Below are 57,671 nucleotides of genomic sequence, written 5' to 3' on the forward strand. Positions count from 1 at the left end.
AAAGCGGTCGATCTTGGTTGTAGCGGCAAGCCTGTTTGTTTCTTCATCCAGATACATATAGACCAGGTGCGATTGTCCCTCTCTCATATCTTCGGTTTGCTCGCGGTAGGGGACAAAAAGATCTTTATCAAGTCCCCAGTCGAGAAAAGCACCATTTCTGTTTACGTCCCTTACCTCAAGAAAAGCAATACTGTTGAGAGTAATATAGGGATCCTGCATTGTAGCCGTAACGCGCTCTTCACCATCTTTATACAAGAAAACGCGTACATTTTCTCCCTTTTTCAGATCCCGAAAAGCCAATTTGTTGGGCAGTAATACCTCTTCATCTGAATTTCCCGAAGTATCCTGTAAAATATATCCGTGAGGGGTACTGCGAGCTACATTAAGCGTTTGGTAAGTTCCTATGGGTAACATAATCTGATTTAGAGTGGAAAAGATACGATGAACTAAAGATAGGGGCTTATCGAGTGATTCTCCAACTGATTTAAGTTATTTTTAACTCAGCGAAAAGCTGGTGGAATACCACATTTCTTTCCCAAAAGTGATTTATTCAGATTCCGAATTTCCGACAAAGAGGATGGTTACAAGCAATATAGTATCCCGAATAACACGCAGAGAATGAGGTTGTTTCCTGTTTAAATAAAGCCAGTCACCACTGGACAATACATGCGTTTGGTCATCAACTTTAAATTCAGTTTTTCCCTCCAGGCACTGCACCGAAATTTGTCCATCCACGCTGTGTTCTGATATAACTTTATCTTTAGGCAGAACCATGCGTATGGCTTCCATATCGGAGGTTTTCATCAGCGCCAGTGTAGCATCATCGGGCATATCCTCCTTGAGTGAATAGAGATTAATAACCTCACCGGGTGCTATTTTAGGCTGTGCCATAATATATTCTCCTATAAATTTTGTTTCATCTTAACTTAACATTCAGATATTGAACTGCAAATTCTGCTCTTAATTACTGCATTGAGCCTTAAGGGCTGTAACATCCTCATCAGTTAATTCCAGATTAAAAGTATTTTGTTTCCCCATCTTGTGATACATTATCGATTTCGGATTATTAACATGGTTAATTCCCAACGCATGACCCACTTCATGAGCTAGCACTGTTTTTAGCTCAGACTGGTTTGAGAATTGAAGAACCTTGATAGCCTTGTTTTTTCCTTTTTTGATAAACTGTCCCTGGTCAAAACTCTTAATTCCACCAAACTGATTATTATATCGGGCAATCATTTTGTTTTGTTCTTTCATCAGACCATTCAGCTGTTCGGATTTAGCATTCGTTTGCTTTCGGAGTGACTCCAGGTTTTTTTGCCTCCGCTCGATATCCGATTCCAAGTTTTTTATCTGACGTTCTAACTTGTTAAGCTCATTAATTTTGTCTTGTGATGGATTCTGTCCCTGCAGCTTTTCGGCAAGTTCAGTATATGAATCTGCTATCCTGTTGTATCTGGAAACGGTGCTCTTAAAATCGCTTTCTTTCTGTTTATAACGTTTAGCCAGTCGCTGGTATTCATTGCGCGTGGCTGCGGCTTGCTCTTTTTTTGTTCTGATCTGATTCGAGAATAATTGTTCCTCTTCGGATCGCTTTTGCTCCTTACTGTAGACCAGATCAATGACGACTTTTCCATCTTCTTTATATTCCAGCAAATTTCTATCCATTGCTGTTTCCCACAATTCTTCTACTTCTCTCATGATGGAAGTTATTTGTTGGGCGGAGAGTTTAAATCGAGAGTCGATGTCTCCAACACGATAGGTCAGAGGTTCTTCACAGGGTTGAGAGGTGAGTGCATCTGTAGAAGGTTTGTCTGTATCAGTGATAAAGATAAGAAGGGCGCCGGCGAAAATAATCAGGACACAAAAACCGAAAAAATTCTTCACTGTCTTAACTAATTATGAATGTTATACCATAATTTAACAGACAGCAATTCAAGAGCAAAGCAAATAATAACAGATATACTCTTGCCTTCAGTTCCGCTCACTAATCGGCATTAGCAAACCGTTGTTCCGCCGTTTGAGCCAGATCGAGCACAGCGCGGGTATACAGGTCACTGGGATTGTAGCGCAATACCGCTGTCTCGATACTGCCGGTTCGTTCTTTAAAGTAGGCCAGATAATTACCGATCGACATGATGTTGTTATCCATATCGAAGATATCTTTGCCCACAAACCACTTGTTCAGTGAATAGGGAATAAATTGAGCAAAAGCCATTGCTCCGGCATAACTTGATTTTAGCTCGAATACGTCGATTTCATTACGCTCCACAAATTTGAGGAGTTCTTTAATCTGTTCTCTGGCAAAATCTTGCCGATAATCGTTGGCATACATCGAGACGTATGCGTTAAATGGGTTATAGCTGCCAATATTTTTTCCAAAATCTGATTCAATACCCAGAATGGCCGCAATCACATATCTGGAAATACCGTACTCTTGTTCAGCTTTTTGAAGCTGATCTGAGTGCTTGTCTATAAAAGTGATAATTTCATTCGCTTTGTGATCGAAACCGAGAACTCGTTTATACGAATCTAGACTGTGAGATTTTCGCTCGGCTGACTTTATAAATCGGTCGGCAATATCCTCATGAATTTTGAATCGCGGATCATCAAGCAAATTACTGATATCAAGCCCTTGGTTTTGCAGGTAAGAGATAAGATCGGAAAGCCGCTCGTGCGGGTTTTTATCTATTGAAACATATTCAGTTGAAATAGAAGTGGAGTTAACGCTTAGCATTTTGTCGTGCTCATGGCCAAAAGCTGAATTGAACCCCAAAAAGCCAACTATGCATACTGTTAATCCGATCCACAATTTTTTTCTGAACATATCAATCCCTATGCCTAAAATATTTAAGTTGATCTCCGCTTAATAATAAGAAACCTCCACAAAAAATGAAGGCTAAATCATTGTTTTTATTACCTAAAGCGGAATTAATTTATTACAGGCTTGGTCAAGATTTTCCCCGCTTAGCCAAGTCTTTATCTAACATCAACTTACATAAAGTTAACGGATATGTCAGCTCAAAAATTGTAGAATTTTTTAAGGAAAAGGCCAGGGTTTGTCCTCTCTGAATCTGCAGAACATTAAAGATATAGCACAAAATTTGTGCGCTTATATTACAGCTTTAAAAAAGGAAAGTATTAACTAATTAAATTTAGGAGGTCTGATTTTGTTTCTTTACATCCTCTTTTTCTTCCAGCCATTTATTCCAGGACTGTTTTAGCGCTTTTAGGAAAATTTCAGTTTCCCGAGCACCTGAAACGGCGAACTTTCGATTGAACAGAAAGAAAGGCACACCGCGGATATTAATACCGCTGGCAATTTCAATGTCGTGTTTAACTTGATTGGTATATTGATTGGATTCAAGCACTTCTCGGGTTTTATCTGCATCGAGACCAACTTCCGAAGCAATAGCCAAAAGCGTATTGTGATCGGCGATATTTTTACCCTCGGTAAAGTAGGACCGAAATAATGCTTCTTCAGCTTCATCGGCTTTATTTTGATCCTTTGCAAACTGGATGAATCGGTGAGCATCAAATGAATTGGCTACCACTGCCTGATCCATATTGTATTCCAGTCCCTCTTCGGCAGCCATATCTGTCACACGTTGATTCATTTGTTGGGCTTGTTCCAGCGACCAGCCCTTGGCATCGGCCAAATATTCATTAATATTGGCATCGGGATCAGTCTCCATATCGGGATTAAGCTGAAAGCTGCGCCAAATAATATCGACTTCATCGTCATATTCAAATTGATCGAGCGCCTTTTCAAAACGGCGCTTACCGATATAGCAAAAGGGGCACATGATGTCAGACCATATTTCTACTTTCATAGGAAAACAGATTTATCTGTAGAATTTATTTTTACGTTAAACTAAACAATTTACAGCGGTAAACATTCATACCATGCGAATGCTTTATTCTATGTTGAAACTTCAGCTGTAGTTATAAGCTATATTATTATGAAATTATCTGCTGATTTGGTTAGGATATGATTTTGATCAGGTTCCGTAAGCTGTCAGTATTCAACTTTAATTTGTTAATCCTTTTAGTAAATGGCTGAATTTAATAAATGAATCATCGATTTTACTTAGAGTATAACCCACCCCGGAAAGCTTTAGGGAGGGATTTCAAAACCTTTTGGACAAAGTAGTTCTTCCGAAAGCTTTCGGAAAGGGGGCAGCCCTGTGGAATGCCACAAAAGTGGCCTCCCGATGTATCGGGAGATTCCACAAGGGCAGGGGCGAATTAGAGTAGAACTAACGACCATATTCAAAATTTATGGATATATAATTAATATGTTTTTATCATTATTATTCTGGACGATCGTTGCGATTATTGCAACAGCTATTTTATGGAAGGGGAGCGATTGGCTTGAACATTCCAGTGAGGAACTGTCAATCTATTATGAACTGCCTGATATAGTCCAGGGAGCGTTAGTAGTAGCCATTGGTTCAAGTTTTCCTGAGCTGTCAACGGTGGTGATCTCCACATTGCTACATGGTGAATTTGAGCTTGGGGTAGCCGCCATTGTGGGATCTGCCATTTTTAATATTCTGGTTATTCCGGCCGCCGCGGGATTGGTTACGAAAGATCCGCTAGAATCAAACAGGGATCTGGTTTATAAAGAAGCCCAGTTCTATATCATTTCTGTTGCTGTATTGATCATCACCTTCTCATTTGCAGCTATTTTTAATCCGGTTGCTTCCAGTGGAGGTATTATACTTGGAGAAATGGATCGCCTCCTTGCGCTGATGCCGATCGTGCTTTACGGCTTCTATATTTTCATCCAGTACCAGGATACGATGGATTACGAGCCGGAAATAGATCCCCATGATATACAACCACTGAAACAGTGGGGGATGCTTGCAGTCAGCCTGGTGGTGATCTTAATAGGAGTGGAGATGCTGGTGCGAGCCGCCATTGAGTTCGGTGATATTCTTGAAACACCCTCGTTCCTCTGGGGTATTTCGGTGGTTGCGGCGGGCACAAGTATTCCGGATGCATTTGTAAGTATTAAAAAAGCGCAAAAGGGCGATGCCATCACTTCACTTGCTAATGTTCTGGGAAGCAATATTTTTGATCTGCTGGTTTGTATTCCCGCAGGCGTGCTGATAGCGGGAGTAACAGTCATTAACTTTACGATTGCTGCCCCGATGATGGGAATGCTCACCCTGGCCACGTTGCTGTTATTCAGCTTTATGCGCACGGATATGATTCTCGACCAGAGAGAATCGGCAACGCTCATTATAGTTTATTTACTATTTTTAATTTGGATGGGATTGGAGAATTTCGGCGTTATCGATTCGATTCCGTCCCTGCCATAGGGACTTATCCAGTCCCATAAAGAAAAAATTGTATGGGTCTTAAAACTAGCTTAAAGAGGTTTGTCCCCGTGTCATGCTGAATCCTGTCCTGAACTTGATTCAGGATCTTTTCAGCATCTGTTGCTAAGGTTGTTTTAAAGCCTATCATTCAGGATGACATCTTTTTCTGTCATCCTGCTCGCGTAAATTACCCCTTAATAACAGCCACCGGCTTCATTTTGACTGCTTTTTTCGCGAGTCCGGCCTGTTCGACAGTATCAACAACAATCTCTACGTTCTTATAAGCCAGTGGAGCTTCCTCAGCAACTCCGCTCTTGGATGCCGCCTGAACATGTATATCATCTTTATTAAGACGGCTTATAAGTTCACCGGCATTTACCTGTTTTTTGGCAGCAGTGCGCGACATGCTTCGCCCGGCACCGTGACAGGTAGAGCCGAAAGTCGATTTCATCCCTTCAGAAGTACCGGTGAGCACGTACGAACTGGTGCCCATACTTCCGGGAATGAAAACCGGTTGTCCGATTGATTTATATCTCTTGGGAAGGATCGGATGTCCGGGACCAAAAGCGCGTGTTGCACCTTTTCGGTGTACAATCAGCTTTTTAGTTTCGCCGTTGATTTCATGTTCTTCGATCTTGGCGATGTTGTGTGCAATGTCGTAAACTACCTCAACTTCACCGGCTTTAGATCCCAGCAAGCCTTGCCATGCTTCTCGTATTTCGGATGTCATAACTTGACGATTGCAGAAAGCAAAGTTGGCTCCGGCGCCCATAGCATGATAATAACTTTTACCGTCTTCTCTGCTCATCGGGGCGCAGGCAAGACCTCTGTCTGGAAGTTCAATTCCGTAGTTACCAAGGTTTTGCTGAAAAGTTTTTACATAGTCGGTGGCAACCTGGTGACCGAGTCCGCGTGAGCCGGTGTGGATGAAGAAGACAAGCTGTCCTTTTCGCAGGTTCATCGCTTTGGCAGCATCTTTATCAAAAATTTCAGAAACACGATCAATTTCTAAGAAGTGATTACCTCCGCCGAGCGTACCCAGCTGGTTTTTCCCTCGCTGCTTGGCATTGTAAGAGACAAAATCGGCTCCCGCAAAATCCATTCGTCCGTTCGCTTCACAGTGTTCAAGGTCGGCAGGCTTTCCGTGTCCATTAGCCACCGCCCAGTGGGCTCCATTCTCGAGCACATCATCCAGTTTATCATGAGATAAGTTTATAGATCCGCTTTTACCTGCCCCGGCTGGTATGCGCTTATAGAGCCGCCTCGATAATTCTCCGATCCGGTGTTTGATATCCTCATACATAATATCAGTAGACAGAAGGCGTACTCCACAATTGATATCATATCCGATACCGCCGGGAGATATCACACCATCCGGATATTCCGTAGCAGCAACACCGCCGATGGGAAAGCCGTATCCCTGGTGTGCATCGGGCATAGCAATAGCCGCTTTCGTTATGCCCGGCAGGGTGGAGACGTTCATAAGCTGATTAAGTGAATCATCATCAAGTATCGCATCGAGCACTTCTTGTGTGGCGTATACCTGTGCAGGTACGCGCATATCATCTCTGGATGAGGCCGGGATCTCCCAGAGGAATGGCGATTTTTGTTGAATATTCTCTTTTGTCAACATGATAATATGTTTTAGGATGAGAATTAAAGGATGCTCCTTTTAGCCACCAATAATTTAACAATCGAGAAAAGTCATTCGTTGGAGTTATGGCTTACTTTTAGATTAAATATCAAAGATAATATTCGTCGTTATAGCAGCATTACCAGAGTCTTTAATCTCAGCCTGGTGATAGGTAACTGCCTTAATGACTTCATCAAAATAGTCGACTGGTATTCCGTAAACATATGCCCGCACTTTGGTGGGAGATATCTCCTCAATGTCCGCTCGAATAAATACTGTTTTTTGGATATGGCTTTGCGTTAAAATTTCAGAGAGGAAATCGATCAGCAGAGCTGTTCTGTCCTGTGCTGTGATTTCTATCTGCCGGGATTCCGAAAGCTGATTTGAATCCACCGGAAGATCTTCCCGAAGTAGTTTTGCCAATCCCCGGACAGAAGTTTCAAAAAGATCCGCCAGGTCGCCGGCTTCTACGCAAAATCCTTTATCAGCAGTATGTTCGATAAATTCAAAATGGCCCATAGCAGGGGATATGTTTAATTTCCATAGCATAATTATACCCATGTGGATTAGAAATCATTCCGTACCAGGTGCGTTTATATACTGGTTCAAGCTTGCAACATGGACCGGTCAGACTACCTGATTAAAAACTTTAACCTTGATACTAAGGCGATTCAGCGACAACGTGATATGAACCGGGAGTTGCTTCTGTGCATAGGTCGATAAGCTTTTTAATTCCTTCTTGTGCGCGATGATCGTTGCGCATAGCTTCTACGGCCTCCATACTGTTCCAGGGACCGAACGAGTAAAACAGAGTGGGTTCGGAGGTACTTTGGATGAGTATCCCTTTACCTGGAGGGTCAGGAAGTGAAGCAAAGGTTTTCCCAAGTTCTTTCCATGCGGTAATGAACTCTTGTTGATTATCTTCTTGGACGTTCCACACGCCGAGTGTATAAACCTGTTGTTCCATGTTGTTAGCCTCTGATGTTGAATCTGATCTTGGTCGGCTAAAGAAAAATAATGAGCAGCAATCAGCAGTAAGAGCAGGATTAAGCTTTTTATAATTGACATGGCCAAGCCTCATTTACCTATTGATATATTAATACAGTTTTGTGCTAAATATCAATTAATAACCACAGTCTTATAATTATTTTGATCTGGAATTGAAAAGATCTGATCATCTTACCAATAGGAGTCAAGTTTCCAGTTCGCTGGCTATCAGTAGTAATGGTCCCCAGCTGATGTTGATAGCTGGCGGCTGACAGCTGACAACTTATAGCCTTTCATGGAAGCAAATTTTTTTAATGACTTCATACTATATCCTTAATATTTTAAGCTATATGCTTTTTTTGTTTAAAATTATCCCGGTTTTTTGATAAATTGGTGTTTCCTCAATTTGTAAGATAGGGGCATAATGGAGAGGGTCCGAAAAAGATAATCAGAGAAGGAGTATTTTATTATGGGTAGAAGAACAGAGCAGATCATAGAAGAACAGATTAACGCCTGGAGCCATCAGAATCTTAGACATCTCCGGTCCAGGTCCAAACAGAGAAAAAAGCCGGCTATTACGATATCCAGAGAATTCGGGGCGCTGGGTGCGGCTCTGGGCAGGCTGTTGGGAGAGAAAATGGATTTCAAAGTTTGGGATAATGCACTTCTGGAGGCAATTGCTGATGAATTGGACAGCAATGAAAATATGCTCGAAACGGTTGATGAGCGGCTCAGGGAGCCGGTGCAAGACACGGTCGCAGGCTTTCTGAAAAATATAAATACCAATGTTAACTATCTGCGGTCCCTTGTCCGCGTTGTTAAAACTATTGAGTCATATGGGAACTGTATAATTGTAGGCCGAGGAGCCAATTACATCTGCCAAAAGGATTCTTCATTTCACCTGCGCGTTGTCTCTCCACTTGAAAAGAGAGTAGAAGGATATGCAAAAAGAGAAAACATAAGCAATGAGCAAGCTTTGCATATTATCCGCGAGAAAGATGCTGAACGGGCTAACTTTGTAGAATACAATTTCAACAAAGATGTTACAAATGCCGCAGACTACGACCTGCTGTTAAATTCCGGCACATACAGCCTGGAGGAGATGGCTGCTATTGCTCAGGATGCTTACAGGAAGAAGACCAAGAGGTTCATAGAAGATTAAAACACTTTCTCTGGAAAATTATCTTCAGAGTAATAAGGAACATTTTCCGCCAACTTTTGAGCTGATGTCTTAAACCGATAACTCATCTTCAAACGTCAGATGAACAAAAGTAGATTGTGAGATGTTGTAAAAATAAAAACATCATGATGCACTGCTTTAAAGTTCCAACGCTGCATATTTTGAGCTTATTTTTAGTACTAGCGGCCTGCCGGGGGCAGTCGGCTGAATCTGAAGGTAAAGCAGCTGCACCGCATCCACAGCAAACAAACGCAACTGAACAGCAGCAAGAAAATTCCGACCCGAAGGTGCGTATCATGCCGGGTCACATTGTGATGATGGCGACCGATCTAGACGAAACACAGCAGTTTTATGAAGAACATTTAAATTTTCACACCAATGAGGAAGTGGTTTATGATGGTCTGCGCAGGATCTTTATGAGTGCTTCTGACAATCATCACGAACTGGTTTTGCTGGAATCACGGGTTGAGGAATTTCCGCCAATTGATCAGCGACAATTGCAACAGGTTGCTTTTGAGGTTCCTACGCATGATATACTCGTTGATTATTACAACCACATTAAACAAACGGATATTCCTCATGTGATTAAGGACAACCAAGTGAGTCTTTCAATCTACTTTCCTGATCCCAATGATGTTACCGTGGAGATTTACTGGGATATCAGCGATCAGCCGTTTGGTGAGAAGATGTGGAACGGAAACCAGGAAGATATCACTGAAGAAAAGTTTCTGAATCCGTTTGATAAGATGGAAAAGTAAAATGGGACTACCGGCGAATTGTTAAAGTTACAGCGAATAGCTGACTTTCTGCGGTAGGCGATGAATCGTGAGCAATCGCTTGGTAGGTTATTCTTCACATTGACCCAATTACCGTTTCTTCCTTTGCGATCTGAGGACCTAGGCCATAAGCTGCCATGTGGTGATCTTTCGTCAAAAATTAAAATCCATCCCGATCTGCCAATCTTCAGCCGACTGTTTTTGCCACAGAATCGCGTAGATGCCGCCATTGCCTTTACGTTCTTTGCCGGTAAAATAACGACCGATTTCGAGAATTTTGGAATCCGAAATCTGTCGCAGGTACGATGCTTCGAGATCAACCTGGTAATTCGGATTTTTCATGTAGGCATAGCGTTCCGTGATTCCCGAATAACCGTCTGAACGCATTCCGTTACTAAAATACACCGCGTCTTTCGTGTAAGAGGTGCGGATATGATTCGCCGGATCATGCTGATTAGCAAGATTAACCCATTCTGTTCTCTTTGTATCCAATTGCTGTTTGACAGAATTTGAGACTTTGGAATCAGAAATTTGAGCAAGCAAAACATCGATCTCCTTAGTCCATCTGGTTTCTGTCTTCTTCCATCCCGTCAGCAGAGCATATTGCTTTTGATTCTGCGAAACATCTGCCAGTGTAAGAAATCGAGAATCATCGTGTTTGAACTGTTTTATTTGCTGATAATCAGCCAATTTTCCATCGATTCCAAAATCATCCACAGGATTTACCTGGCTTGAGACCTTAGCATTCCCATCAAAATAGAACAAGTACCCATTGGGAAATAACAGTTGTTGAAATGACTCCCCTTTGTTGACAGACGAAATCCAATCATTCTGTAGGGAAGTGAAATCAGGTTGTGAATAGGCCTGAAATGAAATAAAGGTAAGCAGAGCGGCAGTAAAAAATGATTTCATGATGCAGTTATTGGTTTATACATCCAACCACCACGCTAAGAATAGTTTTTCTAATATACAAATTGCCTGCTTAGAACCTCGAGACACGAGAAATGATTTTTTTCAGCTCACATGTAGTCCAAAAGATAAATCACGGGTTTAATTTGAAGAAGCTCGCTTAAGCGAGCTTGAGGTTTTATCTCTTAGCCTGATGATTCATCTTCAGACGAAAGGATTTTACCTTTATTCTTCGCTTCTAACAATCCCAATATGAAATCTGATTGGTTGCGAAGTCTAAAACTCCATTGCCGTCACAGTAAAAAGATAATGTGCTCACCACGATGTCGACCTATAACAACGAGTACGCCTAAATTATCATCCTTATCAGTCAGCTAATGTGATTGAAGCAGTTCTGTTTCACTGTGTCCCAATAGATAAAAGAGCAACGAGACTGAGCATTAAGCAGCAGGAGAGGAAAAGAGCCATAATCAACAAGGTATCATCAAGATCGATCAGCTATTTTATTTACTCGGCCCAAGAATAGGAGCCATTCACTGGGTTTTGTTTGATAGATCTTTTCACAAGGATCCGTTGTATCTGATGGTAGTCCAAAGTGAGCAACATATTAGTAAGTGGCACTCCAAAGATCCGCTACTTTATAGCGGGTTTGTATTGAAGTTGTTTTAGATAAACTGTTAACTAATAAATAGAAAGCGGGCAAGCAACAGCGGAGTCTGTTTGCTGATAGCGTGGGGGTAGCTGTACAATAAAATTAGGATTTTAATCATTATGTGTATAGATTAATAAAAAATACACATTAACTAAATCGATACAGTTATGCGGACGAATGTAGTGATCGATGACGACTTGATGGATGAAGCCTTAAAAGTGAGTGGATTAAAAACGAAAAAAGATGCTGTGGAAGAGGGCTTGAAGTTGTTAGTCCAGCGCAAAAAACAAGAAAATATCAAAGACTTGCGAGGCAAATTGCACTGGAAAGGTGATTTAGAGGAGATAAGGACTGACAAGAAGTGATTTTAGTAGATACCAGCGTATGGATTGATTATTTCAACGGCGTAGACAATAAACAAACCGAAAACTTTGACCGGATCCTCTCTGAACAGTCAGTTCTTACAGGAGACATTATTCTCACCGAAATTCTACAAGGGTTCGATAGTGACAAAGAGTTTAGAATAGCCAAACAAGCTCTTGATCCGTTAGATTGTGTGCATTTAGGAGGGAAGTCCTTAGCAATAAAAGCAGCATCAAATTTTCGTTTTCTTCGATCGAAAGGCGTAACCATTCGCAAAACCGTAGATATGCTCATCGGAAGTTGGTGCATCGAACATGAAGTGGAGCTGTTACATAATGATAAATACTTCGACCAAATAGCAACTCAGCTACCTCTACAGATATATGTTTAATCAATGTTGTACACCTAACGACATTACGCATAAGGTGCATGCCCTGTGCGCGAGCCTGCCCCGAATGCTGTTGGGGGACTGATAGCGCGAGTTAAGAATTTTCTTAATTGAATACTAACTTCATTTTACGACCGCCAGCCGGTTCAAATTTATTTTTTTTATAAAAAAGTAAAGAGCGTTCAAATTCTGGGAGGGAGGGGGTACATACTTCGATCCGCTTCCAATTACGTTCGAGTCCAAATTTGTTAACTTTGCTAATTAATTTTGAGCCGATCCCTTTTGATCGGTGCTTAGGAGTAACATAGAATTCTTGTATGGTACCAATTTTCCCTCCTGCATATAAAGCAGGGTTCTCTACTAAAGTGACAGTTGCTATTGGATTATTTTCAAGAGATCCAATAATCGCTAAATAATCTCCTTTCCTTAAAAAATCTTTGCAATGATTTACCGTCACATCAAGATCCAAATTGCAAGGTTCATTATTTTTCTTGCGACTAATTTCTTGAATTAACTTGAAAACCATAGTTCCTATTGTTTCTGCATCTTCCGGACTCGCGATATAAAATTTAAGACTCATAGTTAATTAAATTTAAACTACCTAACGATGTTACGCATAAAGTGCATGCCCTGTGGAATGCCACTTGGTGGCCTCCCGATACATCGGGAGATTCCACGAGGGCGCACGAAATAATGTTGAGTTGTAAATAATGAACGAAAAGCTAAAAAGCCAAAACTGGCAAGACCTTAATGCGTGGGTTATGTTTTCCGATTTATTCAGTTCTTGTTTTCCAAGACTCTGGACTTCTTCGCTGATGGAGAATAGCAAAGATAGTTATAATCTCTTCTTCATTGATGAAATAAATAGAAAATGGAAATCGATTTGTTAAAGCTCGATGAACTCTGTCGTTATAAACCACTTGGTGCTGAAGAGGGGAGCGGCTGATTTCTGAAAGTTTTGCGTCAACACAGCGAAAGAATTCTTCACCTAATCCATGATCCTGCTCTTGATACCAATCGTAAGCATCATCTAAATCTTGCTGTGCATCTTCAGTAAGTATTAATGTTTTTGGCACAGCGTCTTATTGATACTTTTGACGAACTTCTTTCCAGGAAGAGCCATTCTCTTTGTCTTCTTCTAAGGTTTTGAGACGCTCCTCTAAAATAGATTTGTGGTGATCGGGGACATCAACCTCTTCAGGATCAGAGGCAATAGAATCCCAGAGAGCTTCGACCAAGAGCAATTTCTCGTTTTTGTTGAGCTGCGAAAGCTTGTTAATTAATGTCTTTTCCATTACAGAAAATTTTGCTTTGTAGTTACAGACTTAAGTTGAATAAAAACGAGTTTGAAAGCAATTAATTGAGTTAGAAATTAGCAAAAGTAGGAGGGAACCTAACGACACTGCGCATAAGGGGCGCACGAAATAATGTTGAGTTGGTTAGTAATGAATGGGAAACTAAAAAGCCAGGTATCGTGCCCTCCGAAGCTTTAGCGTAGGAGGGAGGCCTGTCCGCTTAATGCTCGGATTATGCCGCTAGAATAGCGTAAGTTTAGAAAATGGAAGTTTTATTAAAAAATTGAAATCAAGAATAATCAATTAGAACTATGAAAAAACTTCTCTTTAAGTTTAGAAGAACTGTAGATACCTAAAGTTGCTAAACCCCACAGTAACAAATAAAAACAAAAGGTAACAATCGATGATGTCAGCTTATTTTCGATGAGTTGTCCATTAAATGACACGCTTGAACCGTGCATATAGATATCAAATACATGGACCAAGGCGAAAATCATTAAAATTACGCCAATACTTATCAAAAGTGTTTTGTCTTTAATTATCTTCATGGCAGTTACAATTTAAAATAGCCCTATACGACCTACGGGATAAGCGGCGCAATACGAATCCCGAAATTGGTGATGAATTACATTGTAGCTCAAATCTTCAAATCAAGCAAGGCCAGGGCGATATGCGTCCGCTTAATGCCATGGTTATGTGTTTTTGTATAGCTTTTGATCATATTCAATCAGTTTATCCTTTAGCTCCCGATCTTGTTTTAAGATTTGTTCAAAAAAATTGCTCCATATCTAAGATACGCAACCAATGAATCGACATCTCCAAGTACTATTGGATTCCATTCCCATTGTGAATTTTCTTCATTTAAATAATAGATATTCATTATCTCACTATTTTTTTCAAAGGCGATTTTCAGATCGCCATAGGTGACTTTATCAAGATTTGATCTATTCAGAGCAATTGGTTCATCACGATGTGCTACATATTTTCTTCTATGATCTCTTATCTTTTTAACTAAAGTTTTTAACTCGTCAAGTGAACTATCGATTTTATCATAATATTCCCATGAATGAGCTTTACCAATTTCTTTTGGTATGAACAATGATAGGTTTTTATTACTCCCTTGAACATAGCTATCTGTAAGTTTCGCAATATTTAGAATAGTCCATCTCTAAGTAATTTTAAAACACATAACCTAAGCTTCTACATACAAATTCTCTGTTAGATGTACATACGCATAATATTATGATATGGCACCTAACAGCTTGTACCGCAGATAATTAATACTTTATCTGTACGATTGTAACTTTTGCTGATACACATAATGTGTATGCATAATATATTTTATGTGTCTCTCCTAGACTACCAATTATAGTTCCGCTAATTCCCGAAGGAATCAAAAGCATTCTCCAGCGTATCGCTTTCTTCCTTGTACATTTCGGTATAGCTGCACCTGTTGCAGGTTACGGTAGTGAATCGCTGGTTGTTTTTTTGCAGATCTCTATTAGCACAGAGGGGTGACACCACGTTGTCACTCTCTTTCACTACTTTCACATAGTAATCTTGACTGGAAACTGGGTGCAAGAACCCTGATATTGTCAAAGCTTCAACTACAAAAACAGTAGCAGGAATTATTCTCATCCTGTAATAAACACACAACGCGTATACCCGCAACATGAAACTCGTAACCCGCCACCGCGAAACCCGAAAACCATGGAACTGATCTCAATCGCTTTTATACTTCTCGGAGTCATTCTGGGATACATTATTGCTCATTTCAAAAACAAAAGTAGTCAGGCGCTGAGCAACGAAGAAGCTGAAGCACTGGAGCGGGAGCGAGAGCAGGCCATGCAGACGATCTCCCGCCTTGAAGAGCGCAACGAACGACTTGATGCAGAGATATCCGAAGCTAAAAATAACTACAAGGAGGAACAGAGCCGTGCCAATGAAGCCGAAAAGCAGCTGGCCGAGCTCAATGCTGATTATCGCAATTTAAAAGAGCGCCTTAATGAGCAGAAAGAGGAGATGCAGAATCTGCAGGATAAGTTTAAAGATGAGTTTGAGAACCTGGCGAATAAGATCCTGGAAGAGAAATCCCAGAAATTCACCGAGCAGAATAAAGAAAAGCTGGATCAGCTGCTGAAGCCGCTGGGCGAAAAGATGGAAGAGTTCAAAAAGAAGGTAGAGGAGACCCATAAAGAAGATATCGAGGGACGCAGTTCGCTGAAGCAGCACCTGGAGCATCTTAAAGAGATGAATCAGCAGATGGCGCAGGAGGCCAAGGATCTGACCAAAGCTCTGAAAGGGGATTCCAAGACACAGGGAAGCTGGGGCGAAGTGATCCTGCAGCGTATCCTCGAAAAGTCGGGGTTGACCAAGGGACGCGAATATGAGATCCAGGAAAATCACCGTAGCGAGGACGGACGCAATCTGTACCCGGATGTGGTGGTATATCTGCCGGACGATAAGCGGCTGGTGGTGGATTCCAAGGTATCGCTTAAAGCATATGAGGAATTTACTTCAGCCGAGGATGAAGCGGAACAGGAAAAGGCGCTGAAACAGCATATAAACTCGCTGCGCAGTCATGTGAAGGGACTCAGTAAGAAAAATTACGAACAGCTGTACGGCGGAAACAGTCCCGATTTTGTGCTGATGTTTGTGCCTATTGAGTCAGCTTTCGGCGTGGCCCTTCAGCACGATGCCAGCCTCTATTATGATGCTTTTGACAAGAATATCGTTATAGTGAGTCCCTCTACGCTGCTGGCGACGCTGGCCACGATCGACAGCGTATGGAAGCAGGAGTATCAGAATAAAAATGCACAGAAAATTGCCGAACGCGGCGGCAAGTTATATGACAAGTTTGTGCTTTTTGTCGAGAGCCTGGAAGAGATCGGCATGCGCATTCGCCAGTCGCAGGAAAGCTACGATCAGGCGATGAAACGACTGAAAACAGGTCGCGGTGATTTAATCGGTCAGGCGGATAAGCTGCGTAAGTTGGGTGCTAATAACAGCAAGAAACTGTCCAGCGATCTGACAGAAGAGACAGGCCATCTGGAAGAATCCAACGGTGAAGAACAATCCGAGCTGGAACTGAGTAATTAGATATATCATCATCTTAAAGATATAACATTCTGTGTTGGGAGGGAGTTGTACTCCCGACCTAAAGAGCCGGTCATCCTAGCAACATGTTCGGAGGTACAACCTCCTCACAACTACGAGGTTGTACCCCCGACCTGACGAGATACCTTGATCTCGTTGCATACCTCTGTACGGAATGTACGTATAGACACTCTGCGGCCAGGTTTTATACTGACTAAAGCAGGAAATCGGGAATAGCTTTTCCATATCAGTATTTATGCTAAAGCATTTTCACCAATTCGCCCCGGACCCCGTTTTAAAACCAACCTTCCCTTCCTCACTCGCTAAGGCCGATATTTCAAATGGATAGCTTACTAAAAGAAGGTGCAAAATTTGGTGCCGACTTTACGGTTTTCAATCGGGCCTTAGAATTGTAACTGAGGCTAAAGGATGCGGGTGTGAATTTTGTACCGGTACTATATTAAATACATGTTTTGCAAGAAAAAGGACCATCAAAATTCACGCATCCTGCAAGTCGAAGCTATCTTCACAATTCTTCCGCCTTGATTTTTTAGTACCTTTTGGATCAAGCCAAAAGGTACACCGCTGAAATGGATAAAATTCACTTCCACATTATCTTACACCCATCGTCCGTTCCGGAAAATCACTGGAACCGACACTTCCCTCCAGGGAAGATTTTCTATTGCCGTTTTTTATGAACTTAGCCCCTACATACTCTGCTGGTGGTCACACTGTAAAGAATCCATCACCTATTCACCCCCGACTTTTAATACAACCTCCAACTAGATCAATTAATAATTTTATTTGTGGCAAAAGCTTTTCATATTCTCGCCTTATGAAAAAGATCTCATTTTTAAGTTTACTGGTTTTATTACTGCTCATATCATCACAAGTCCGGGCGCAAAGCGAGATATCGATAAGTGCGCGGGATGATCTCAAAAATGCTTCCAAGGCCCGTACCATTGCTCTTAGTAATACAGTGCTATCGATTGGTACAGGCGTGGCTGCTGTTCGCTTATTTGATAATAATACAATCGAAACTGCAGGTGCCATTTTGGGAGTTTATGGAGTGATAGTAGCGCCTTCGACTGGTAATTTTTATGCTGAAGATTTTCCTCGCGGAGCTATCGGTATGGGTATTCGCACAGTAGGCTCATACCTGATGGTAGATGCCACCAGTGAAATTTTTGGCCGGGAGTTTGCCGATGCTCTGGGCGTTGACAACAAGGAGGTCTCACTTACGGATACAAAGATACTAATTGGGGAAGCATTAATTCTCGGCAGTATGATCTACAATGTCATAAGCACAAAAGCCTCGGTCGATGAATACAATCAGCAAAATAACAGATTTGGGCTGAATATTACGCCAGCCGTTATAGATGATAAAGTAGCTCCGACACTTACCGCCAGCTTCCGTTTTTAATTTTGGCTTGCCACTTCTGAATCAGGTTGCAGGGTTTTAACAAATGACGCCAGTGTATCTCCGTCATGATTGGATACGGCGGCATACCATATATCATTCCATTTCCAGGAGACAACATGCTTGTTGTTTACTTTATGGATGTAATAATCCTCAGGCTCATCACATTTTTTAACGGCTTCCTGATCCAGTACTAGCTGTTTGAATTTTTTGAGCTTATCGAGACGGAAGGCAAAAATATAAACATACTGATCTTCGGCAGGTAGGTAATATTCAATCATCGGGGCCTTATAGTTGGGGACAAAATCCACATAGGCAATTCCTTTAAGTTCGGCTTTCTTAAGATCAGGAACTCTCATTGGCATATCATATTCTTGTGCTAAGCGCATTTCGGCAGATCCCAAACTGGCAGTGGCTATATTGGGAGATATCAGCTGTCCCTCATTTTTTTGGAAATGCTCGTAAGCGTATTCTTCAAGATTATAAACTTGTTGAGAATCGGGCACCGGACCATAAAAGTTAAAGAAACTCCACAGCGCTGCAATGAGTAAAAGACCGGCAGCAATTGAATAAATCCATCGTTGGTGGGCTTTTCGGGAAGCCGTTTCGGTTTCTCCAACATTTTGTACCTGCCGGCCGGGGTTTATACACGGTTTATCATATACCGGGACGTGCTGTTCTTCTGATAGTTCTTTTTCACAAATATTTTGCACATATTTTCGCAGATATTCAGGGGCCTTGGCATAGGGACATCGGGAACTTATCAGAGATTTTATTTTTTTGATGGAATGATATTCCCGCCGAACCTCATCGTCCCGCTCGATAAATTCCATAAAGGCCTTACGCTCTTCTTCGCTGACCTCGTTATCGATAACAGCAGAAATTAAACTGAATGCTTCTTCTTTCGTTAGCTCGTTCTTACACATAATTGATATTTCATCTGCAGGATATTCCCCTTATTGAGAGTTGCATATATTCACCTTTTCAACATAGTCACCAATAGCAGTGTTCCGAATTTTTAAAGTAATATTGTACTGTCACTTATTACAAGATCAGCCACTTGTTTCGGCTGATAAAATATGGAATCCCTTAAGCAGTGGTAACGTGGTGTCAATTTGATCATGTATTGTTTTGCTAATTTCTTGCGTATCAAAGAATTGTCTTATCTCAAACCTTTGGTCTGCCAGCATCTGTTTAAAGCCTTCTGCGGGGGTGTGAAACTGGAGCTGTTCTCCGACCACTCGAACACTTATTTTATACACGGAACGATGTAAAAAAGGGAGTTCATCCAGGGCAAAATGTGTGCTGATCAGAGCGGTGCTGTGCGAGAAATTATTACGAATCTTGTATAGTGTTTCTTCTACGGAGCATGGTGCCAGGTAATCAAAAAATCCTTCGGCTGCGACAATGGTTTTCTTATCCGGATCAATTTTTTGATGGGAGAGGGGTATTGACGACTGATCGTTAGTAATAATGCGGGGGTGCGGCTGGTCGGGATAATATTTTTGGAGAAACTGCTGTTTCAGTCGCCCCATCTTTGGTCTGTCAATTTCAAAGCAGGGAACTCCATCCCCGGAAAAATGGTATCCCAGGTGATCAAATCCAGCGCCAAGTATAATAATTTGTTCATATCCCTGATCAATAAGTTGCCTGGTCATTCGCTGCATATACCACTTACGGGCGATGATATGCAGCAGATCCCCGGGCAGAAGCAGTTCTTCTGACCAGATGTAAAGCCTGCGAACCCAGTTAAGCCGCAGCCAGTTTCGGTAGTAGGAAAGAGGTTTGGGAAGCGACTGTACGAGCCGGTCATAAAAGGTGATTACAGATTCATCAAACAGGGATCGGAAACGGCTGTCGCGCGTGAGTCCATAAAACTTTATGGCAACAAAAGCCGCTGTTTTACTGAGCTGGTCTGATTTCATTCTTTTGAAGAAGCATTAGGTTTAACAACAGGTCTATAATAATAGTCAAGGATCTAGTACAACGATAAATGTAATGACTATTAAAGTCACATTTCTTCTAAGTACTCTGCTCTGATATGTAAATCATTTCTTGTTGTGCAGAAGATTGGCTCTGAGAAATGAGATGTTGAAAAGAAAGGAACGGGTTACTATTTCACGGGTTTAAATAAACGGGGGTCTGGGGCGAATCGCGGGAAAAGAGAATTTAGAATAAGTACTAGCGTGGAATAGCTATTCCTGTTTTCCTGTTTTAATTAGATCAAAATCTACGATTCCCCCAGCGCTTTTTTCGTTCATTTTTTGGCGACAAAAAATGGACAATGTCTCATTTGCTTCAACTCCACTGGTTCCGATCCTCCGGTATGGATTAGACAAAAGAGATAAGAAACGAGTGACCATGGAAAAACCATCCTTAAAACTGAGCAATAGAAAAACGAGTCCATGGCTCTTCATCAGGCGGAGCCAGTTCAAACTGTAATTCCTGATTCATTGTGGGATGCTCAAACACTAGCTCTACGGCACGGAGTGCCATATCACGACCATCAGGCTGATCAGCTCCGTATTTGTAATCGCCCCAGATTGGATATCCTTCATGAGCCAGCTGTACCCGTATTTGATGCGGACGCCCCGTCTGTAAGTGAATAGCCAGCAGGTTTAGGTCATTCACAACTTCGAGCCTGGAGAATGACAGGATCGCTTCTTTGCCTTGCTTGCGATCCTTTGGTACAACGTCCACAATGTTCTTGTCGCGATCTTTATAAAGGTGATGGGTGAGCATTCCATTTTTAGGCGGATCTCCCTGCGTTACAGCCCAATAGGTCTTCTGCATCGTACGATCACGCATTTGCTTCGAAAGATGATCGGCACTTTTGTGCGTTTTTGCCAAAAGCATCAAACCGCCCACGGGACGATCCAGCCGGTGGATCAATCCCAGAAAAGGATCATTTTTCTTGCTGGAACTCCTTAAATACCGTTTACACAGCGATAGAACGTCTGGATCGCCGGTATGATCTTCCTGTGAAAGTACATTGGCCGGTTTATCAATGAGGAGAATGTGAGCATCCTCATAAACAATAGAGAGATTCGGACTGGTATTCGTCTGCTTCATTATGACTATCTTAAGAGAACTTATTTTCTATAAGTGATGGTTTCTTCCTGTGATCCAACCTGAATTTTGAAGTCGCCGGGTTCTGTAATCCATTTATTTTCTCTACCGATAAAAGCAAGGTCATCGGCAGTTATGGTAAAAGTGACTTTTTGAGATGAACCGGCTTTGAGATCAACTTTCTGAAATCCCCTCAGCCGTTTTACCGGAGGAGTGATGCTCGCTACAAGGTCACTGACATAAAGCTGTACCACTTCTTTACCGTCGCGAGCGCCGGTGTTGGTCACATCAACCGAAATCTGTAATTCGTCACCTTCTGTAAAATCACTTGAGCTAACCTGCAGGTTGTTGTATTCAAAAGTAGTATAGCTGAGTCCATGGCCAAACTCCCACTGTGGATTAAATCCTAAGGGTCCTGTTTCATCGGTATAATTGTGATCATAAGTGACAAGATCATTGACTCCGCCGGGATAGGTAAAGGGAAGCTCACCACTCGGATTTTGATCTCCGAAAAGAATATCTGCGGTCGCGCGCCCGCCTTCATCACCGGGCAGGTAAGCCATCAGTACGGCATCCGACAGCGGTTCGATATCGTTGATAATTCTCGGCCGTCCCTCGACAAGCACTAACACGATTGGTGTATCTGTTTCGCTTACTTTCTTGACAAGATCGCGTTGTGCTTCTGGCAGCCACAGGTCGGCAATATCTCCGGGCGTTTCGGTATAAGTTGACTCTCCGACCGCGATGACAGCTACATCAGAGTCGTTTGCTGCTTCCACAGCCTCCTCGATATTTGTTGCTTCATCGATAGTGCTGCCTTCAACAAAATTCACATTATCAGCACCGATTTTATCTTGTATAGCCCGCAAGATGGTTTTTTTACCTGGCGTATTGTATTCGGGATTATCACCCTGCCAGGTCCGGGACCATCCGCCGTTCAGATAAATCATCGAATTGGCTGACGGTCCGGTAACTAGCACCTTTTGGTTTTTGGGCAGCGGAAGCAGGTCGTTTTCATTTTTCAGCAGGGTAATCGCTTCAACAGCTGACTGGTAACTGGCTTCTGCAAATTCATCGGAGGCAAATTTAGAGTAGTCGGTATCTTCGGGATAAGGATTTTCAAATAATCCCAGCTTAAACTTCAGGGTCAGAATTCGACGAACGGATTCATTAATCCGACTCATCGGAACTTCCCCCTCCTCAACCAGCTCCTTTAACAGCCGGGGAAATTCCGTATCTACAGGTACCATGCTCATATCGATACCCGCATTAATTGCAACCTTAATCGATTCCTTATAATCTTCCGTGATTTTGTGCCGGTCATGCAGATAAATAATATCGGACCAATCAGAGACGGCCACCCCTTCGAATCCCATTTCATTGCGCAACAGGTCGGTGAGAATTTCTTTATTGGCGTGAACGGGAATTCCATTTATTTCGCCCGAGTTGATCATTACTGTATGTGCTCCCGCATCCACGGCAGCTGTGAAGGGAGGAAGTACATATTCGCGAAGTTGTCGCTCCGGAATCCATGCCACCGTACGATCGTGTCCCGACTGCGGAAGACTGTAGCCAAGGAAGTGTTTCAATGTCGAGGCCACGTTATACGGACTGCTTATATCATCACCTTCATATCCCTCAACCATAGCGACTCCCATTTCTTCAGTGAGATAGACATCCTCCCCAAATGTTTCCCAGAGCCGCGGCCAGCGGACATCACGACCGATATCGAGAACAGGAGAAAAATTCCAGGGAATATATGAGGCTCTTGTTTCATAAGCCGCTATTTCGGCTCCGCGCTTTGTCAACTCCCTGTTCCAGGTAGCGGCCATGGCAATCTGTTGCGGAAACAGTGTGGATCCCAGCGTATAATTAGCCCCGTGAATAGAGTCGATCCCATAAAGCACCGGAATGCCGGTTGGCTTTTCATTTACAGCGATATCCTGAATCCTTTTGATAATTTTGTGCCAGTATTCGCGTTCAAAAGCATGATTTGGGACATTAAGTATGGATCCGACCCGGTACTCAAGAAGTACCTCTTCCAGTTTTTCCTCCGACAGCTGATGCGGTTCAACAGTATTGTAAGGTTCACCCTCCGAGATCATATCAAGGGCCAGCTGTGTCATTTCGCCAACTTTATCGGTGAGCGTCATATTTTGCATCACCGAATCCACTTTTTGATCAATTTCGTCGGAGCTCAGTGAGGTTTGCTGGGCAAAACCGAGACTCGGTAGAAGAAAAAAGGAAAGGATAGAAATGGTAAGCCAACGTACTATATTTTTCATACTCTTGTAAGTTTTATTCAAGGAAATTATTTATCCTCTGAGTTAAAATAGAAACACATATTTCCTAATAGTCTTTCTTTCTGATAAGAAAGCATCATCTGCCTTAATTTTCAATTTATTTCACTCTTGTATTTATCACACTTGTAATAGCTGAAATTTCATTATCGTTTGAACATCAGTAAGTTTGAACGTAGTAAAACAGATCTAAGAAAATATAGTATTGTATAATGAGCAGCCAGCATGCAGAAATGGATGTAGAAGAAAAGGTGGATAATCTGCCGTATTCGCCTGGAGTATATATGTTTAAGGACAGTAAAGATCGCTTGTTGTACGTCGGCAAGGCAAAGCGGCTGCGAAATCGTGTACGTTCCTATTTTCAGGATTCCAATGATCATGACGGACGTATAAAGGTGATGATTGGCAAGATCAAAGATCTCGAGGTTATTGTAACTGATTCAGAATCGGAAGCGCTGATATTGGAAAATAATCTCATCAAAAAACATCAGCCGCGCTACAATATTCTCTATCGGGATGATAAATCCTACCCCTATATCTGTGTTACCAATGATGATTTTCCCCGGGTTTTTCCTACTCGCACAGTGATCAATGACGGCAGCAAATATTATGGTCCATATGACAGCGTAAAGCATATGAAGCGTATGCTGGAGACAATCCGAAAGGCATTTAACCTGTGTACTTGTGCCGTTCATCCCAAAAATATTGATCGCACCAAAGGTGCTCCCAGATGGCATTCCTGTTTTGATGACTACCTGGAGAGCTGTTCCGGCGACTGGGATCAGGAGGAATATCAGGCTGCTATTGATAAAGTTGAGCGAATGCTTAATGGGCGAATGGATGCGCTTATTCGCGATCTTAAAGAAGAGATGTCGATTGCGTCTGATGCACTAGAGTATGAAAAGGCGGCACGGATCCGTGATAGCCTAAAAGCTGTACAAAAGTATAGCAAGAAGATGAAAATGGTAGCCGGTAAAAAGGTTGATCGCGACTTGTTTGCTATCCGCGTTGATGAGGAGATCAATGAAGCCTGCGGCGTATTATTTAAGGTGCGTGAAGGGAAACTCATCAGTAAATTTCATCGATTTCTGAAGAATATAGAGCATCTCGAAAAAGGAGAGATGCTGCAGTCGTTTGTTGAGGATTATTACACGGGCCAGCATGCGGGAGCTATCCCTGATGAAGTATATGTTAGTGATGAATTACAGAATGATGAACCGCTGGCTCAGTATCTTTGGGAAGAACGTGGAAAAAAAGTTCGAATTCATCGTCCGCAGCGAGGTGAAAAAGCAAAGATGATCCGCATGGCGCTGTCAAATGCCAAATTTCTGTTGGGTGAACGAAAGCTTGAAAAAGAAAAAGCCGCTCAAAAACGCATCCCGCACTCTGTAAAAGAATTAAAAGAGCAGCTGGATCTGCAGCGATTGCCGCGCCGTATTGAATGTTTTGATAACTCAAACCTGCAGGGCAGCGATCCGGTAGCTTCAATGGTATGTTTTGTTGATGCCCGCCCCAAAAAGAGCGAGTATAAGCGATTCCATATCAAAACAGTTGAAGGACCGGATGATTTTGCATCTATGAAAGAGGTATTGAGTCGTCGCTATAAAAGAGTGATGGATGAAAAGCAACACATCCCGGATTTAATTGTCGTTGACGGGGGCAAAGGACAGCTTAGCAGTGCTGTTGAAGCTCTCGAAGAGATCGGGTTTTATGGTGAATGCGAAGTTATAGGACTGGCAAAACGTCTTGAGGAAGTATTTGTACCGGATCGCTCGGATCCTGTCATGATCCCTAAGAAATCATCGGCCTTGAAACTGTTGCAAAAAGTACGGGACGAAGCTCACCGATTTGCCGTGTCTTTCCATCGCAAAACCCGGTCGAAACGCACAATCCAGACTGAATTGACGCAAATTGACGGTATTGGTGAAAAAACAGCGCAACAACTGTTGAAAACGTTTGGATCGGTAAAAGAGGTACGGGAAACTTCAATGGAAGACTTACAAGAGGAAGTAGGGCCCAAGACCGGTGAAAATGTTTATTATTATTTCCATAATTCCGAGGAAGAATAGCAGGTCCGAAATCTGATTATATTTTGAGGATTCAAATTTTAAATTTGGGAATTTCTAAGAATCTTATCATACTCCTATCTTCAATTTTGACAGCATTTAGGACTAGGCATAGATATTGCATTTCTAACATTAAGATGTGATAGACAACAAGGAACTCAAAAACTATTATAAAAAATAGTAGCGGCTTAGCTGATACGGAACAAACTCTTTATGCCTTCGTATTCAACATGAAACGAATAACTGAACGGTGAAAATGAAATTTTGTTCTTTATTAGGACAACTAAGGAAGATATTAGTTGCATCGCCGGCTATTAATTTTTTAATTCAGTCGTGAGGACATTATGAAGCTCGAACAATCAGATCATATTAGCAGAAAATACAAACAACTGGATGATAAGGATTTGGTTCGTTTTTACCGTCAAAACGGCGACGAACAGGCATTCAGTGAATTGATGAATCGTCATCAGACGAAGATATATTCCTATATCTACAGCATGGTAAAAGATGGCGGAACCGCGGATGATATATTCCAGGAGACGTTTACCAAGGTTATTACTAAGATGGATGACACCTATAATGAACAGGGTAAATGGATCGCCTGGGTTATGCGAATCGCCCATAACGCAACAATTGATCATCTAAGAAAACAAAAACGGTTTGTAGACGTTAGTTCTAACTACGACAAGGAATCAAACACTGATTTCTATGATCGTTTGCCTGATGAAGATCTTGTCAGCGCACAGGAACAGCTTGAAAAAGATGAGGCAAAAAGCAGTTTGATGCGTCATATTGGAGAGTTACCTGAGGAACAACGTCAAGTAGTTATGCTGCGACATTATTATGAAATGCCGTTTAAAGAAATTGCAGAACTTACTGATGTTTCCATTAACACCGCACTAGGACGTATGCGGTATGCGTTAATAAATCTTCGAAAACTCTTTGATAAAGAAAAAGAACAAGAAGAAAATAGCTATGCGCAACGAGGATAATGATTGTATACGATATTTGATGAAGGAGATGGATCCATCAGAAGAACTGCTGATGGAACGGGCAATGATGGAGAATGAAGATCTGCTGATCGAGGTTGAAAGTATGCGTCAGACCCTCCAAAAGCTTGATAAGCTGCCTGAAGTATCTCCTCCGTCAGATGTTACCGATGCAGTAATGCAGAAAGCTGCTGAACAAGCAGAGAAAAACAGAAAGAACAATGCTTATAAAAATCCATTTAAGATGGCGGTAGCAGCCACATTGGCACTCACCATCACGGCCAGTGGCGCTTGGCTCTTTATTGGATCGGAGAGCGACAACGAACAAGAGCTGCAGACTGTATCTCCTTCTTCTACATCCTCGACAGCACCGGCCCAGGTAAACGAAAGTTCTGCTGGTGTTCAGTTTACGGATAGCAAAGAAGATCTTCCTCGTCCTTCAATTTCAGCTGAAGAGAGTAATGTAGATCCGTGGGTGGATCGGAACGATATTCTTCGTTTTGGTGAAAACTTTACCGAGCAAAATGAACAGTTCCGGGCCATAATGGATCAATCCGCACAGAAATTACGATTAATTGAAAATTCTATACCAACAAATCGTAATGTAAACTCTGTACAATTAACCGGGTCGGGTAATTGATTTTTGGCTTGCATTCCTAAAGCTTCTATACTTCTTTATCCGTTGTGTTAATGCCAAGACGAGGATAAAGAATGATTACCCACACCGAAGCTATCATTTTCAAATCGGTTGATTACCAAGAGTCCAGCAAAATTGTGACCATGTTCACCCGGGAACATGGAAAAATTGCCCTGATGGTCCGGGGTGTTAAAAAACCAAAGAGCAAATTTTCCGGACTCATTGAGATTGGTAATATCCTGGATGTTGTTTATTACTATAAGAGTTCTCGTTCGGTACAGATATTGTCTGAGGCAAGCTACGCAACTAAGAACAAAAATCTGCGGTCCGACTTTGAAAAGATGGCAACCATGACCTCGGCCATCGAGCTTATTAATCAGCTGTTACATGAGAATGAGGTAAATGAGTCTCTCTTCGATTTTACGAAAAACATGCTCTGCTGGCTCGATTCAGCCGATATTCACCCGCCCAAGTTATTTCCCTACCTGCAGATACGCCTTGCAGAACTTACGGGGATAGGTTTGCAACTTGATACTTCCCAATCACAGGCAGAAACGAACTATTTAAACCTGGAATCGGGTTTAGTTACTGATAAAAGTGTTTCATCCCATGCTTATATTTTAACACAAAATCAGTATCATTATATAAAGATCGCTTTGCAGTCACATAGTTCGGCACTGTTTGAACTTTCTTTTGAGACGGGAGAACTAAAAGAGTTAATAGAACACCTGGATCGTTATTTAAAATATCATGTGGAAGGACTAAGAGATCGAAAATCAGACGCTATCTTTGAACAAATTTTGCAGGAATCGTTATGAAGACCCGAGACCGTTATTTATCCAGTATTCTGCTTGTGTTGATCGGAGTTATTATAGGCACTTTGATCGCATTTTATCAATGGGAAACACAGGTTAACGACCAGGCTGAGGTGGAGATTACTGAAATTACACACAGCTCAAAACCTCTGTTTGATGATGAGGAACTTGCTAAAATTGACGATCGCTTTTTATTTAAACAGGTAGCTGAACATGTAAAGCCCGCTGTTGTTTATATCGAGACGGTAGTTCCCATTTCACGAAATGATGTGCCTGATGATGAATATCACGATCGTGACGGGTTGTGGGGTGATGTGCTTCCCAAGCGCGCGCAAACAGTGGGCTCCGGTATTCTGATAAGCAAAGATGGATACATTCTGACAAATAACCATGTCATTGACGGCGCTTTAGATAACAGGATTGAAGTGGGGTTAAATGATAAACGAACGTATGAGGCACGTATAGTAGGACAGGATCCCAGTACCGATTTGGCTGTGTTGAAAATTGACGGGCGTAATCTGCCTTCGATGACTATAGGTAATTCTGACGAGGTAGAAGTAGGTGAATGGGTTTTGGCTGTGGGCAACCCATTTCGGTTGCGGTCCACAGTTACGGCTGGAATTGTCAGTGCCCTGAGCCGGGATATGGAAATCATTAACGATCAGATGCGGGTGGAGAGTTTTATACAAACCGATGCGGCTATCAACAAGGGCAACAGTGGAGGAGCACTAGTTAACACGAGCGGTGAACTAATTGGCATTAATACTGCTATTGCCTCTCACAGCGGCAGTTATCAGGGGTATGGATTTGCAGTCCCCTCTAATCTTGCCTCAAAAGTGGCAGAAGATATTATTGAGTATGGCGAAGTACGACGGGCGCTGTTGGGTGTAACAATTCAAAGTGTGGATGCTCGCATTGCCAGCGATCTGGATATGGATACGATCCGTGGCGTTCTGGTGACAGCAGTTTCACCCGAGGGAGCTGCTGATAAATCAGGTTTGCGTCCGAATGATGTTATATTGAGCGTTAATGGAGATATTGTGAATGAATCGAATCAGCTGCAGCAAAAGATTGCCGTTTTGGATCCCGGTGATAACGTCGATTTAAGGATTTATCGGAATGGTAAAGAGCTGACAAAAAATGTTGAGCTCGGCACGTTGACCCGAGATCAGCAGCAGCTTGCACTAAACAATAGCTCACCGGAGGGATATTACCACCAGGAGGATACGGAAGGTGATGAGTCACCGGAGGAATTTCAGAGAAGAGGTTTTGCTACTTTTGATCTGGGATTTCGTGTGATGGCTCTATCATATTCAAGAGGAGAAACGTTTGATTTGATTATCACGGATGTTTTTGAAGGGTCTGAGGCTTTTGAAAAAGGATTGCAGGAGGGAGGCCGGATCTTGAAAGTGGGAAATGAAAAAGTTGAAGATCTGGAATCTTTGAATGATCTTATAACGCAAAATTTTGAGGAAAATAACTCCGTTCTTTTCGAGATCGAAATGCCTGACGGACAAACTGAAACATTTAAATTACAAGATAAATAATTTATTAATGCATCGTATTCTCACTTTTATTGCATGTGTTTTTTGTATAGGAATCATAATCTCGTGTTCGGGAATGGAAGAAACGGCACAAGAGAGTGCTCAGGAAGAGATGAAAGAAGCCGAGCAATACCCATCCTGGTATCCAGAACAGGAGGTAGTTAGTGAAGCGGATACGATGTATGGCTATGCTACAGCGGTTGATAAGGATTCGGCGGCTGCTGTTTCAAAGGCGGCAGCATGGGCAGAATCGGTATTAAAAACTGCGATATCTGATAAGCTTGAAAACATCAGGACTGAAGCCATGGAGGAGTCGGGTGACGCCTCGGGGCTGAATAATTCTGATTTCTTGATCGCTCTTCGAGAGGTCGATGAGGAGGTTAGTCCATTGATCAAAACAAAAAATAATCAGGTAAAAACGGTGGAAGGTTACGATAGTTATCGCAGTTTTGCTGAAATAAGTGTGCCGAAAGATAAGCTAATCGCAGAAATTGATGAACGATTATCCGCCCACCAACAGGTCTGGAATACGATGAAGGAATCCAAAGCTTTTGAGAGCTTTTAGTTGGATATAACACTACTAAAGGCTCTAAATAAAGCTGTCTCTGATTTCCTTATAAATAGTAGGGTAAGATAAAGCCCATCTTTTGTGTCATTTCGAACGCTCCCGAATACTTTCGGGAGAAGAGAGAAATCTTTGTTCTTACCAGATAGAAAACAAAGATCTCTCCCGTTGGTCGAGATGACAAACCATAATAAAACCCGCAAAGTTTTCGAAACTTTGCGGGTTTTTCTGTATAAAAGAACCATACAAATTCTCCTTTCTGTCATTGTGAATGAAGCGCACGGAGTGAGCGAAGTGTGGCAATCTCCTTGTATGAGGATCGCCGCGGCCCTAAATTCACCAGCCTCGCGATGACAGATCTAAGGGAAAGTTTTGGAACGTCCCTAAATGAAAAGAGAATATTTACATATTCGATACGATCTCTTCGCCAAACTCCGAGCACTTGAGCAGCGTAGCATCATCCATCAGCCGCTCAAAATCATACGTCACACGCTTATTCATAATCGAGGCTTCAAGACCTTTCTCGATGAGATCGGCTGCTTCGCCCCAACCGAGATAGCGCAGCATAATTACGCCTGAAAGAATTAGAGAGCCGGGATTCACTTTATCTTGTCCGGTATATTTCGGCGCTGTACCATGAGTAGCCTCAAATACCGCCAGACCGGTATTGTAATTGATGTTGGATCCCGGAGCAATGCCGATTCCTCCAACACAGGCAGCTAATGCATCCGAAATATAATCGCCGTTCAGATTCATGGTAGCTATCACGTCGTACTCATCAGGACGAGTGAGAATTTGCTGCAAGAAAGCATCGGCGATTACATCTTTGACGACAATACCGTTGGGAAGTTTGCACCAGGGTCCTTCACCAATAACTTCAGCATCATACTCTTCACGAGCCACTTCGTAGCCCCAGTCTTTAAAGCTGCCCTCGGTAAACTTCATGATGTTACCTTTATGAACCAGCGTCACATTGTCACGTCCTTCCGAAATGGCATAATCAATGGCCGAGCGAACCAGTCGCTTAGTCCCTTCTTCAGATATCGGCTTAATGCCCAGAGAAGTTGTATCCGGAAAGCGAATCTGGTCGACGCCCATGTCATCCATAAGAAAATCTTTGAGCTTTTCATTTTCGGGCGTTCCCGTCTGGTATTCAATTCCGGCATAAATATCTTCAGTGTTTTCGCGGAAAATAACCATATCCGTTTTTTCAGGATGTTTTACCGGGCTCGGTGTTCCTCTATAATATTTGACCGGACGCACGCAGGCATACAAATCCTTGTTTTGGCGGATGGCTACATTCAGTGATCGTATTCCACCCCCAACTGGTGTAGTTAAAGGACCCTTGATGGCTACTTTGAATTCTTCAATTGCATTCAGCGTATCTTCGGGCAGCCACTGGTCTTCGCCGTAAAAATTAACCGCTTTTTCTCCGGCATAAATTTCAAACCACTCAATCTTTTTTTCGCCGTCATAAGCTTTTTCTACGGCACTGTCGAGCACATTCTTCATGGTAGGAGTAATATCGATTCCAATGCCGTCTCCCTCGATGAAAGGAATGATTGGATTATCAGCAACGACGAGCGAACCGTCGGATTCTACTTCAATTTTCGTCCCATTTTCGGGAGGTGTAATTTTTTCGTAACTCATGGCTATACAAGGAATAGTTTTAAATTTAAATTGCCTTGAAGTATACCAAAAAAATGACGCAGGTGCACAGCTTCAAAAGGATGGAATTTACCGGCTGAAATTTAAGTTATAATCTCGTTATATTATCCTTACGCAGAAAACAACAGTTAGAAAGGATCTGCCATGATTAAGCCAATGTTCGGGCATCGGCCCAAGAATAAAAAATTTAAGTACAAGTACCGCTATTACAATCCGGAGAAGGAGATGAGCCGGCGTGAACGTATCAAGATTAGGCGTCCATATAAAAAAACACATCAGGGGCGATCGGTGTTGATGTATGCGCTGGGGTTGTCGCTGGTAATTTATATCATGTACTTACTGTAACCGGCTTTTTAAAGTTCAAAGCTCTATCATTCAGGATGATTATTTTGTATCATCCCGCCAACCGTAATTTTATTAAAAGAAGTATAGACACTTGACCCAGGAAACGGATTCTCAAGATTCCATTATACATCAGCTTCCTCCCGAAATATCCAATAAAATTGCAGCCGGTGAAGTTATCCAGCGTCCGAGTTCGGTCGTCAAAGAGCTGCTGGATAATGCTATTGATGCCGGTTCTGATGAGTTGAAGATTATCGTTCAGAATGCGGGACGCACCCTTATCCAGGTTGTGGATAACGGATGTGGCATGGGCGAAGAGGATATCCGACTTTGTTTTCAAAGACATGCCACTTCTAAGATTAAGGATGTGGAGGATTTGTTTCGCGTCCGCACACTCGGCTTTCGCGGTGAAGCGATGGCTTCAATAGCCTCAGTTTCGCAGGTGACGCTAAAGACGAAACGTCCCGGCGATGATATCGGCTATAAATACGAGATCTGGGGCGGTGAAGAGAAAGCATTTGAGCCAACCGCTGTTGAAGATGGAACTTCGGTGGAAATCCGAAATCTGTTCTACAACGTGCGGGCTCGGCGACAATTTCTTAAAACCGATGCCACGGAATTTCGTCATATCCTGAAAACCGTTCAGCAGGCGGCGCTGGCACATCCGGATCTGGGGTTTGAATTTATCGCCGACACCGACACGATTTATGATCTGCCCAAAGATCAGCCGCTGAAAGAGCGTATCGCCGAGATGTTCGGCAAAAGCTATAAAGCCAGCCTTATCGAATTTGAGGAAGAAACCAGCTACCTGACCGTGAGAGGTATTTTAGGCGATCCCAAACTAACAAAGCGGAGCAGGGGCGAGCAGTTTTTGTTTGTGAACGGACGTCCGATTCAGCACCGCTGGTTGACGCATGTAATTTTGAATATCTATGATACATGGACTGGTGAAAAGGATTATCCTTTCTATGCGATTTTCCTTGAGGTGGATCCCAAACAGGTTGATGTAAATGTGCATCCGGCCAAAGAGGAGGTCAAGTTTGAGGATGAACGCAGCATGATCAAGCTAACCAAATCCGTTGTTAAACGGACTCTCAATGAAGAATTTTTAGTACCTGATGTCTCTGACCGAGAAGAAAGTTCTGCTCGTCGTTCGTCCCCAGGTGGTTTTTCATCGGATTTTAACTTCGGCGGTCCCAAGAATAAGAACAAAAGTTCTGGAAAAGACCGACCGGTTAAGTTTCCGTCGCGCATTAATTTTGATCGTCCTAAATCACAAAAGGGAGATCAGAATGATTTCTCAAAGCAGCTGTATGATTTTGATCAGCCGAAACAGCAAAAAAAAGATAGCGAAGAAGGACAGGGTGATCCCCCACAGCGCATGCGCGATCGTGGATTTTGGCAGCTGCATGACCGTTATATCTTAACACAAACCCGTTCGGGTTTATGTATGATCGATCAGCATGCGGCGCATAAACGTATTGTGTATGAAAAAGCGCTGAGCGCCACCGAGGCCGCTATTCCCAGCACGCAGCAGCTGCTTTTTGCCCAGACAGTGGAGTTTTCAGCCTCGGAATACTCACTGCTCGAAGAGCTGCATCCGATTATTCAGCGCATGGGATTCAATGTGGAGCTGATGAGCGGTAATACAGCAATGGTAAGTGGGGTCCCGGCCGATATTGACGTAGGAGATGAGCATTCGGTTCTGAAATCGATGCTCCATCAGTATCGCGAACTGGATGGCAAGTTTGAATTTGATGAGCGCCGGAAGCTGGCTATTGCTTTTGCATCCAAGACAGCCATCCCAAAAGGAAAAAAACTGACAGATGTGGAAATGGAGAATCTGCTTGACCAGCTGTTTGCCTGCGATGAACCGTATCAGGATCCGCTTAATAAACCGACGATTGAATATATACCACTTGAAGACATTGAGGCGCGTTTTCGGTAGGAATAACTGATTTGTTGAATTATAGATTTATTGATTTAATCAGTTATCTTTTGCTTTTCTACGATTCAATAATTCAAAAATTCGATAATCCAACAATTTTAGATGAACATTCTGGCAGTTGAGCCGTTTTACAGCGGTTCGCACAAGGCTTTTTTAAGGGGATTAGAGGAGCATTCCCGGCATAATATCATCCCGATAAATTTGAGTTATAAGGGACGCAAATGGCGGATGCACGGAAATTCTGTAGTACTGGCCGGAATGGCGCAGGAAGTGGAGGAAGAGATTGATCTGCTTTTGGTGAGCAGTATGACGCACCTGCCGGCGTTTTTATCACTGACAAATCCCCGATTTTCTCATGTTCCCAAACTGATGTATATGCATGAAAATCAGTTTACGCAACCTGTGCCAGAGGGAGAGGAGCGCGATCAGACGTATAGCTATATAAATTATTTGAGTATGCTGTCGGCTGATCGGCTTATATTTTCTTCACAGTTTCATCGCGATGATTTTTTAAAAGCCCTGCCTGAATTTCTCGAGAATTATCCCGATGACAAATACTACTATCCTGTGGATAGAATTGCCGACAAGAGTATTGTGCTCTATCCCGGTCTGGATCTGAAGCGTTTTGACAAGCAGCCTGATCAGCGCAGCGAGAATGATAATCCTGTGATTGTCTGGAACCAGCGCTGGCAGTTCGATCGCAATCCCGCCATGTTTTTTCGCGTGTTAAATCGGCTGAATGATATTGATCTTACCTTTGATCTCATTCTGGCGGGCGACACACAGCACGAAAAGCCCGAAGAGTTTGAAAAAGCCTGGCAGCGATACGGAAAACACATTACGCACTTTGGTTATGTTGAAGACCGCGAAAATTACAGTCGGTTGCTCCACAGTGGTGATATCGTGGTTTCGACGGCTACGTATGAGTTTTTCTGCGTGGCGATTATGGAGGCTATCTACTGCGGTTGTCACCCGCTTGTGCCGAATCGGCTGCATTACCCAGAACTGATTCCGGAAAGCCTGCACAAGCCACTACTGCACGCCCCGGTGCTGTACGATACGGAAGATGATCTTTTCCATCATCTTAAAGATCTGCTTACCAGAGAGACAAAACCACTGCCTAAATCTTCGCTTCAGAATATTAATAAGCATCTTGACTGGTCGAAGCGCATTGATGAGTTCGATGCTATGTTTGAAGAGTGCCGCGATATAGAGATCAATTCTGCTTTAACTTAGCTGCCTGTAAGGTGAAACTGCAGAGTCACGTAAAGGGTATGGAAACACTCTGAGTAATGCTGCAATTCCTCCGGTTCCTCTGCGGTAAATTAGTTTTGTAATCCCTTTAATCTCGTCGCAATGCTTTGTGTTGCGACGATTTAAGCTCTGGGTGGGAACTAGAGGAGATGCCATCTCGCTCTACATTTAACTTCCCTGGGAGGGAAAAATCACAATAAACAAATCAGTAGCGCTCGTGCAGTAATAGAGGCTTGCACTCCGTGTCTCCTTTGTGAATAGCGACAGCTGATCATTCCTGAATATTTCCAACAAAACTTTTATACTACTTTTAATTTATAAACATCGGGAAATTAGGTATGGATACCAGAAAACTGCTCACAGTTGTATTTTCAGTTTTATTAGTCTCATTTATCTCATGTGAGGCACAGCAACCCGAGACCGAAGATTCACAGCAGCAATCAATTGGTACTGATCCGACGGCTGCGATGGATACGAGTGACATGGAAATGATTGATGGTGTACCGGTTATACCGACACCGGGATCACAAATAAATGAGGATAAAGTAACTGAACTACTGGAAGAGAGCAATACATCCTATAGTGAAATATTAGAAGCCAGGGAAGAGGAGTCTATTGAGAAGAATATTGGGAGTTTAGAACAACTACTTAAAAGTGATCGTGTACGTAATGACGAGGAGCTGCAGTTTATAGTTCACAATATATTGGGTAGTTCCTATCTGAAGATGTATGAATATACTGATCAAGACAGTGACCTGAATCAAGCCGAAGAACACCTGAATTCTGCTATTTCATTATCTAAGGATCAATCAGAATATAAAGCAGACCTCGCTAATGCTTATACCAGTCGAATAGCTATCCATACATTAAGAGAGGAATATGACGAGGTAGTATCGCATATGAAGTACTTAATAAAAGAGTTTCAGAACATTGGGTATGGGTTTTATAATAACTGGTTTGCATCCCGTCAGATTGATGCCATGTACAACATAATAGACAGAGATTTACTGGATTCCGACAGGAGGGAGGAAATATTAGAATATCTAGCAGAAGTAGCTGACAAATACGATAATGAGGTGGGGGTTACTGCGCAGATGGCTCTTGCTCGATTTTATGCCGGAGAAGGTCAACAGGATAAGGTTGATGAGATCACAGAATCTATTGAGCAGAGAATGTCATCATTAAGCAATTCGGAATTTAAAGAGGATAAATGGGAACGGTTTAACATTCAGCTTACTAGCATAGAAAATAGAGGCAAGCAAATTGCTGATCTATCAGAGCGCGATACTCTTTTCTATGAGATACAGCCGGAAATGATCGACGAGGTAAGTATTACAATAGATGAACAGCAGTCTTCTTACCATTTATCAGTTCAGCTCAAGAAAGATTATCACTCCGAATATGGGCAGCTAACCGCTGAAAATATTGGAAATTTCTTAGCGATAGTGCATGATAGAGAGATCATCTCTCCTCAATTACCGACAATACAAACCGGGGTTTTCGGAGGGCGCTTCTCAATTGGACCGTTTGACAGGAAAGTGGAAGCGCAAGAACTTCACCGACAGGTCTTAGATGAATAATCAAAGCATCCAATATTGAAACTTACTTATCTCGTCGCAATGCTCTGCCTTGCGACGATTATAGCTTTTTGTAGGGAGAGTAAATCGAGAATTATCTCGCAAAGACCGTCATCTGTCGTTGGTTAATTCGTCATAAGTCCTTTGTCAAAAAACTAATAAGCCAGCAACTTATTTAACGTTTTCTTCAGCCGATGATCAGCCAGATAATGCTTTTCTAACTTCGGACTAAAAGGCACCGGAATATTCAATGACGAGCAGCGCATAATAGGAGCATCGAGCTGTTCAAAGCATTGTTCAGAAATCAGCGAAGAAAGCTCGCTCATAGGCCCGAGTGTTGTTGAAGGTTCCTGCAGAAGCAGAACTTTGTTGGTTTTGGCTACTGATTGAGTTATTGTTTCAAAATCCAGAGGAGCCAAACAGCGAAGATCTACAATTTCTATTTCTACACCTTGTTCGGCATATTCCCCGGCAATATCCTGTGCCCAGTGGACGCTCATACCATAAGTGATAATAGATGCGTCAGACCCTTCCCGCCGGACTTTCGCTTTTCCAAGCTCTTCCGGCACACATTGATCTGGGGTTTCGGCGCGAATACTGCGATAAAGTTTTTTATGCTCGAAAAATAGTACCGGGTTGGGATCATATAACGCACTATAGAGCAAATTCTGTGCATCTTCGGATGTTGAAGGCACAACAATTTTCAATCCGGGATGCTGCATAAACCACCCCTCCGGGGACTGCGAGTGGTATGGACCCGCACCAACGCCGGCTCCGTGTGGAGCGCGAATGGTGATATTCAGTGGGGGCATCCAGCGATATTGTCCTTTCGAAATATTATTGATAATCTGATTAAATCCGCAGGAGATAAAATCGGCAAACTGCATTTCAACAACCGGCTTGAATCCCTCCAGGGCTAATCCGACAGCACAACCCAGTGCACCGGCTTCAATAATCGGCGTATTTCGCACGCGCTCTTTGCCAAACTGTTCCACAAATCCTTCCGTAACTTTAAAGACACCGCCATATTCGGCGATATCCTGCCCCATAATGACAAACTCTTCATCTTCCTCGAATGCCTGTCGGAGTGAAAACTGGATCGAATCCACAAAGCGCTTTTCGGAAGAGGTACCATTCGAATTTTTAAAATTGGGTAAATCCACCGCAGTGAACAGACGCCCTTCTTCTGTATCTCGATCAAAAACGGGATCATCAGCCTCAAGAGCTTTATCCAGTTTTGGCAGAAAATTTTGATCTATTTCTTCTTGCAGTTCAGAGAGCTTATTATCTCCAGAGACAATTCCTTCTGAGATCAGCCATTCCTCATATCGATCGATGGGATCTTTCTCGGCCCAGCTCTCAAATTTTTCATCGGGGACATAAAAGGTGCCGGATGCTTCTTCGTGTCCGCGCATTCGAAAGGTTTTAGCTTCAAGAAGGGTAGGCTCTCCCTTCAGGGCATATTCTTTGGCTTCTGCTACCGCATCCATCACCGCAAAAATATCATTGCCGTCAATCTTTACCCCGCGCATGCCGTATCCCTGTGCTCGATCAACTAAATCATCGCAAGCGAACTGTTCGTTGACAGGGGTGGAGAGTCCATAACCATTGTTCTCAATCACAAAAATGACCGGTAGCTCCCAGACTGCGGCCAGGTTGAGTGCTTCGTGAAACTCTCCCTCACTGGTAGCCCCATCCCCGCAAAAGCTTGCTGCCACATACCCGCTGTCGCGTAATTTGGATGCCAGGGCCAATCCATCGGCGATAGGCATTGTTGCAGCTAAATGGGATATCATACCAACAATCCGTTTTTCGGGAACGCCAAAATGAAACGAGCGATCGCGTCCGCCTGTAAAACCATCTGCTTTGCCTAACAGCTGACAAAATAGTTTATAAAGATCAACTCCGCGCGTAGTGAACAGACCCAGATTACGATGCATTGGCAGCAGGTAATCATCATCTGAGAGGGTAGAGGTAACACCCACTGCAATCGCTTCTTGTCCCATACCTGAGAACCACTTGCTGATTTTATTTTGCCTTAGAAGTTTCAGCATGCGCTCCTCGATGCGGCGTGGCAACAGCAGGTTCTTATAAAGTGTAAGGGCCTGCTTGTCAGTCAAATTATTTTTAGGTTCAATCATTAATTATTTGAGAAAATTATGTAATTTGTCCGGCTAATTTATGAGCTCTAACATCTTGCAGATTGAGTATAATTGCAACTTGATTATTAAAATTTTCAAGAAAATTAAGGATTGGAAAATTACTTCATTTTGTTCAGCTAGTCATCGAACTAAAGATATTACGATACACTTTTTACTAAAACTATTGAAGAGATAATGGAAGCACTTGGTCGCCAGGTACTGGTTGAGTTTTACGATTGTGAAGCCGATAAAATTAATGATATAGAGTTTATCGAATCATCATTTTTGTCGGCTGTTAAAAAATCAGGAGCCACAATCATTTCTCACAACTTTCACAAATTTAGTCCGCATGGCGTGAGTGGAGTTGTGGTGATTGCCGAATCACATGTATCAATACACAGCTGGCCTGAATACAACTACGCCGCCATCGATATTTTTACCTGTGGCGATACAATCGATCCGTGGATCATCCAGGAGCATCTTAAAGAGGCTTTTGAATCAAAAAATGTTTCAAGTATGGAGATGAAACGCGGCATGTTTAAAACAGAGCCCGGTAAGAAACTGTTATTCAAACCCCAACAATCTACCAAAAATTAGGATTTAGTATAATGTCTCAACCCTCATCTACAGCATCGCTGCAAGAATTTATGATGGTCAATACACCCAATATTTTTTGCCTGGTTAAAGGAGCTTCGGAGGGGCGTACACGATTGAATGCTTTTGACAATGCGTTGCTGAATGCCGGAATAGGAGATACAAACCTGATGCGGATGAGTAGCATACTTCCTCCCGGAGCTCAACAACGACAGATAGATGATCTCAACCTGCCGCCGGGTGGACTTATTCCATTAGCTTATGCCACAATCGATTCCACCACACCCGGACGTTTTATCTCATCGGCCATTGCTGTCGGTATTCCTGAGGATGACTCTCAGCCGGGCGTTATTATGGAATTCGAAGATCACAGCAAGCTCGAGAATGTAGAAGAAATTGCTCGTCAGATGGTAATTGATGCTTTTGAAACACGAAGCCGTGGACTAAAAGAAATTAAATCAATCGGCATAGAGCATAAAGTTGAAAACTGTGCCGCCACATTTGCGGCAGCCGTATTGTGGTATGATTCCTGATACGTTATGCGTGATACGTAATGCGTATTAACCTGCAACTTGCAACCCGCAACCCGAAAATTTATGTCCCTAATTTATAACGAGCTCTACAACGAGCAAACCGGCCTCACTGTAGGAATAGACGAGGTTCTTTTCTCCGAACAAACACTGTATCAAAAAGTAGAAGTTTACAAAACCGACACCTGGGGGAATATGCTGGTTATTGACGGCATGGTGATGCTCTCTGAAAAGGATGAGTTTGTCTATCACGAGATGTTGACGCATGTAGGACTTTTTTCGCATCCGAATCCCAGCCGTGTGCTGATTATTGGAGGAGGTGATGGCGGCTCCGCAAGCGAAGCAATGCGGAATCCGTCGGTGGAACAGGTGGATATGGTGGAGATTGATGAGGCTGTTGTGCGGGCGTCGAAGCGTTTTCTTCCCGCAGTTGGCGACTGGGATAATCCGAAACTTAATGTTCTTATTGAAGATGGTATCGAATTCGTCAAAAATATTGATGAACCTTATGACGTGATTATTATTGACGGTTCTGATCCGATTGGTCCGGCATCCGGACTTTTCGAGTATGAGTTTATCCATGCCTGTTATGAGGGACTGACAGAAAACGGAATTCTTACTGGCCAGACAGAAAGTCCATGGGTAAAGGATTACCACCCCAGCATGAAAAAGGTTTTTTCTGCACTTGATGATATTTATGATACTTCCCGAATGTATTTGGCTTATATTCCGCTTTATCCCGCTGGCATGTGGTCCTTCTCATTTGCAAGCAAGGGCATCGATCCGTTGGGTGATGAGGTAACAGAAAGAGTAGATGAAGGATTAAAAAAGATAGACGGCTCTATGAAATATTATAACTGGGATATCCACCGAAGCTGCTTTGCACTGCCCAATTTCGTAGCAGATATAATCGAATGATCTTTAAGGAGTCACTCATGGGTTGTGGGGGGATCTCGATGTTCTATCCTATTTATGATTATAAAATAGAATAACAGTTACCTGGTGTACCTTTTGGCTTGATCCAAAAGGTACTAAAAGATCAAGGCTGAGAATTATGCATTCACTTCAGCCTGCAGAATGCGCGGATTTTGATGGTCCGTTCTCTGACGTACATGCTAAAATGACCTTACCGGTACAAAATCCATCTCGCATCCTTTGGCTTCTGTACATAATTCAAGGCCGTGTGATTAAAACCGTGGAACTGGCTCTACAAAATCTTCCCTTGAGGGAAGTGTCGGTTCCGGTGATTTTCCGGAACGGACGAAGGGTGTGAAAATTAAATTAATGGCAACTTAACTAAGGAGATAAACGAAGTTTCAAGAATACTCTTAGAGATTCTTAGCACCCGCTTTTGTTTTTAGTGTCTATATTTACGGATCTTACTGTTTCAAAACATGCATTTAGTTTTTAGACTTCTTAGTGACCTTAGTGACCTTAGTGACCTTAGTGACCTTAGTGCCTTAGTGGTAAAGTAAAAATTTTCTTGACTGATACATCAAACAGACTGGCATATTTCTACGTTTTTCTCGGGGCCGCCCTCTGGGGCGTAATCGGATTATTCGTTGATGAGCTATCGCAGGCCGGCTTTACATCCCTGCAAATCGTTACACTTCGAGTGGTCAGCGCTTCTATAATGCTGATTCTGTTTGTGGCCGTAAAAAATACTGATCTGCTTAAAATTGAATTCAAAGATTCATTCAGCTTTATCGGCACTGGCATCTTCAGCATTGTCTTTTTCAACTGGTGCTACTTTACAGCCATCGAAGAGGTATCACTCTCGATCGCTGTTATTTTGCTTTACACCGGTCCCGCATTTGTGGTAATTCTGTCCCGTATCTTTTTTAACGAACCGATGACTGCTCGAAAAATCATAGCTTTGATTATTACGCTGTTAGGTTGCACGCTGGTGATCCAGATTTTGCCGATCGGTGCCGATCATATTTCCTGGTACGGTATTTTAGTGGGATTGGGGTCCGGATTCGGGTATGCGCTTTATAGTATCTTCGGCAAACATGCTCTCAAAAAATATCATCCGCTGACAGTTATAACCTATACTTTCGTTTTTGCTTCAGTAGTGATGATGCCAACGAGCGGAGTGACTATTTCAGGTAATGATTTACAATCTTCGCATGTCTGGATGCAAATTTTAGGACTCGGGTTCTTACCCACAGCACTGGCCTATTTCCTGTATACAACAGGTTTATCGCTCGTCGAAAGCGGACGTGCATCCATTGCGGCCACAGTTGAGCCTGTTGTAGCGACGTTATTGGGTGTATTAGTTTTTAAAGAGGTGCTTACTGTTTATCAGGTCATTGGGATTCTGCTTGTAATATCAGCTGTTATTTTAGTACAGTTTAAAAAGAACAAGCAATCACCTAAATTACTTGATGGTTCAAAGACGAATAGAACTGTTAAGCGGGGACAAAAATAATACTATTAATTAAACAGGATGGAAAAATGGATCAGGAAAAGATATCAAGCTGGGCATGGTCAAGTTTGGGATTCGGTCTTTTAGCTGCTGTTGTTTTATTACTTGCGGGATATGGATATCAGTGGAATTGGTGGGGACTCGGCACGGCCTTTACCTGGCTGCTCCCCGGAAGTGGGGTAGTGGGGCTTATTGGTTTTGCTCTGGCTCTGTTCTTTGGATTCTCACGCTGGAATAATCCGGCCCTTAAGGGAGCTGGTATAGCATTTATTGGTGTTATTTTGAGTCTCGGTGTAATAGGCACTCTTGGATACTGGTACAATGAAGCACAACAGTATCCACCGATTCACGATATAAGCACTGATACTGAGAACCCGCCAGAATTTAGAGATATAGTTTCTTTACGTGCTGATGCTCCCAACGATACGACATACGGTGACCAGGAGAAAATAGATATGCAGCGCGAAGCGTATCCTGATGTGCAGACGCTTTATTTGGATGTAGATTACGATGAAGCCTTTGATCGCGCTCTACGTGCAGCAGAACAGCGTCCGTGGGAAGAAATTGTAACACAAGACCGTAATACCGGCATTATCGAAGCCTGGGATAAGCTGCCGTGGTTTGGCTTTATAGATGATGTTGTGATTCGCGTGGATACTGCCGAATCGGAGGGACAAAGTAAAATCGACGTGCGGTCCGTCTCTCGAATTGGACGTGGTGACATAGGCGTCAATGCCCATCGCATTCGGGAGTATCTGGAGGAAGTGCAAAACCAGTAGTTTGTTGGTTCCGTTCATTTTTTGTCACCAAAAAACGAACCAAAAAAGTGTTGTGGGAATCGTAGATTTTGTACTGGCTAAAGCAGGAAGTCGCGGATAGCTATTCCACATCAGTCATTTTTCATAAGCGGCTTTCCCCGATTCCCCCAAACCCCCAATTATACAAAACCAGAAATGGAACTAACTTCTGTAGAATTAACTATATTTTAAAATATCCGGCCTTAGAATTGTGTGCTGAGGCAAAAGGATGCGGGTGTGAATTTTGTACCGGTACAATGATGAATACATGTTATTGCAAGAAAAAGGACCATCAAAATTCACGCATCCTGCAAGCCAAAGCTGTCTTCACAATTCTTCAGCCTTGATCTTTTATCCCTTTTGTATCAAGACAAAAGGGACACTGCATATCACAGATTTTGTGTTATCTAAATAAAGAAGGAAATCGGTGAAAATCTGCGGCCGAATTTATCGTGTAATATGAAATTCCTGTTTACTTTTGATTAGTTTTTTCTGTTTTTGCTATCACTCAGAACTTCTACAGAGATCTTATCAAGCAGAAACAGATGCTCAAATTTTATCACGGGACTGAGCTTAAATATCTGGCCGATCAGTTGGTTGAGGAGCTGAAAAATAATCCACCGAAAAACCCCCTGAAGCCCGAAATTTTTGTTGTGCAGAATCACGGAATAGGGCAGTGGTTGTCACTGCATATGGCTCGAAAAGAGGAGGGTATTGCTGCAAATATGGAGTTCGAATTCCCTTCCGAGCGTATTTGGAAGCTTATTCGCCTCATAAATCCCGACATCCCGGATATATTGCCGTCTGATCGACAACCAATGACCTGGAGTTTGATGGCCCTGCTGGGGGAAGAAGATTTACTGAAGGATTTCGATAATCTGAGTCACTATATACGTGAAGAGGATCCGGTTGATAAATCAGTACGGCGATGGAAATTAGCCTCAAAAATTGCCGATGTCTTTGACCAGTACCTGATTTACCGTCCCGAAATGATTTTGGACTGGGAGGAGGGGGAATCAATTCCCAAAACTGAACAGTGGCAGGTAAAACTTTGGAATCGACTGCTGAACCATTGGCAAAGTCATTACGATGAAAAATGGATTCACCGGGCACGACTGCAGAAGGAGCTTTGGGATAAGTTAGATGAGGGAGACCTGAATAGGAATGAACTACCTGATCGGATTACAGTATTTGGTATCTCCAACGCATCCCCTGCTTTTATCAAAACATTGGTTAAACTTTCGAAACTAATAGAGGTTCAATTTTATCATCTGACGCCTGATCATGAGGTGACAGACAGCGAGGAATTTGAAAATCCACTTTTGGCTTCATTGGGGAAAGAAGCTGCTGACCTTATAGCTCAATTTCGTCGAAGTTCAGAGCTACAAGGCATTGAGCCGCAATGGATAAGGGGTGATAATTCTACTTCGGTAAAAGATTCTGCTTTTAAAAAAGTACAAACCGATTTGAGGCGGGATCATACCCCCGATCAAAAATTGACTGCCGACCAATCCATTCAGGTGCATTCGTGTCACAGTCCCATGCGCGAGGTGGAAGTGCTTTACGATCAGTTGCTGGCACTGCTTGATGAAAATCCCGAGCTGAATCCTGACGATATCTTAATTATGACGCCGGATATCGAGACCTACGCTCCTATGATTGAGGCGGTGTTTGAGATGCCGGATGATGGCCAGCCCCAGATACCGTACAGCATTGCCGATCGAGGAATCCGTGAAACTCAAACGGCAGTGCAAGCTTTTTTGAAAATCCTGGAACTTTGCGAAAGTCGGTTTAAAGTGACGGATCTGCTTGATCTGTTGGATGCAAACCCTATCCAAGAGGCGTTTGACTTTACCGGTGACGATTTAAATCGGTTGGAGAGATGGATTGAGGACAATCGCATTCGATGGGGCATAGATGCTCCGTTCAAACAAAATATAGAGCTTCCGCAAAGTGAACATTTTACCTGGAGGTCGGGACTCAATCGCATGATGTTGGGATACGCTATGAAACAGGAAGATGATCTGCTTTACCGCGGCATTTTTCCCTATCACGAAGTGGAGACATCTGATGATGCTGAGCTAATCGGCAAGTTCTCTCGTTTCTTGCACCTTTTATTTGATATGAATGAAAAGGTGCAAACTTGTTTCAAGCCAATAGAGTGGAGGAGATACATAAACCAAATTATAGATGATATTTTGCCGAAGGGCAGGGACTATTTTCGCCAGGTTTCCCGGATTAGAGATACAATTGAACAGCTGAAGAATACAGCCTCGTTGGGTGGATATCAGCAAGAAGTCCCATTTCGAGTTGTACGTCTCTGGCTGGAAAATCAGTTGGAGGAACAGCATACTGGTGGCGGACGAATAGGGCGTGGCGTGACCTTTAGTTCACTGGTACCGATGCGCAGTATCCCATTTGAGATGATCGGCATGATCGGGATGAATGAAGGAGCTTTCCCCCGATCGAAAATTCCTGTAGAGTTTGATTTGATGTATCATGAGCCGCAACCCGGTGACCCGGTTAAAACAAAAGAGGATCGCCATCTGTTTTTGGAAAACCTGCTTTCGGCACAAACATGTTTTTATGCAAGTTATGTGGGGCAGAGTAATCGTCAGGATGCTGAATTTCCGCCCTCTGTGGTACTTAAAGAGTTTCTCGATTTTCTGGATCAGCGGTATGACTTGTCATCTGATGAAGTTGTAACGAAACATCGGTTGCAGGCTTTTAGTCCCCATTATTTTAGGGAGGGGAACCATTTTTCTTATTCCCGGATACAGTTGCGTATAAGCCGAACATTATCAGAATCGGCATTCGATTCCGAATCGTTTTTTGATCAAAATTTGCCGGAACCCGAGGAAGAGTGGAAACAGCTGCCGATCAGCGATTTGATCTCTTTTTTTCAGCATCCGGCGAAATTTTTGCTTCGCAACCGGTTGGGAATCTATCTCCGCAAAGAGCAAGTGCTGACAGAAGATCGCGAACTTTTTGAGCTGGATAGTCTTGATGAATACCAAATTGGTCAGGAGTTGCTGCAGCGGTATCTAAAGGAGCAGCCGCTAGATCCATATGAACGGGTGATGCAATCACGTGATATGCTTCCGGAGGGATGGAGTGGAGAACAAAGTTACCGTAGTAAAGCAGCCGACGTGGCAGCGTTCGGAACTAAAATAAAGGAGCGGCTTAATCAGCAGGAACTTGAGGATCGAGAGGTAAATATTGAGATCGATGATTTTCACCTCGTTGGCATGCTTTCCGATATCTATCCTGACGCACAAGTGGTATATCGGTTTGGTAAAGCACGTCCCAAAGATTTAATCGACTGGTGGATTCGGCACCTGCTTTTCCAGCAGGTTAAACCCGACGGACATTCCGGCAGAAGCCTCTTTTTTGCCTGGGAAGATGACGCTTTCCAGGAACACAGTCTGGCACCGGTTCAGGATGCAATAATTCCGTTGAACAACTTGCTCACATTATTTTGGGAGGGAATGCAAAAACCGCTGCACCTCTATTGTAAATCATCTTATGCCTATGCAAAAGCAATATCCAATCCCGAAAAAGAAAAAGAAGACGGAATTGCCAAAGCTGTCAATGAATGGGATGCGAGCTGGAACGGTATACCCGGTGAGGGAGATGATCCCTATTACAGGTTGATTACAGGCGGGGAGCATCCGTTTGATGATCCGCAGTTTGCCGAGTACAGTTGTGATGTATGGGATCCTTTTTTTGAAGTGCTAAATAGGGAGGATGCGCTGACATGAAGCTGTTGAAACCTTTTGAAATAGATCTTTCGGGCATCAATCTGGTGGAAGCCAGCGCCGGTACGGGTAAGACCTATAATATTACTTCACTGTACATTCGCACGCTGATTGAGCGTGACATATCTGTGGGAAAAATTCTGGTGGTAACCTATACCGAAGCGGCTACTAAAGAGCTTAAAGATCGTCTGCTCAAACGAATTCGCGAATCGATTTCGGTGCTCAGGGCGGGAGAAGTGAGTGATATGTCGGATCAGTTTCTGAATGATTTGTTGGCGGAGGTTTCAAATCCCCCAAAAGCTGTGGCAAAACTTGAAAACGCAGTACGCAGTTTTGACGAGGCCTCGGTGTATACGATTCATGGATTTTGCTATCAGGCACTGCAGGAACAGGCATTTGAGAGCCGTGCCATGTACGATGCGGAGATGATCGGCGACGATTCGGAGCTGGTACAGGAGGCCGTGGACGATTACTGGCGTAAATGGGTGGCCGAAGTCTCTGAAGATCCCCGAAAACAGGTGCTGCAAAAGCTACTGAACAATAAGGAGATAAAACCGGAGGCGCTGGCTGATGAGCTGGGAGCGTATGTCGCCAAGCCGTATCTGAAGGTGTTGCCGGAGAATTCCGATCGAGCCGCGATTGAAAATCAGCTCTCCATTTTTTGGGATTTATATTCGGATATAAAGTCGATATGGAGGGAACAGAAAAACGAGCTCTTTGGTCTGCTCGATACGGGGTATCTGAGTTATTATACGACTAAAAAGTTAAACAAATGGTTTGGGTTGATGGATGAGTTCCTCGATTCTGATACTCCGCCGCTCGATACATTTACCCAGTTTTATCGGTTCAAGCAGAGTGAGATTGACGAGAGTCTCAAGAAGAAACCGAAAAACCAGGGAAAACAACCACCGCAACATCCTTTTTTCGGACTTATTGATCAATATGATGAAGTATTGAATTCGATAGAGAAGTTTGAGATCGTCTTTAAGAAGGAGCTCTTGAATTATCTACGTGATGAGCTGCAAAGCAAGAAGGAAGAGATGCAGGTATTGTCGTTTGATGATCTTCTTCTGCTTCTTCGCAATGCCCTTCTGGATGAAAAAAGAGGGGATTCTCTGGCTGCAAAACTACGGGAAAAATATCCCGTTGCCATGGTGGATGAATTTCAGGATACCGATCCCAATCAGTACGATATTTTCAGAAATATTTATACGGATTCGGTTCGTTGTGCCCTTTTTATGATTGGCGATCCCAAGCAGTCGATCTACAGTTTCCGCGGTGCGGATGTCTACTCATATATCAAGGCGCGGGATGATGTGCAGGAGGGAAATCGCTTTCGGCTTGATCGCAATTTTCGCTCAACGCCTGATCTGCTTCGCGGACTAAATGCCTTTTGGGGCGGACACGAAAATCCTTTCGTGATAGGCGAAGATATTGATTATCAGAAAGTAAAGTGGGGATGGCCGGAGAAAAACTATGATAAACTTCGTGAAAACGGTCGTGCCCGTCCGCCCATTCGATTCCGGCGCTTGTCGAAGCCGGGCCAGGATCAAATAAACAAAGGTAGTGCCAAAGAAAAAGTAGCTAAAGATACGGCGGATGAAATTAAGCGACTACTCGAAGGCGCAAAAAACGGCAAAGTTATGCTTGGTAATGAGCCGCTTCAGGCGCAGAATATTGCGGTACTGGTGAGAAAGCACAAGCAGGCCGACTTGATTAGTGAGACACTTCGGGAGCGAGGCATCAAAAGCGTGCAACACAGTGAGCAAAGCGTGTTCGAAAGTGAGGAGGCTGTACAGCTCGAACAGCTTTTGAAGGCGGTGGCCGACCCTGCAAATGAAACGCTGATAAAAACCGCACTTTCGCTTCCGTTAACAGGCTATACGGCCAGACAACTGTTTGATATTGAGGAAGATGAGGAGCGCTGGATTACTGTGCTTCAGCAATTTTCCGATTGGCATAAAACGTGGCAAGATCAGGGATTTGCCGCGATGTTTCGGTCGCTTCTGGCTGAACTGAAGGTGGCGGAGCATGTAATCTCATATCCCGATGGGGAGCGGCGTCTGACCAACCTGCTTCATCTTGGTGAACTGCTGCAGGAAGAGGCACAAAATCATAAAGAAGGTACGCGCGGACTTTTAAACTGGTTAACACGAAAACGTCAGGATACAGGCGGTCACAGCCGAGATGAGGAGCAGATGCGGTTGGAGAGTGATGAAGCCCTTGTGAAAATTGTGACGATGCATAAAAGCAAGGGATTACAGTATCCTGTGGTGTTTTGCCCATTTTTGTGGCACGGACCTCGAATTCAGGATAATAGTCAGCCGCTGGAGTATCACCAACCGGAAGACACCGAAACCGCTTATCTGGATTTGAGCGGAAAAGCCGATCCGAATCGGGCTAAAAAATGCTTCTATCATTGGAAAGAAAATTGGGCTGAAAGTCTGCGGCTGGCGTATGTGGCGATGACCCGTGCCCAGCACTGCCTGTATCTGACGTGGCAATTTGCACGGTCATCACAATTTTCGTCGCTCGGTTACCTTTTACAGGATCCGCAGAAAACAGAAGCTTTACTGAAATCAAAAGTGGGATTTGGTGATTCTGTGGAGTGGTCCGGTGATGAGATGCATAATAAAATCGAAAAATTATGTACACAATATCCCGATCTGTTTACGATGACGCAGGATCAGATATCAACAGGAAACGGTCAGCTGGAGCTGGAGATGAGTGACGGACCGCCTAAATTTAGGGCACGTTCCTTCAATCGCGCTACTCCGCTGGAGCCCAGTTACCATATCTCGAGCTTTTCTTCGCTCACCAGCTGGATGGAAGAGGATCCGGATATGCCGGACTATGATCAGTTTTTAGATGGCCCCGGCGAAATTGAAACGGGGCCGGAAGAGGAGGAGCAAACCATCTTTACCTTTCCGAAAGGACCGGAGCCAGGGACCTGCATTCATAAGATATTTGAGGAGATTGATTTTCAGAATCCGAATGCTGAAACGGATTTGATTACCGATGAGCTTACCAAATATGGTATTGACCTGGAGTGGCAAGAGGTAGTCGAAAAAATGCTGCAGACGGTGACCGGGGCAAAAATTCATCCCGAAAACAAAAAGCTTACGCTGGGGGGGATATCGGCTGAAGATATGGTTCAGGAGATGGAATTTTATTATCAGAGTAAAGATATCAGTTCGCGGCGTCTTTTATCCATAATCAGGAACAAGCTGTACGATAATTCACAAATACACGGCCGGGCACCATCGGGATTTCTGAAAGGATTTATCGACTTAACCTTTTGTTATGGGGGGCAATATTATTTGCTGGATTACAAGACCAATTATTTGGGAGATTCAATTGAGGACTATCGTCCTGAGTTATTGAAAGAGGAGATGCAGGAGGCGTCGTATGATCTGCAGTATCACATCTATACGGTGGCACTGCATCGGTTTTTACAAAAGACGGTGCCCGGCTATTCATATGAGGAGCATTTTGGCGGAGCCTTTTACCTGTTTGTCCGCGGTATGAACGCCAAGGGCAGGGAGGGCATCTTTTTCGATCGTCCCGATTACGAGATAATCCGGGAGCTGGATTATTACATAAAGACGGGAGGCCGGGATGAGTGATATAATGACTGAGCTTTGTAAATTTCGCGATCAGGATGTATTGCAGGATATCGATCTGGAGCTGTGCCGCTTTTTGAAGGTGCAGCACGAGAACGTTTCAGATGAAGTTTTGCAGGCAGCCTGTCTGGTTAGCTATCTGTACCGGCAGGGAGATGTATGTCTGCTGCTCGAAAAGTATGCTTCCCAGCCTCTGTTTTATGAATCTGAGGTTGAATCGAATCTTACGGTACCCGATCTGCAGCGGTGGAAAGAAGCGTTGTCGGAAAGTGATATTGTTGGGGATCCGGGCGATTTTAAGCCACTGATACTGGATGAAGGGGGACGGCTTTATCTGCACAAGCTCTGGAATTACGAGCATTCACTGGCACAGGAGCTAATCCGGCGTAGTCAGATGCAAGTCCCAGGTATCGATGTTGTTCGTCTTAAGAACGGACTTGATCGGCTCTTCTTTGATCCGCCGAAAGACGAAATAGATTGGCAGAGGGTCGCTGCGGCTATGTCAGTACGGAATAAGCTTTCGATTATATCCGGCGGACCCGGAACGGGCAAAACATCTACAGTCGTGCGTATTTTGGGATTGCTGCTGGAACAGGATCAGGTAAAAGAGCAATCCTTGAATATTGCACTGGCAGCACCGACAGGTAAAGCAGCTGCACGATTGAAAGAGTCCATTATCGATGCTAAACAAGAGTTGGATGTGAGCGAAGAAATTCGTGCTGCAATCCCTGAAAAAGCTCATACTATTCACCAGTTATTGGGTGCGCGGCGGCACAGCTCACAATTTCGTCATAATGCAGATAATCCCATACCGTACAATCTGGTGATTATTGATGAAGCTTCGATGGTAGATCAGGCGCTCATGAGTAAATTGATGGATGCTTTGCTGGACGATACGCGTCTTATTTTGCTTGGCGATAAAGATCAGCTGGCCTCCGTTGAGGCAGGTTCTGTGTTGGGAGATATTTGCAGTATCGATCAGAATCAGTTTAGCAAACAGGCGACTGAATGGCTAAAGAAACTGGATCTGAATATTTCTGATTCCCATATCCAAAATAATCCTAAGCCTCTTACCGATCATATCACGTTACTGACAAAAAGCTATCGATTTGGTCCCGACAGTGGTATTGCGCGGCTGGCTGGCGCCGTGAATTCAGGCAGTGTAAAAGAGGCTCTGGATACTTTGCAGTCTGATACCTTCAACGATGCTTCACTTGTTACTATTGAAGAACAGTCAGATCTTGAAAGGGTACTCCGCCAGCATACTGCGGAGTATTTTCGGGGAATTATACAAGAAACTTCTGTTAAGCAGTCGCTGGAGGCGTTTAATAGATTTCGGATATTGTCGCCACACCGAAAGGGCCCGCGTGGAGTAGCTTATTTAAATCAGTATGTGGAAAAAATTCTGCAGGATGAGGGGCTTATTCCCAAGTATGAGCGCTGGTATCACGGCAGACCGGTGATCATTAATGTTAATGATTACTCGCTTCGGCTCCACAATGGTGATACCGGTATTTGTCTTTTGGATGATGATGGGACTCGGAAAATCTATTTCAAAGATGAAGATACCATTCGCGGTATAGCGCCTGGTCGACTGCCGGATCACGACACTGCTTTTGCATTAACGGTACATAAGAGCCAGGGGTCCGAGTTTGAGGAAGTGCTTTTTGTTCTTCCTCATAACCCATCCAAGGTATTAAATCGCGAGCTTATTTACACCGCCACAACACGAGCTCGCACAAAAATTAGTGTGTTGGGAGAGCAAATAATACTGCAAAAGGGCATGGAAAAGAAACTTCAGCGTTCCTCGGGCCTCAGACCCCGTATCTGGGCAAAATAAATTGATTTTTTGCACTCAATAATGTGGATATCCCTCCGTTCTTCTAATCTAATGTGATCCAAAAAAACTCGGAACAAACCCCTCACGACCGAGTATATATTGGTGAACATACTGATCCCTGGTTACCTATTGTAACCATTGATTTGTACCCCGAAAAGCCAACGTACAAAAAGGGGCCGGTTGATCCCGGCCCCTTTTATTTTTTTATAATATCCTTCGTATCCAATCTATTCAGGTAAACCCCACCTCTTAAACCAAGTAAAGCCTGTTTTTAGATTTCAAATTAAAGAACATTAAAAATTGGAACAAATATAGAAGCTTCTGCCTATGATCTTTTGTGCATCTACAGATGGTGTCAAAGATGTACTACAATAAACCCTAATAAATCAAGATCATATATGACTAACATATCGATACGAAATCTAATAATAGTGTTTGTTATCGTTTCAGTGGGAGTGGCATGCAGCGATTCTTCGACAAGTCCGGATTCCAATCCTGCGGCTGTAGAAGGACGCGTTGATAACACTGGTTCAAGTTCAGAAAAAGCAAAGTCTAAATCAGTGGAGGGGGCAGTAGTCACTGCGGCTCGTGTTACCTCTAGTGGCAGTATAGAAACCATTGGTGATGCAGAAGCCGAAACCAACGTCGACGGTGAATTTACTCTCGAAATAGATGTTGATGCAGCTGCAAATGCGGGAAATAACATTATCATTGTAGCTGAAAACAATGGTAAAAAGGCCCAAGCATTTGTTACTGCACAGCTAGAGAGTGGTAAATCCGTTGAAGTTCAACCAATTACCTTCGAATCGACGGCAGAGGCTGATGTGTATAAAGAAGTAATCGCTAACGGCGATGCTGAGATTGTTTCAAAGGCAGATATTGAAGCGACTGTCAACGGTAGAGTGGCTCAGGATATCAACAGTAATGCCGGGCATGCTGCGGACATAGCTGCTGCGCTTGCCGATAGGGCAGAAGCCAAAGTTAAATTCTACAGTGATCAGGGTATTGAGATTACTGAAGAGCAGCGTAATAATATTCGAGATGCAAAAACACAGGCTCTGCTCGAGCTTGAAAGTCAACTGAATGCTACAACAGATACGGGCGAAGCAGAAGCGGCCTTTAATGCATTTTTGGAAACGGTTGCTAATGCAGAAACCGAAGCTGACGTTGAAGCGACAGCAGCTGTCAAAGCTTCGGAATCTTCTTCGCGTGTACTGGTGAATCAGAGCGCTGATCTTTCTGCAGAAGCACAGGCAGAAATACGTAAGCACACGTCTTACATGATGACCTTTGCTCTTGAGAAAGCTGTTGAGGCTCAAATGGAGGCCGCTGCAGCTGCGGAGAGTTCTGTAAACAGTGCTGTTGATGCTGTTGTTGATTTGCGAGCAGAGATAAAAGCAATGAGCAACGCTTCCGAGGAGGAAGTTAAAGCTGCTTTTGAAGCGTTTAACAGTGAAATTGAATCGATTATACAGAGTGATGCCGAGATCAACGGCGAGCTTTTTATATCGGCCAACTCTACGATTAATGAGGATAACGGGGCCAAGGCTTCGCTTGAATCTTCACTTAGTGCTACATTAAAGCTCTCACTCATAATGGATGCGTACACAGATTTCTATTCTGAGGTTCACTCTATTGTAGATTCAACATTTACTGGTGCCAGTGAAACCGAAGCTGAAGCTTACGCTCAGCTGCTTATTTTAATTAATATAGCTTAGTGACTAACATTATTTACAATTGAGAAGGGACCGGCTATTACCGGTCCCTTTTTTAATTCCCACCTGATGGCTGGGGTTACCATCTGGTGGATTAAAAGAGCAATTTTAATAGCTGATAATATCAACATCAGTGAAATATTTGTAACTTTAGGCCCACTATTTTTTGAACATTTACCGTAAATTTATGAACGAAGATCAAATTCATCGATTTTTATCCCTTTCGAAACTTTTCTCCAAACCGCATCCCTGGCACGGCATTGAAATTGGTAAGCAGATGCCTGAAGTAGTAAAAGTATTTATTGAGATTGTACCCGGAGACACAATGAAATATGAGCTCGATAAGGAGAGCGGGTATCTTAAAGTCGACCGGCCGCAGCGCTTTTCCAATATCTGTCCCTTTCCATACGGATTTATACCACAAACACTTTGTGATGAAAGTGTGGCCGAATACTGCATGGAAAAGACCGGCCGCCCGGATATAACAGGTGATAACGATCCCCTTGACATTTGTGTTATTACAGAACGAAATATTCCACATGGTGATCTTATCCTTGATGCCGTTCCTGTCGGTGGTTTTCGACTTATTGATGATGGGGAGGCCGACGATAAAATTATTTCTGTGATGAAAGGAGACGGCTCATTCGGACAAATGAAAGATATATCAGATATTCCCCAACATATTATCGACCGGCTGTCGCATTATTTTCTCACCTACAAAGAGCAGCCGTTCAGCAAAAAAGAGCGGGAGATCGAAATTACTCATATTTATGGCAGAGATGAAGCCATTGAAGTAATAAATCGAAGTGTAGAGGACTATGACAATCGTTTTAATATCGATAAAAAAGAACTTTTTGAGTTGATAAACCGCGGACTCGCATAGAAGTGTCATCACGAGGAGCGGTTTGTGCGACGTGGTGATCCTACATGGAATAATGTGAGGGAGTTGTACACCCGAATGATACTACTCGCATATCAGTCAAATATAAGTTATGGGATTGTTCGAGGGTACAACCCTCTCACAACCCTGATCATTTTGATAGAGAACAAGGCAAAAACTTGAATTCCTTCTTCAAATAAAAAACCTTCCCAAGCAAGAGCTTGGGAAGGAGATAATTTAAAGAACTAAGTGCACTCAGTGCCTTATTGGTTAAAACAATAAACTTACTCTTCCGGATTAACTTCTAACAACTCCACTTCGAAAATGAGCGTTTCGCCGGGACCAATCTGACTTTGAGGCGGGGGATTTTGACCATATGCCAAATCACCGGGAATATAAAACTTATATTTTGCCCCTTCCTGCATAAGCTGCAAACCTTCGGTCCAGCCGGGAATAACTCGATCTAATGGGAATGAAACAGGTTCACCACGTTCATAAGAACTGTCAAAAACCGTTCCGTCAAGAAGAGTCCCTTCGTAGTTTACACGTACTTCATCTGTTGAATCCGGCGATTCGCCTGATCCCTCTTCAAGCACCTCGTACTGCAGTCCACTTTCGGTTTCCAGGACACCTTCTTTTTCTCTGTTTTCAGCAAGGAATTCTTCTCCCTTCTTTTGATTCTCCTCGGCATCTTGCATCTGCTGTTGTTGAGCTTTCCGCTGCGCTTCTTGCTGAAACTGCTGTACCACTTGTTGCATTTCAGCGTCTGAAAGAGGGGATTCTTGCTCATTTAGCCCATCTTCGAGACCAGCCTTCATCAACTCCGTATTAATATCCGTCATATCGCGCTGATTCAAGAATTGTCCGTTTTGATAACCCAGACTATAGCTTACGCTATCAGCTTTGTTTTCCAGTGACACCTCAGACGAGCCCGACTCAGAATCACATCCGGAAAAAATCAATATAGTCGCCAAAAGAAAGAAAAAAGTATACGTTGTTAATTTCATGGACCTAATTTTAATTAGATGTTATTACAGTTTTCGGTTTGGATGCCGAAGTTATCCAATTTTTGACCTAAAAAAAATTTACTTGCAGTATTAAGTGAATTGCGAATAAAATCGTATCTTTATGGCTGATAAAATATCAGGCACATCACAGTAACTGCTAACAAACCCTATATTAATTTTGAGTTTCGAGAAGTTTAATTTGAGCCAAGAGCTCATGATGGGATTGAAAGATCTGCGTTATAAAGATCCCACGCCCATCCAGGAAGAGTGCATTCCATTAATTTTAGAAGGAAAAGATGTTATTGGTGCTGCTCAGACGGGAACGGGTAAAACAGGTGCTTTTGTAATCCCATTGATACAAAAAATCATTACCAGCAATTCTGATCATACGCAGGCTCTTATTTTATCGCCCACCCGCGAGCTTGCTCAACAGATTGAAGAGCAAATATTTGCTTTAGGATACCACACAGGCGTTTCTTCAGCTACCGTCACGGGTGGCAGTGATTACGGAACACAGGTAAAAGCTATCCGGGCCGGCGTCGATATTATTGTGGCTACGCCCGGACGTCTTATCGATCAGATGAATGTGCTGAATATCGATTTTGATCACCTGCAGTATCTTGTTTTGGATGAAGCCGACCGGATGCTGGATATGGGATTTCTGCCGGATGTAATGAAGATTGTAAAACAGCTGCCGGAAAAACGTCAGACGATGTTATTTTCTGCCACGATGGTTGAAGAAGTACAGAAGGTGGTTGATCAGGTGATGGTTGATCCCGTTGAAGTTGAATTTGAAGTATCAAAACCCGTAGACAGTGTAGATCAGCAGATCTATTTTGTACATCCCAAAAAGAAGCTGAAATTGTTCGAGCAGCTTTTTGATGCCGATAAATATCAAACGGCTATCGTTTTCTGTGCTACAAAACGAGGGACAGATGAGGTAGAGCGAATGCTCAAAAAGCGCAATGTCAATGCCGTAAGTATGCATGGCGATCGTGATCAGGAGGAGCGAAACGAGGCTCTACGGTTATTTAAGAATAAGTCCCATCCGGTGATGGTTGCCACAGATGTGCTTTCGCGCGGCATTGATATTGATGATGTTTCGCTTATCGTCAATTTTGATGTGCCGAATAATCCCGAAGATTATATTCACCGAATAGGGCGGACGGGACGGTATGACAAAAAGGGAACGGCTATCACATTTGTCAGCAATAATGACAAAAAATACTACTATGCAATTAAAGATGTAGTAGGGGATCAGCTGACTGTGAAAGATATTCCTGAAGAGGAGCCTGGGAAAAAAGCGAAAAAACAAAAGGTGGACGATACTTCTCAAAAGAAATCCTCATCGGGAGAAAAAGCACCGGTATCGCCGCCCGAGCAAAAGCAAAAATTCCGAAAGAAAGAGGAGCCGGAAAAAACTGTCAAGAAAAAAGACAAGAAACAGAACGAAGATAGGCGGGTTCCGCGTCCGGCGTCGCTGACTGATCCCAGTATTCCCAAACCCAAAGAGGAGCCTTCTTCAAATGGGAAGGCAAAAAAATCGGATGAGAAAAAG

The 57,671-nt window shown here is 43.1% G+C and carries 49 protein-coding genes (2 of these 49 running past the window's edge); 28 read left to right on the plus strand and 21 right to left on the minus strand.

Annotation, left to right across the window (positions count from 1 at the left end; translation table 11 throughout):
• The 5 genes from ACT3ID_RS10885 to ACT3ID_RS10905 form a co-directional block, all read right to left on the minus strand.
• Positions 1 to 414, minus strand: partial view of a CvfB family protein gene (locus tag ACT3ID_RS10885; RefSeq protein ID WP_491542060.1) — the 5' portion only. It extends 432 nt beyond the left edge of the window; 414 of the gene's 846 nt are visible here — the first part of the coding sequence; the start codon lies at positions 412 to 414; its stop codon lies beyond the left edge, outside the window.
• Positions 415 to 546: 132 nt separating this feature from the next.
• Positions 547 to 891 (minus strand): cupin domain-containing protein, encoded by a 345-nt coding sequence (locus ACT3ID_RS10890; RefSeq protein WP_491542061.1) that lies wholly within the window; start codon positions 889 to 891, stop codon positions 547 to 549.
• A 69-nt stretch (positions 892 to 960) separates the two neighbouring features.
• Positions 961 to 1,887 carry a matrixin family metalloprotease gene (locus tag ACT3ID_RS10895; RefSeq protein ID WP_491542062.1) on the minus strand — a complete coding sequence of 309 codons (927 nt, stop codon included), beginning with the start codon at positions 1,885 to 1,887 and terminating at the stop codon, positions 961 to 963.
• Between the two features lie 100 nt (positions 1,888 to 1,987).
• A complete protein-coding gene (locus ACT3ID_RS10900; protein WP_491542063.1) occupies positions 1,988 to 2,827 on the minus strand; it encodes a lytic murein transglycosylase in 840 nt (279 codons plus the stop codon).
• Between the two features lie 328 nt (positions 2,828 to 3,155).
• Complete coding sequence (locus ACT3ID_RS10905) at positions 3,156 to 3,833, minus strand: DsbA family oxidoreductase (RefSeq protein ID WP_491542064.1); 678 nt, start codon at positions 3,831 to 3,833, stop codon at positions 3,156 to 3,158.
• Between the two features lie 465 nt (positions 3,834 to 4,298).
• Between ACT3ID_RS10905 and ACT3ID_RS10910 the strand changes: the two genes are divergently transcribed.
• Positions 4,299 to 5,327, plus strand: coding sequence for a sodium:calcium antiporter (locus ACT3ID_RS10910; protein WP_491542257.1), 1,029 nt, complete (start codon positions 4,299 to 4,301; stop codon positions 5,325 to 5,327).
• Positions 5,328 to 5,514: 187 nt separating this feature from the next.
• On the opposite strand, the gene ACT3ID_RS10915 is transcribed toward ACT3ID_RS10910, so the two are convergent.
• The 3 genes from ACT3ID_RS10915 to ACT3ID_RS10925 form a co-directional block, all read right to left on the minus strand.
• The gene (locus tag ACT3ID_RS10915) at positions 5,515 to 6,960 is read right to left on the minus strand and encodes an RtcB family protein (RefSeq protein WP_491542065.1); all 1,446 of its coding nucleotides are present in this window, start codon (positions 6,958 to 6,960) and stop codon (positions 5,515 to 5,517) included.
• A 102-nt stretch (positions 6,961 to 7,062) separates the two neighbouring features.
• Complete coding sequence (locus ACT3ID_RS10920) at positions 7,063 to 7,479, minus strand: archease (protein ID WP_491542066.1); 417 nt, start codon at positions 7,477 to 7,479, stop codon at positions 7,063 to 7,065.
• A gap of 142 nt (positions 7,480 to 7,621) precedes the next feature.
• Entirely contained in the window at positions 7,622 to 8,041 is a 420-nt protein-coding gene (locus ACT3ID_RS10925) for an antibiotic biosynthesis monooxygenase family protein (protein WP_491542067.1), read from the minus strand.
• Between the two features lie 375 nt (positions 8,042 to 8,416).
• Here ACT3ID_RS10925 and ACT3ID_RS10930 point away from each other — a divergent pair, with 375 nt between their 5' ends.
• Both ACT3ID_RS10930 and ACT3ID_RS10935 read left to right on the plus strand, forming a co-directional pair.
• The gene (locus tag ACT3ID_RS10930) at positions 8,417 to 9,109 is read left to right on the plus strand and encodes a cytidylate kinase-like family protein (RefSeq protein ID WP_491542068.1); all 693 of its coding nucleotides are present in this window, start codon (positions 8,417 to 8,419) and stop codon (positions 9,107 to 9,109) included.
• A 179-nt stretch (positions 9,110 to 9,288) separates the two neighbouring features.
• Positions 9,289 to 9,885: a VOC family protein gene (locus tag ACT3ID_RS10935; RefSeq protein WP_491542069.1), complete on the plus strand. Its 597-nt coding sequence runs from the start codon at positions 9,289 to 9,291 to the stop codon at positions 9,883 to 9,885.
• 171 nt (positions 9,886 to 10,056) lie between these two features.
• Here ACT3ID_RS10935 and ACT3ID_RS10940 read toward each other — a convergent pair whose 3' ends face one another.
• Positions 10,057 to 10,815: a Cif family virulence factor gene (locus tag ACT3ID_RS10940; RefSeq protein WP_491542070.1), complete on the minus strand. Its 759-nt coding sequence runs from the start codon at positions 10,813 to 10,815 to the stop codon at positions 10,057 to 10,059.
• A gap of 816 nt (positions 10,816 to 11,631) precedes the next feature.
• Between ACT3ID_RS10940 and ACT3ID_RS10945 the strand changes: the two genes are divergently transcribed.
• Both ACT3ID_RS10945 and vapC read left to right on the plus strand, forming a co-directional pair.
• Positions 11,632 to 11,829, plus strand: a complete 198-nt coding sequence (locus ACT3ID_RS10945; RefSeq protein WP_491542071.1) for a type II toxin-antitoxin system VapB family antitoxin — start codon at positions 11,632 to 11,634, stop codon at positions 11,827 to 11,829.
• Complete coding sequence (gene vapC, locus ACT3ID_RS10950; RefSeq protein WP_491542072.1) at positions 11,826 to 12,218, plus strand: type II toxin-antitoxin system VapC family toxin; 393 nt, start codon at positions 11,826 to 11,828, stop codon at positions 12,216 to 12,218. The genes ACT3ID_RS10945 and vapC overlap by 4 nt, the downstream gene beginning before the upstream one ends.
• Before the next feature lie 103 nt (positions 12,219 to 12,321).
• On the opposite strand, the gene ACT3ID_RS10955 is transcribed toward vapC, so the two are convergent.
• The 5 genes from ACT3ID_RS10955 to ACT3ID_RS10975 all read right to left on the minus strand — a co-directional run bounded on the left by ACT3ID_RS10955 (position 12,322) and on the right by ACT3ID_RS10975 (position 15,184).
• Complete coding sequence (locus ACT3ID_RS10955) at positions 12,322 to 12,795, minus strand: GNAT family N-acetyltransferase (protein ID WP_491542073.1); 474 nt, start codon at positions 12,793 to 12,795, stop codon at positions 12,322 to 12,324.
• 193 nt (positions 12,796 to 12,988) lie between these two features.
• Positions 12,989 to 13,291 (minus strand): type II toxin-antitoxin system RelE/ParE family toxin, encoded by a 303-nt coding sequence (locus tag ACT3ID_RS10960; protein ID WP_491542074.1) that lies wholly within the window; start codon positions 13,289 to 13,291, stop codon positions 12,989 to 12,991.
• Between the two features lie 6 nt (positions 13,292 to 13,297).
• Positions 13,298 to 13,510: an addiction module protein gene (locus ACT3ID_RS10965; RefSeq protein WP_491542075.1), complete on the minus strand. Its 213-nt coding sequence runs from the start codon at positions 13,508 to 13,510 to the stop codon at positions 13,298 to 13,300.
• 757 nt (positions 13,511 to 14,267) lie between these two features.
• On the minus strand, positions 14,268 to 14,669 hold the full coding sequence (locus tag ACT3ID_RS10970; RefSeq protein WP_491542258.1) for an AbiU2 domain-containing protein: 402 nt from the start codon (positions 14,667 to 14,669) through the stop codon (positions 14,268 to 14,270).
• A 218-nt stretch (positions 14,670 to 14,887) separates the two neighbouring features.
• The gene (locus tag ACT3ID_RS10975; RefSeq protein ID WP_491542076.1) at positions 14,888 to 15,184 is read right to left on the minus strand and encodes a zinc ribbon domain-containing protein; all 297 of its coding nucleotides are present in this window, start codon (positions 15,182 to 15,184) and stop codon (positions 14,888 to 14,890) included.
• A 36-nt stretch (positions 15,185 to 15,220) separates the two neighbouring features.
• Here ACT3ID_RS10975 and ACT3ID_RS10980 point away from each other — a divergent pair, with 36 nt between their 5' ends.
• Positions 15,221 to 16,609 carry a DNA recombination protein RmuC gene (locus tag ACT3ID_RS10980; RefSeq protein WP_491542077.1) on the plus strand — a complete coding sequence of 463 codons (1,389 nt, stop codon included), beginning with the start codon at positions 15,221 to 15,223 and terminating at the stop codon, positions 16,607 to 16,609.
• Between the two features lie 832 nt (positions 16,610 to 17,441).
• Entirely contained in the window at positions 17,442 to 18,029 is a 588-nt protein-coding gene (locus ACT3ID_RS10985) for a hypothetical protein (protein ID WP_491542078.1), read from the plus strand.
• On the opposite strand, the gene ACT3ID_RS10990 is transcribed toward ACT3ID_RS10985, so the two are convergent.
• The 4 genes from ACT3ID_RS10990 to ACT3ID_RS11005 form a co-directional block, all read right to left on the minus strand.
• A complete protein-coding gene (locus tag ACT3ID_RS10990; RefSeq protein WP_491542079.1) occupies positions 18,026 to 18,952 on the minus strand; it encodes an anti-sigma factor family protein in 927 nt (308 codons plus the stop codon). The two genes, ACT3ID_RS10985 and ACT3ID_RS10990, sit on opposite strands and share 4 nt — an antisense overlap.
• A 126-nt stretch (positions 18,953 to 19,078) precedes the next feature.
• Complete coding sequence (locus tag ACT3ID_RS10995) at positions 19,079 to 19,951, minus strand: class I SAM-dependent methyltransferase (RefSeq protein WP_491542080.1); 873 nt, start codon at positions 19,949 to 19,951, stop codon at positions 19,079 to 19,081.
• 451 nt (positions 19,952 to 20,402) lie between these two features.
• Positions 20,403 to 21,098: an RluA family pseudouridine synthase gene (locus ACT3ID_RS11000; RefSeq protein WP_491542081.1), complete on the minus strand. Its 696-nt coding sequence runs from the start codon at positions 21,096 to 21,098 to the stop codon at positions 20,403 to 20,405.
• A 20-nt stretch (positions 21,099 to 21,118) separates the two neighbouring features.
• Complete coding sequence (locus tag ACT3ID_RS11005; protein WP_491542082.1) at positions 21,119 to 23,380, minus strand: glycoside hydrolase family 3 N-terminal domain-containing protein; 2,262 nt, start codon at positions 23,378 to 23,380, stop codon at positions 21,119 to 21,121.
• A 227-nt stretch (positions 23,381 to 23,607) separates the two neighbouring features.
• On the opposite strand from ACT3ID_RS11005, the gene uvrC reads away from it, so the two are divergent.
• From uvrC to ACT3ID_RS11035, 6 genes are all read left to right on the plus strand, one after another.
• Complete coding sequence (gene uvrC / locus ACT3ID_RS11010; RefSeq protein WP_491542083.1) at positions 23,608 to 25,464, plus strand: excinuclease ABC subunit UvrC; 1,857 nt, start codon at positions 23,608 to 23,610, stop codon at positions 25,462 to 25,464.
• 341 nt (positions 25,465 to 25,805) lie between these two features.
• Positions 25,806 to 26,453 (plus strand): RNA polymerase sigma factor, encoded by a 648-nt coding sequence (locus ACT3ID_RS11015; protein ID WP_491542084.1) that lies wholly within the window; start codon positions 25,806 to 25,808, stop codon positions 26,451 to 26,453.
• A complete protein-coding gene (locus tag ACT3ID_RS11020; RefSeq protein WP_491542085.1) occupies positions 26,437 to 27,090 on the plus strand; it encodes an anti-sigma factor in 654 nt (217 codons plus the stop codon). Before ACT3ID_RS11015 ends, ACT3ID_RS11020 begins: the two co-directional genes overlap by 17 nt.
• Before the next feature lie 71 nt (positions 27,091 to 27,161).
• Positions 27,162 to 27,905: a DNA repair protein RecO gene (gene recO, locus ACT3ID_RS11025; protein WP_491542086.1), complete on the plus strand. Its 744-nt coding sequence runs from the start codon at positions 27,162 to 27,164 to the stop codon at positions 27,903 to 27,905.
• Positions 27,902 to 29,449: a Do family serine endopeptidase gene (locus ACT3ID_RS11030; protein WP_491542087.1), complete on the plus strand. Its 1,548-nt coding sequence runs from the start codon at positions 27,902 to 27,904 to the stop codon at positions 29,447 to 29,449. The genes recO and ACT3ID_RS11030 overlap by 4 nt, the downstream gene beginning before the upstream one ends.
• A 73-nt stretch (positions 29,450 to 29,522) precedes the next feature.
• Positions 29,523 to 30,011: a hypothetical protein gene (locus ACT3ID_RS11035; protein WP_491542088.1), complete on the plus strand. Its 489-nt coding sequence runs from the start codon at positions 29,523 to 29,525 to the stop codon at positions 30,009 to 30,011.
• A gap of 402 nt (positions 30,012 to 30,413) precedes the next feature.
• On the opposite strand, the gene icd is transcribed toward ACT3ID_RS11035, so the two are convergent.
• A complete protein-coding gene (gene icd, locus ACT3ID_RS11040; RefSeq protein WP_491542089.1) occupies positions 30,414 to 31,661 on the minus strand; it encodes an NADP-dependent isocitrate dehydrogenase in 1,248 nt (415 codons plus the stop codon).
• Positions 31,662 to 31,823: 162 nt separating this feature from the next.
• Between icd and ACT3ID_RS11045 the strand changes: the two genes are divergently transcribed.
• The 4 genes from ACT3ID_RS11045 to ACT3ID_RS11060 all read left to right on the plus strand — a co-directional run bounded on the left by ACT3ID_RS11045 (position 31,824) and on the right by ACT3ID_RS11060 (position 36,803).
• Positions 31,824 to 32,024 carry a hypothetical protein gene (locus ACT3ID_RS11045; protein ID WP_491542090.1) on the plus strand — a complete coding sequence of 67 codons (201 nt, stop codon included), beginning with the start codon at positions 31,824 to 31,826 and terminating at the stop codon, positions 32,022 to 32,024.
• Positions 32,025 to 32,115: 91 nt separating this feature from the next.
• Complete coding sequence (mutL, locus tag ACT3ID_RS11050; RefSeq protein WP_491542091.1) at positions 32,116 to 33,969, plus strand: DNA mismatch repair endonuclease MutL; 1,854 nt, start codon at positions 32,116 to 32,118, stop codon at positions 33,967 to 33,969.
• A gap of 102 nt (positions 33,970 to 34,071) precedes the next feature.
• A complete protein-coding gene (locus ACT3ID_RS11055; protein ID WP_491542092.1) occupies positions 34,072 to 35,205 on the plus strand; it encodes a tRNA-queuosine alpha-mannosyltransferase domain-containing protein in 1,134 nt (377 codons plus the stop codon).
• A 356-nt stretch (positions 35,206 to 35,561) separates the two neighbouring features.
• The gene (locus ACT3ID_RS11060) at positions 35,562 to 36,803 is read left to right on the plus strand and encodes a SecDF P1 head subdomain-containing protein (protein WP_491542093.1); all 1,242 of its coding nucleotides are present in this window, start codon (positions 35,562 to 35,564) and stop codon (positions 36,801 to 36,803) included.
• 152 nt (positions 36,804 to 36,955) lie between these two features.
• Here the strand turns inward: ACT3ID_RS11060 and ACT3ID_RS11065 are convergent, their stop codons facing one another.
• The gene (locus ACT3ID_RS11065) at positions 36,956 to 38,941 is read right to left on the minus strand and encodes an alpha-ketoacid dehydrogenase subunit alpha/beta (protein ID WP_491542094.1); all 1,986 of its coding nucleotides are present in this window, start codon (positions 38,939 to 38,941) and stop codon (positions 36,956 to 36,958) included.
• 195 nt (positions 38,942 to 39,136) lie between these two features.
• On the opposite strand from ACT3ID_RS11065, the gene speD reads away from it, so the two are divergent.
• From speD to ACT3ID_RS11115, 10 genes are all read left to right on the plus strand, one after another.
• Positions 39,137 to 39,538, plus strand: a complete 402-nt coding sequence (gene speD / locus ACT3ID_RS11070) for an adenosylmethionine decarboxylase (protein ID WP_491542095.1) — start codon at positions 39,137 to 39,139, stop codon at positions 39,536 to 39,538.
• A 53-nt stretch (positions 39,539 to 39,591) separates the two neighbouring features.
• Positions 39,592 to 40,068: a pyruvoyl-dependent arginine decarboxylase gene (locus ACT3ID_RS11075; RefSeq protein WP_491542259.1), complete on the plus strand. Its 477-nt coding sequence runs from the start codon at positions 39,592 to 39,594 to the stop codon at positions 40,066 to 40,068.
• A 63-nt stretch (positions 40,069 to 40,131) separates the two neighbouring features.
• A complete protein-coding gene (gene speE / locus ACT3ID_RS11080; protein WP_491542096.1) occupies positions 40,132 to 40,983 on the plus strand; it encodes a polyamine aminopropyltransferase in 852 nt (283 codons plus the stop codon).
• 565 nt (positions 40,984 to 41,548) lie between these two features.
• On the plus strand, positions 41,549 to 42,496 hold the full coding sequence (locus ACT3ID_RS11085) for a DMT family transporter (RefSeq protein ID WP_491542097.1): 948 nt from the start codon (positions 41,549 to 41,551) through the stop codon (positions 42,494 to 42,496).
• Positions 42,497 to 42,522: 26 nt separating this feature from the next.
• Positions 42,523 to 43,272, plus strand: a complete 750-nt coding sequence (locus ACT3ID_RS11090) for a DUF1499 domain-containing protein (RefSeq protein ID WP_491542098.1) — start codon at positions 42,523 to 42,525, stop codon at positions 43,270 to 43,272.
• Between the two features lie 563 nt (positions 43,273 to 43,835).
• Positions 43,836 to 47,051: an exodeoxyribonuclease V subunit gamma gene (gene recC / locus ACT3ID_RS11095; RefSeq protein ID WP_491542099.1), complete on the plus strand. Its 3,216-nt coding sequence runs from the start codon at positions 43,836 to 43,838 to the stop codon at positions 47,049 to 47,051.
• A complete protein-coding gene (gene recB / locus ACT3ID_RS11100) occupies positions 47,048 to 50,674 on the plus strand; it encodes an exodeoxyribonuclease V subunit beta (protein WP_491542100.1) in 3,627 nt (1,208 codons plus the stop codon). Before recC ends, recB begins: the two co-directional genes overlap by 4 nt.
• Positions 50,667 to 52,511, plus strand: a complete 1,845-nt coding sequence (recD, locus tag ACT3ID_RS11105; RefSeq protein ID WP_491542101.1) for an exodeoxyribonuclease V subunit alpha — start codon at positions 50,667 to 50,669, stop codon at positions 52,509 to 52,511. The genes recB and recD overlap by 8 nt, the downstream gene beginning before the upstream one ends.
• Positions 52,512 to 52,909: 398 nt before the next feature.
• The gene (locus tag ACT3ID_RS11110; protein ID WP_491542102.1) at positions 52,910 to 54,229 is read left to right on the plus strand and encodes a hypothetical protein; all 1,320 of its coding nucleotides are present in this window, start codon (positions 52,910 to 52,912) and stop codon (positions 54,227 to 54,229) included.
• Positions 54,230 to 54,413: 184 nt separating this feature from the next.
• On the plus strand, positions 54,414 to 55,109 hold the full coding sequence (locus ACT3ID_RS11115) for an inorganic pyrophosphatase (protein WP_491542103.1): 696 nt from the start codon (positions 54,414 to 54,416) through the stop codon (positions 55,107 to 55,109).
• Positions 55,110 to 55,390: 281 nt separating this feature from the next.
• Here ACT3ID_RS11115 and bamJ read toward each other — a convergent pair whose 3' ends face one another.
• Positions 55,391 to 56,113, minus strand: a complete 723-nt coding sequence (gene bamJ / locus ACT3ID_RS11120) for a BamJ family beta-barrel-assembly machinery protein (protein ID WP_491542104.1) — start codon at positions 56,111 to 56,113, stop codon at positions 55,391 to 55,393.
• Positions 56,114 to 56,291: 178 nt separating this feature from the next.
• On the opposite strand from bamJ, the gene ACT3ID_RS11125 reads away from it, so the two are divergent.
• Positions 56,292 to 57,671, plus strand: the 5' portion of a protein-coding gene (locus ACT3ID_RS11125) for a DEAD/DEAH box helicase (protein ID WP_491542105.1). It continues 213 nt past the right edge of the window; the window shows 1,380 of its 1,593 coding nt (coding positions 1–1,380); its start codon is at positions 56,292 to 56,294; its stop codon lies off the right edge, out of view.

The organism is Fodinibius sp. GM108, assembly GCF_058386985.1.

Excerpts from the sequence above, each read along its gene's own strand:
- ACT3ID_RS11115 (WP_491542103.1), top strand. The coding sequence starts at position 54,414 with ATGAACGAAGATCAAATTCATCGATTTTTATCCCTTTCGAAACTTTTC.
- ACT3ID_RS11110 (WP_491542102.1), top strand. The coding sequence starts at position 52,910 with ATGACTAACATATCGATACGAAATCTAATAATAGTGTTTGTTATCGTT.
- icd (WP_491542089.1), bottom strand. The coding sequence starts at position 31,661 with ATGAGTTACGAAAAAATTACACCTCCCGAAAATGGGACGAAAATTGAA.
- ACT3ID_RS10905 (WP_491542064.1), bottom strand. The coding sequence starts at position 3,833 with ATGAAAGTAGAAATATGGTCTGACATCATGTGCCCCTTTTGCTATATC.
- ACT3ID_RS10900 (WP_491542063.1), bottom strand. The coding sequence starts at position 2,827 with ATGTTCAGAAAAAAATTGTGGATCGGATTAACAGTATGCATAGTTGGC.
- ACT3ID_RS10975 (WP_491542076.1), bottom strand. The coding sequence starts at position 15,184 with ATGTTGCGGGTATACGCGTTGTGTGTTTATTACAGGATGAGAATAATT.
- ACT3ID_RS10985 (WP_491542078.1), top strand. The coding sequence starts at position 17,442 with ATGAAAAAGATCTCATTTTTAAGTTTACTGGTTTTATTACTGCTCATA.
- recC (WP_491542099.1), top strand. The coding sequence starts at position 43,836 with ATGCTCAAATTTTATCACGGGACTGAGCTTAAATATCTGGCCGATCAG.
- ACT3ID_RS10965 (WP_491542075.1), bottom strand. The coding sequence starts at position 13,510 with ATGGAAAAGACATTAATTAACAAGCTTTCGCAGCTCAACAAAAACGAG.
- ACT3ID_RS10910 (WP_491542257.1), top strand. The coding sequence starts at position 4,299 with ATGTTTTTATCATTATTATTCTGGACGATCGTTGCGATTATTGCAACA.
- recD (WP_491542101.1), top strand. The coding sequence starts at position 50,667 with ATGAGTGATATAATGACTGAGCTTTGTAAATTTCGCGATCAGGATGTA.
- ACT3ID_RS11015 (WP_491542084.1), top strand. The coding sequence starts at position 25,806 with ATGAAGCTCGAACAATCAGATCATATTAGCAGAAAATACAAACAACTG.
- ACT3ID_RS10945 (WP_491542071.1), top strand. The coding sequence starts at position 11,632 with ATGCGGACGAATGTAGTGATCGATGACGACTTGATGGATGAAGCCTTA.
- ACT3ID_RS11000 (WP_491542081.1), bottom strand. The coding sequence starts at position 21,098 with ATGAAGCAGACGAATACCAGTCCGAATCTCTCTATTGTTTATGAGGAT.
- ACT3ID_RS10920 (WP_491542066.1), bottom strand. The coding sequence starts at position 7,479 with ATGGGCCATTTTGAATTTATCGAACATACTGCTGATAAAGGATTTTGC.
- ACT3ID_RS10995 (WP_491542080.1), bottom strand. The coding sequence starts at position 19,951 with ATGAAATCAGACCAGCTCAGTAAAACAGCGGCTTTTGTTGCCATAAAG.
- ACT3ID_RS11075 (WP_491542259.1), top strand. The coding sequence starts at position 39,592 with ATGGTCAATACACCCAATATTTTTTGCCTGGTTAAAGGAGCTTCGGAG.
- ACT3ID_RS11090 (WP_491542098.1), top strand. The coding sequence starts at position 42,523 with ATGGATCAGGAAAAGATATCAAGCTGGGCATGGTCAAGTTTGGGATTC.
- ACT3ID_RS11060 (WP_491542093.1), top strand. The coding sequence starts at position 35,562 with ATGGATACCAGAAAACTGCTCACAGTTGTATTTTCAGTTTTATTAGTC.
- ACT3ID_RS11055 (WP_491542092.1), top strand. The coding sequence starts at position 34,072 with ATGAACATTCTGGCAGTTGAGCCGTTTTACAGCGGTTCGCACAAGGCT.
- ACT3ID_RS10930 (WP_491542068.1), top strand. The coding sequence starts at position 8,417 with ATGGGTAGAAGAACAGAGCAGATCATAGAAGAACAGATTAACGCCTGG.
- uvrC (WP_491542083.1), top strand. The coding sequence starts at position 23,608 with ATGAGCAGCCAGCATGCAGAAATGGATGTAGAAGAAAAGGTGGATAAT.
- ACT3ID_RS10980 (WP_491542077.1), top strand. The coding sequence starts at position 15,221 with ATGGAACTGATCTCAATCGCTTTTATACTTCTCGGAGTCATTCTGGGA.
- ACT3ID_RS10955 (WP_491542073.1), bottom strand. The coding sequence starts at position 12,795 with ATGAGTCTTAAATTTTATATCGCGAGTCCGGAAGATGCAGAAACAATA.
- recO (WP_491542086.1), top strand. The coding sequence starts at position 27,162 with ATGATTACCCACACCGAAGCTATCATTTTCAAATCGGTTGATTACCAA.
- ACT3ID_RS10915 (WP_491542065.1), bottom strand. The coding sequence starts at position 6,960 with ATGTTGACAAAAGAGAATATTCAACAAAAATCGCCATTCCTCTGGGAG.
- ACT3ID_RS10940 (WP_491542070.1), bottom strand. The coding sequence starts at position 10,815 with ATGAAATCATTTTTTACTGCCGCTCTGCTTACCTTTATTTCATTTCAG.
- ACT3ID_RS11035 (WP_491542088.1), top strand. The coding sequence starts at position 29,523 with ATGGAAGAAACGGCACAAGAGAGTGCTCAGGAAGAGATGAAAGAAGCC.
- speE (WP_491542096.1), top strand. The coding sequence starts at position 40,132 with ATGTCCCTAATTTATAACGAGCTCTACAACGAGCAAACCGGCCTCACT.
- ACT3ID_RS10990 (WP_491542079.1), bottom strand. The coding sequence starts at position 18,952 with ATGTGTAAGAACGAGCTAACGAAAGAAGAAGCATTCAGTTTAATTTCT.
- ACT3ID_RS11030 (WP_491542087.1), top strand. The coding sequence starts at position 27,902 with ATGAAGACCCGAGACCGTTATTTATCCAGTATTCTGCTTGTGTTGATC.
- speD (WP_491542095.1), top strand. The coding sequence starts at position 39,137 with ATGGAAGCACTTGGTCGCCAGGTACTGGTTGAGTTTTACGATTGTGAA.
- ACT3ID_RS11005 (WP_491542082.1), bottom strand. The coding sequence starts at position 23,380 with ATGAAAAATATAGTACGTTGGCTTACCATTTCTATCCTTTCCTTTTTT.
- ACT3ID_RS11045 (WP_491542090.1), top strand. The coding sequence starts at position 31,824 with ATGATTAAGCCAATGTTCGGGCATCGGCCCAAGAATAAAAAATTTAAG.
- ACT3ID_RS11020 (WP_491542085.1), top strand. The coding sequence starts at position 26,437 with ATGCGCAACGAGGATAATGATTGTATACGATATTTGATGAAGGAGATG.
- ACT3ID_RS11065 (WP_491542094.1), bottom strand. The coding sequence starts at position 38,941 with ATGATTGAACCTAAAAATAATTTGACTGACAAGCAGGCCCTTACACTT.
- ACT3ID_RS10890 (WP_491542061.1), bottom strand. The coding sequence starts at position 891 with ATGGCACAGCCTAAAATAGCACCCGGTGAGGTTATTAATCTCTATTCA.
- ACT3ID_RS10925 (WP_491542067.1), bottom strand. The coding sequence starts at position 8,041 with ATGAGGCTTGGCCATGTCAATTATAAAAAGCTTAATCCTGCTCTTACT.
- recB (WP_491542100.1), top strand. The coding sequence starts at position 47,048 with ATGAAGCTGTTGAAACCTTTTGAAATAGATCTTTCGGGCATCAATCTG.
- bamJ (WP_491542104.1), bottom strand. The coding sequence starts at position 56,113 with ATGAAATTAACAACGTATACTTTTTTCTTTCTTTTGGCGACTATATTG.